The organism is Luteibacter sp. HAY1-4A (genome assembly GCF_056755355.1).
Map to the genome: position 1 here is coordinate 57,002 of NZ_JBNDHZ010000009.1, position 45,142 is coordinate 102,143.

Annotated in this window: 38 protein-coding genes (1 of these 38 only partly in view); 23 read left to right on the top strand and 15 right to left on the bottom strand. The window is 65.6% G+C overall.

The window, feature by feature from the left end; genetic code table 11:
• The 7 genes from ACPYOD_RS04565 to ACPYOD_RS04595 all read left to right on the top strand — a co-directional run.
• On the top strand, positions 1 to 41 hold the end of the coding sequence (locus ACPYOD_RS04565) for an ATP-binding cassette domain-containing protein (protein WP_481300544.1). It extends 1,849 nt beyond the left edge of the window; the window shows 41 of its 1,890 coding nt (coding positions 1,850–1,890); the start codon falls outside the window, past its left edge; its stop codon occupies positions 39 to 41.
• 2 nt (positions 42 to 43) lie between these two features.
• Positions 44 to 991: a phosphoglycerate mutase gene (locus ACPYOD_RS04570; RefSeq protein ID WP_481300545.1), complete on the top strand. Its 948-nt coding sequence runs from the start codon at positions 44 to 46 to the stop codon at positions 989 to 991.
• Positions 988 to 2,700 (top strand): single-stranded-DNA-specific exonuclease RecJ, encoded by a 1,713-nt coding sequence (recJ, locus tag ACPYOD_RS04575; RefSeq protein ID WP_481300546.1) that lies wholly within the window; start codon positions 988 to 990, stop codon positions 2,698 to 2,700. The genes ACPYOD_RS04570 and recJ overlap by 4 nt, the downstream gene beginning before the upstream one ends.
• A 20-nt stretch (positions 2,701 to 2,720) precedes the next feature.
• Positions 2,721 to 3,647, top strand: coding sequence for a multidrug resistance efflux transporter family protein (locus tag ACPYOD_RS04580; RefSeq protein WP_481300547.1), 927 nt, complete (start codon positions 2,721 to 2,723; stop codon positions 3,645 to 3,647).
• A 55-nt stretch (positions 3,648 to 3,702) separates the two neighbouring features.
• A complete protein-coding gene (locus tag ACPYOD_RS04585; protein WP_481300548.1) occupies positions 3,703 to 4,158 on the top strand; it encodes a hypothetical protein in 456 nt (151 codons plus the stop codon).
• 158 nt (positions 4,159 to 4,316) lie between these two features.
• Entirely contained in the window at positions 4,317 to 5,648 is a 1,332-nt protein-coding gene (locus tag ACPYOD_RS04590; RefSeq protein WP_481300549.1) for an MFS transporter, read from the top strand.
• Between the two features lie 214 nt (positions 5,649 to 5,862).
• On the top strand, positions 5,863 to 8,439 hold the full coding sequence (locus ACPYOD_RS04595) for a dermonecrotic toxin domain-containing protein (protein ID WP_481300550.1): 2,577 nt from the start codon (positions 5,863 to 5,865) through the stop codon (positions 8,437 to 8,439).
• Between the two features lie 23 nt (positions 8,440 to 8,462).
• Here ACPYOD_RS04595 and tesB read toward each other — a convergent pair whose 3' ends face one another.
• The gene (gene tesB / locus ACPYOD_RS04600) at positions 8,463 to 9,329 is read right to left on the bottom strand and encodes an acyl-CoA thioesterase II (protein WP_481300551.1); all 867 of its coding nucleotides are present in this window, start codon (positions 9,327 to 9,329) and stop codon (positions 8,463 to 8,465) included.
• 184 nt (positions 9,330 to 9,513) lie between these two features.
• On the opposite strand from tesB, the gene ACPYOD_RS04605 reads away from it, so the two are divergent.
• The gene (locus tag ACPYOD_RS04605) at positions 9,514 to 10,431 is read left to right on the top strand and encodes a hypothetical protein (protein WP_481300552.1); all 918 of its coding nucleotides are present in this window, start codon (positions 9,514 to 9,516) and stop codon (positions 10,429 to 10,431) included.
• Between the two features lie 27 nt (positions 10,432 to 10,458).
• Here ACPYOD_RS04605 and ACPYOD_RS04610 read toward each other — a convergent pair whose 3' ends face one another.
• Complete coding sequence (locus tag ACPYOD_RS04610) at positions 10,459 to 11,013, bottom strand: N-acetylmuramoyl-L-alanine amidase (protein ID WP_481300553.1); 555 nt, start codon at positions 11,011 to 11,013, stop codon at positions 10,459 to 10,461.
• A gap of 45 nt (positions 11,014 to 11,058) precedes the next feature.
• Between ACPYOD_RS04610 and ACPYOD_RS04615 the strand changes: the two genes are divergently transcribed.
• From ACPYOD_RS04615 to ACPYOD_RS04625, 3 genes are all read left to right on the top strand, one after another.
• Positions 11,059 to 11,577 (top strand): alpha/beta hydrolase, encoded by a 519-nt coding sequence (locus ACPYOD_RS04615; RefSeq protein ID WP_481300554.1) that lies wholly within the window; start codon positions 11,059 to 11,061, stop codon positions 11,575 to 11,577.
• Complete coding sequence (gene rlmKL, locus ACPYOD_RS04620) at positions 11,574 to 13,718, top strand: bifunctional 23S rRNA (guanine(2069)-N(7))-methyltransferase RlmK/23S rRNA (guanine(2445)-N(2))-methyltransferase RlmL (protein ID WP_481300555.1); 2,145 nt, start codon at positions 11,574 to 11,576, stop codon at positions 13,716 to 13,718. Before ACPYOD_RS04615 ends, rlmKL begins: the two co-directional genes overlap by 4 nt.
• A 77-nt stretch (positions 13,719 to 13,795) precedes the next feature.
• Positions 13,796 to 14,212, top strand: coding sequence for a hypothetical protein (locus tag ACPYOD_RS04625; RefSeq protein WP_481300556.1), 417 nt, complete (start codon positions 13,796 to 13,798; stop codon positions 14,210 to 14,212).
• Between the two features lie 101 nt (positions 14,213 to 14,313).
• On the opposite strand, the gene pdxR is transcribed toward ACPYOD_RS04625, so the two are convergent.
• The gene (pdxR, locus tag ACPYOD_RS04630) at positions 14,314 to 15,744 is read right to left on the bottom strand and encodes a MocR-like pyridoxine biosynthesis transcription factor PdxR (RefSeq protein WP_481300557.1); all 1,431 of its coding nucleotides are present in this window, start codon (positions 15,742 to 15,744) and stop codon (positions 14,314 to 14,316) included.
• A 72-nt stretch (positions 15,745 to 15,816) separates the two neighbouring features.
• On the opposite strand from pdxR, the gene ACPYOD_RS04635 reads away from it, so the two are divergent.
• Positions 15,817 to 16,518 carry a pyridoxamine 5'-phosphate oxidase family protein gene (locus ACPYOD_RS04635; protein ID WP_481300558.1) on the top strand — a complete coding sequence of 234 codons (702 nt, stop codon included), beginning with the start codon at positions 15,817 to 15,819 and terminating at the stop codon, positions 16,516 to 16,518.
• A complete protein-coding gene (locus ACPYOD_RS04640) occupies positions 16,515 to 17,081 on the top strand; it encodes a hypothetical protein (RefSeq protein ID WP_481300559.1) in 567 nt (188 codons plus the stop codon). The genes ACPYOD_RS04635 and ACPYOD_RS04640 overlap by 4 nt, the downstream gene beginning before the upstream one ends.
• Position 17,082: 1 nt before the next feature.
• Here ACPYOD_RS04640 and ACPYOD_RS04645 read toward each other — a convergent pair whose 3' ends face one another.
• Positions 17,083 to 17,517, bottom strand: coding sequence for a DUF6491 family protein (locus tag ACPYOD_RS04645; RefSeq protein ID WP_481300560.1), 435 nt, complete (start codon positions 17,515 to 17,517; stop codon positions 17,083 to 17,085).
• 180 nt (positions 17,518 to 17,697) lie between these two features.
• Between ACPYOD_RS04645 and egtB the strand changes: the two genes are divergently transcribed.
• Both egtB and egtD read left to right on the top strand, forming a co-directional pair.
• The gene (gene egtB, locus ACPYOD_RS04650) at positions 17,698 to 18,966 is read left to right on the top strand and encodes an ergothioneine biosynthesis protein EgtB (RefSeq protein ID WP_481300561.1); all 1,269 of its coding nucleotides are present in this window, start codon (positions 17,698 to 17,700) and stop codon (positions 18,964 to 18,966) included.
• On the top strand, positions 18,963 to 19,946 hold the full coding sequence (gene egtD, locus ACPYOD_RS04655; RefSeq protein ID WP_481300562.1) for an L-histidine N(alpha)-methyltransferase: 984 nt from the start codon (positions 18,963 to 18,965) through the stop codon (positions 19,944 to 19,946). The genes egtB and egtD overlap by 4 nt, the downstream gene beginning before the upstream one ends.
• 108 nt (positions 19,947 to 20,054) lie before the next feature.
• Here egtD and mfd read toward each other — a convergent pair whose 3' ends face one another.
• The 5 genes from mfd to ACPYOD_RS04680 are packed head-to-tail and all read right to left on the bottom strand — an operon-like array spanning position 20,055 to position 26,525.
• A complete protein-coding gene (gene mfd, locus ACPYOD_RS04660; protein WP_481300563.1) occupies positions 20,055 to 23,504 on the bottom strand; it encodes a transcription-repair coupling factor in 3,450 nt (1,149 codons plus the stop codon).
• A 51-nt stretch (positions 23,505 to 23,555) separates the two neighbouring features.
• Positions 23,556 to 24,464: a cation diffusion facilitator family transporter gene (locus ACPYOD_RS04665; protein ID WP_481300564.1), complete on the bottom strand. Its 909-nt coding sequence runs from the start codon at positions 24,462 to 24,464 to the stop codon at positions 23,556 to 23,558.
• 59 nt (positions 24,465 to 24,523) lie between these two features.
• Positions 24,524 to 25,042 carry a Slp family lipoprotein gene (locus tag ACPYOD_RS04670; RefSeq protein ID WP_481300565.1) on the bottom strand — a complete coding sequence of 173 codons (519 nt, stop codon included), beginning with the start codon at positions 25,040 to 25,042 and terminating at the stop codon, positions 24,524 to 24,526.
• A 28-nt stretch (positions 25,043 to 25,070) separates the two neighbouring features.
• Positions 25,071 to 25,973, bottom strand: coding sequence for a 23S rRNA (adenine(2030)-N(6))-methyltransferase RlmJ (locus tag ACPYOD_RS04675; protein WP_481300566.1), 903 nt, complete (start codon positions 25,971 to 25,973; stop codon positions 25,071 to 25,073).
• A gap of 18 nt (positions 25,974 to 25,991) precedes the next feature.
• Positions 25,992 to 26,525: a DUF6630 family protein gene (locus ACPYOD_RS04680; RefSeq protein WP_481300567.1), complete on the bottom strand. Its 534-nt coding sequence runs from the start codon at positions 26,523 to 26,525 to the stop codon at positions 25,992 to 25,994.
• Positions 26,526 to 26,718: 193 nt separating this feature from the next.
• Here ACPYOD_RS04680 and ACPYOD_RS04685 point away from each other — a divergent pair, with 193 nt between their 5' ends.
• The 3 genes from ACPYOD_RS04685 (at position 26,719) to ACPYOD_RS04695 (ending at position 30,372) form a co-directional block, all read left to right on the top strand.
• Positions 26,719 to 27,138 (top strand): hypothetical protein, encoded by a 420-nt coding sequence (locus ACPYOD_RS04685; RefSeq protein WP_481300568.1) that lies wholly within the window; start codon positions 26,719 to 26,721, stop codon positions 27,136 to 27,138.
• 94 nt (positions 27,139 to 27,232) lie between these two features.
• The gene (locus tag ACPYOD_RS04690; protein WP_481300569.1) at positions 27,233 to 29,467 is read left to right on the top strand and encodes a M1 family metallopeptidase; all 2,235 of its coding nucleotides are present in this window, start codon (positions 27,233 to 27,235) and stop codon (positions 29,465 to 29,467) included.
• A complete protein-coding gene (locus tag ACPYOD_RS04695) occupies positions 29,464 to 30,372 on the top strand; it encodes a hypothetical protein (RefSeq protein WP_481300570.1) in 909 nt (302 codons plus the stop codon). The genes ACPYOD_RS04690 and ACPYOD_RS04695 overlap by 4 nt, the downstream gene beginning before the upstream one ends.
• A 20-nt stretch (positions 30,373 to 30,392) precedes the next feature.
• On the opposite strand, the gene ACPYOD_RS04700 is transcribed toward ACPYOD_RS04695, so the two are convergent.
• From ACPYOD_RS04700 to ACPYOD_RS04710, 3 genes are all read right to left on the bottom strand, one after another.
• Positions 30,393 to 30,929, bottom strand: coding sequence for a GNAT family N-acetyltransferase (locus ACPYOD_RS04700; RefSeq protein WP_481300580.1), 537 nt, complete (start codon positions 30,927 to 30,929; stop codon positions 30,393 to 30,395).
• Positions 30,930 to 30,950: 21 nt separating this feature from the next.
• Positions 30,951 to 31,412, bottom strand: coding sequence for an SET domain-containing protein-lysine N-methyltransferase (locus tag ACPYOD_RS04705; protein ID WP_481300571.1), 462 nt, complete (start codon positions 31,410 to 31,412; stop codon positions 30,951 to 30,953).
• Between the two features lie 112 nt (positions 31,413 to 31,524).
• Positions 31,525 to 31,842, bottom strand: a complete 318-nt coding sequence (locus tag ACPYOD_RS04710) for a ComEA family DNA-binding protein (protein ID WP_481300572.1) — start codon at positions 31,840 to 31,842, stop codon at positions 31,525 to 31,527.
• A gap of 192 nt (positions 31,843 to 32,034) precedes the next feature.
• Here ACPYOD_RS04710 and ACPYOD_RS04715 point away from each other — a divergent pair, with 192 nt between their 5' ends.
• The 4 genes from ACPYOD_RS04715 to ACPYOD_RS04730 all read left to right on the top strand — a co-directional run bounded on the left by ACPYOD_RS04715 (position 32,035) and on the right by ACPYOD_RS04730 (position 36,731).
• Entirely contained in the window at positions 32,035 to 33,477 is a 1,443-nt protein-coding gene (locus ACPYOD_RS04715; RefSeq protein WP_481300573.1) for a M20 family metallopeptidase, read from the top strand.
• Positions 33,474 to 34,178: a YggS family pyridoxal phosphate-dependent enzyme gene (locus ACPYOD_RS04720; RefSeq protein WP_481300574.1), complete on the top strand. Its 705-nt coding sequence runs from the start codon at positions 33,474 to 33,476 to the stop codon at positions 34,176 to 34,178. The genes ACPYOD_RS04715 and ACPYOD_RS04720 overlap by 4 nt, the downstream gene beginning before the upstream one ends.
• A gap of 256 nt (positions 34,179 to 34,434) precedes the next feature.
• Positions 34,435 to 35,139 (top strand): C40 family peptidase, encoded by a 705-nt coding sequence (locus ACPYOD_RS04725; protein WP_481300575.1) that lies wholly within the window; start codon positions 34,435 to 34,437, stop codon positions 35,137 to 35,139.
• Between the two features lie 830 nt (positions 35,140 to 35,969).
• Complete coding sequence (locus ACPYOD_RS04730) at positions 35,970 to 36,731, top strand: pseudouridine synthase (RefSeq protein ID WP_481300576.1); 762 nt, start codon at positions 35,970 to 35,972, stop codon at positions 36,729 to 36,731.
• On the opposite strand, the gene kbl is transcribed toward ACPYOD_RS04730, so the two are convergent.
• From kbl to tdh, 3 genes are all read right to left on the bottom strand, one after another.
• Positions 36,728 to 37,927: a glycine C-acetyltransferase gene (gene kbl / locus ACPYOD_RS04735; protein WP_481300577.1), complete on the bottom strand. Its 1,200-nt coding sequence runs from the start codon at positions 37,925 to 37,927 to the stop codon at positions 36,728 to 36,730. The genes ACPYOD_RS04730 and kbl overlap by 4 nt on opposite strands.
• Positions 37,928 to 38,002: 75 nt before the next feature.
• Positions 38,003 to 41,596, bottom strand: coding sequence for a DUF748 domain-containing protein (locus ACPYOD_RS04740; protein ID WP_481300578.1), 3,594 nt, complete (start codon positions 41,594 to 41,596; stop codon positions 38,003 to 38,005).
• A gap of 82 nt (positions 41,597 to 41,678) precedes the next feature.
• Positions 41,679 to 42,713 carry an L-threonine 3-dehydrogenase gene (tdh, locus tag ACPYOD_RS04745; RefSeq protein ID WP_481300579.1) on the bottom strand — a complete coding sequence of 345 codons (1,035 nt, stop codon included), beginning with the start codon at positions 42,711 to 42,713 and terminating at the stop codon, positions 41,679 to 41,681.
• A gap of 165 nt (positions 42,714 to 42,878) precedes the next feature.
• Here tdh and ACPYOD_RS04750 point away from each other — a divergent pair, with 165 nt between their 5' ends.
• On the top strand, positions 42,879 to 45,032 hold the full coding sequence (locus ACPYOD_RS04750; protein ID WP_481300581.1) for a S46 family peptidase: 2,154 nt from the start codon (positions 42,879 to 42,881) through the stop codon (positions 45,030 to 45,032).
• The last annotated feature ends 110 nt before the right edge of the window (positions 45,033 to 45,142 follow it).

The following is a 45,142-nucleotide window of genomic DNA, read 5'->3' on the forward strand; positions in this document are numbered from 1 at the left end:
AGCTCGAGTGGCTCGGGATCCTCGAGCAGATCGAGGCCTGAGCGTGGCTGCGGTCCTCTATGTGCTGTTGCCGGGGCGCGAGAAGCTGGCCGATACCGCCGGGTTTTCGGAATGGCTCGCGCGCGGCAGCAACCTGCCGGCCGCCGTGCCCGGTTACCTCGCCGCCCTGGCCGAACACTTTCGTTGGCCACAGGGGCCGGTGCCCGCCGCGGCGTTGATCCGCCAGGCGGTTGCCGGCGATGCCGGGAATTCGCTCTGGCTTTCCGCGGATCCGGCGTGGGTGCAACCCGAACTCAACGGCGCGCGCCTGCTGGCATGCGGGAACCTGGGCCTGAGTGCGGCCGACGCGCAGAGCCTGGTGGCTGCACTGGCGGAGACTTTCGAGGCGGAAGGCATGGAACTCCGCGTCGGCGACGCGCAGCATTGGCAGCTTCGCCTGCCCGCATACGTCGAGGTACCGTCGTTTCCCGAACCCGAAGAGGCCCTTGGCGCCGACCTCTTCGAGCAGCTGCCGAAGGGGAATGACGGGCGCCGCTGGCGCGCATTGATCAACGAGGCGCAGGTGGTGCTGCACAATCATCCTGTGAACCGCACGCGTGCGGCGCAAGGGCTGCCGCCGGTGAACAGCGTGTGGTTGTGGGGGCCGGGTGCGTTGCCGGATTGGGTGGAGAGCGGTCTTACCCGGATTTATAGCGACGACTTGCTGGCGTGGGCGTTGGCCCACCGGGCCGGCGTCGACATCCAACCTCGCGCCGCCCTTGTGGGAGCCGCTTCAGCGGCGAAGGGTGCTCGCGATATAGCCGCCGAAGCGGTTCCCACCATCGGGTTGCTGGACCTGCAGGATGTGCAGCCGTCCGGCTTCGCCCGCGACTGGTGGCCCCTCATCGAAGCCCGGTTGCTCGCGGGTACGGAAATCCGTCTCGCCTTTGCCGACGGTACGCGAACGGTGCTGCACAAGCGGCACCGCCTGCGTTTCTGGCGCAAGGCATGACGGTAAAGGTCTGGCGCCAACGCGTCGCCCAGGTCGCACCGAGCGGCTGGCCTGCCCATGTGCATCCGGTGATTCAGCGCGTCTACGCCGCACGCGGCGTCTGTACGCCGGACGGCGCCGAGCACCGGCTCGCGCGCATGCTCTCGCCGGAGCTGCTCGGTGGCATGGATCGCGCCGTGGCCTTGCTGATGCGCGCGCTCCTCGACGACAAGCGTATCGTGATCGCTGGCGATTACGACTGCGACGGCGCCACCGGCACGGCCGTCGCCGAGCGTGGCCTGCGTCTGCTCGGCGCACGGCACGTAAGCCATGTGGTGCCGAACCGTTTCGTGCATGGCTATGGCCTGAGCGAAGCGCTGGTCGCCTCGCTCGATCCGTCGCCTGATCTCATCGTCACCGTCGACAACGGCGTGGCGAGCGTGGCCGGTGTCGCGGCGGCACGTGCGCGCGGCATCGCCGTGCTCATCACCGACCACCATCTTCCAGGCGACGTTCTGCCCGATGCCGACGCCATCGTGAACCCCAATCTCGCCGGCGATGGATTCCCAAGCAAGGCGCTGGCCGGCGTGGGTGTGATGTTCTACCTGTTGCTGGGCCTGCGCGGCGCGATGCGCGCCGCCGGACACTTTCCAAGCGGCGAGCCGGACCTCAGTTCGCTGCTCGATCTCGTTGCCCTCGGCACGGTAGCCGACCTCGTGCCGCTGGATTTCAACAACCGTGTGCTCGTCGAAGCGGGCTTGAAGCGGATGCGTGCGGGCAAGGCCTGTGCCGGCATTGCCGCGCTGGTCGAAGCGAGCGGCCGCTCGCTGTCCACGGTGGGTGCCACGGATCTTGCCTTCGCCATCGGGCCGCGCCTCAACGCCGCGGGCCGCCTCGAGGACATGTCGCTCGGCGTCGCCTGCCTGCTCACCGACGACGCGGGCATCGCGCGCCGCTATGCCGAACAGCTTTCCGCGATCAACCAGGAACGCCGCGACATGCAGGCCGGCATGGTGGAGGAGGCCGAAACGATGGTCGCCCGCGCGGGACACGTCGATGCCGTGGGCGTGGCGTTGTTCGATCCGGGTTGGCATGCCGGCATCGTCGGACTGGTCGCCTCGAAGTTGAAGGAGAGGCTGCATCGCCCCGTGCTGGCCTTCGCCCCCGCGGGCGACGACACCGACGAACTTCGCGGTTCAGCACGCTCGATTCCGGGCTTCCACATTCGTGACGCCCTGGCCGAGATCGATGCGAAGCATCCGGGTCTCATCCTTCGCTTCGGCGGCCATGCGATGGCCGCGGGCCTCAGCCTGCGTTCGGCCGATTTCGAGCGTTTCGCGGCCATCTTCGACGCGACGGCACGGGCGCACCTGGACGAGGAACGCCTGCAGGCGCTCATCCAGACCGATGGTGAGCTCGATTACCGCGATCACACGCTCGACCTGGCAAGGCAGCTTCGCCACGCCGGGCCTTGGGGACAAGGCTTTCCGCCGCCGGTGTTCGAAGCGCGCTTCGAATGCGCGTCCTGGAAACCCATGGGCGCCCGCCATCTTCGCCTGCAGCTGCGCCATACGCAGGGCGGCGCGCCGCTGGATGCGGTGATGTTCAACTGCTACGAGGGCACACCTCCGCCGTCGCGGATGCGCGCCGCGTACGAGCTTTCGGTCAACGACTGGCAGGGCAGGGAGAGCCTGCGCCTGCTCCTCGTCCACATGGAAGCGGTCTCCTGAATGCGAACGCGCTCAAGGCCGTGGGCATCGCGCTGCTGTCGGCGCTGTTCTTCACGCTCACCTATGTGCTGAATCGCGCGGTGGTGAGCGGCGGCGGGCATTGGCAATGGGCCGTGATCCTGCGTTACCTCATCACCTTGCCGTTGCTTGCCGTCGTGCTGCCTTTCCAGGGCGGACTCGGTGCATTGCCTCACGAGTTGCGCGCGCATCCCCGCCAGTGGCTCGTATGGAGTAGCGTTGGCTTCGTGCTGTTCGGCTTGCCTCTCACATGGGCGGCAAGCAGCGGCCCGTCGTGGCTCGTGGCGGGCAGTTTCCAGATGACGGTGCTTGCAGGGCCGTTGATGGCGCCCTTCATCTATCGCGACGAACGCGCGCGCTGGCACGCCGGCGCCCTGGCCATCGGTACGCTCATCGTCGTCGGCGTGATGCTCCTGCAGTTCGGTCATGCGCATGGTGCCTTGGATGCCTCGGCATGGCTTGCCGTTGGAGCGGTCGTGTTCGCGGCCTTCGCTTATCCGCTCGGCAACCGGAAAATCCTCCTGCACCTTGAGCGCGGCGGCACGCGACTGGGCGCGGTCCAGCGTGTGTTCGGCATGACGCTGGCGAGCTGGCCGTTGTGGTGGGTGCTGGCGATCGTTGCCTGGATCACGGTCGGGCCTCCCACGTTGCGCGAAACGCTGCTCGCCGGCGGCGTCGCGCTGTCCTCGGGCGTGATCGCCACGGTGCTGTTCTTCCATGCCACGGAACGAGTAGGGCGCCAGCCGACGGCGCTGGCCGCGGTGGAGGCGATGCAGGCCGCCGAGCTGTTGTTCGCAACCGCGATCGGCGCGGCATTCCTCCACGAGGCCGTCCCGGGTGCGCTCGCCGCCACCGGTGCGGTAGCCATCGTCGTGGGCATCGTACTGTTCGCCTGGGCCTGCGGCCGCGAAGGCGATCACGGCGCTTGACGCGCTTGCGACGCGCGAGGCGTACGCTGGAGTGGTTCTCCACTGAGGCCCGGCCATGAAAACTGTTGTCCTTGCCCTGATGCTCGGTCTGCCCGTCACGCCCCAGGCCACGCCTCCGCCGGGAGTGCACCGCGAGAACGCGCCTGCCCGGGAGCCCATGAAGCGCTTCTCGTGGCGGGATGAAGCCGCCGGCTACACCTTCGTGGCACCGCCGCGCTGGGCGGGCAAGGTGCGGGCGGAACCGCTGACGTCGAAGGAGCTCGCGACGTCGGGCGCGACCAGCGGGGTTCGCTTCGTCGAAGGATCGAAGGTATTGCTAGTGCTGCTGTCGGCGGACGCGCCACGCTTACAGGCCCTCACCGGTGCCGGCGCGTCGGAACTGTCGCGGCATGGCGACCACGTCGTGACGGTGAAGTCGGAAACCGATGCAGGAGAACTCGCTCTCACCCATGAAGAGCTTGCTTCCGCCGTGCAGTGGGACGGCGGTGAGCAGGGAACCGTTTCACGCTGAGGGTTTTTCTCAAACATGTACTAGGCCAAATGCGGTACAACGTTCCCCCGAAACATGGAGAGGGTCGTACGGATGCACGGGAAACGATGGATCGTATTGGGCACGTTGTGTTTGTGCATGCTCATGGTGGCGATGGATGCCAACACCTGCATACGGTGATGCCGACCCTGATCCGGGTCATGCAGCCGACCACCATCGAACAGCTGTGGATCGTCAATGCCTACGCTTTGACGCTTGCCGGCCTGTTGATCACGATGGGTGCGCTCAGCGATCGCTACGGTCGCCGCCGGCTGCTCCTGTGGGGCCTCGGTGTTTTCGGTCTGGCCTCTTTGCTGGCCGGCTGGGTGCACGAGCCGTGGCAGGCCATCGCCTGCAGGGCGCTGCTCGGGGTGGGCGGTGCGATGATCATGCCGAACATCCTCTCGCTTATCCGCACCACCTTCACCGATCCGAAGGAGCGCACGATCGGCCTCTCGGCCTGCGGCGTGGCCGGTTGCGTAGGTGCCGCCATAGGCCCCGTGCTCGGTGGTGTGCTCGTTCAGGTCTTCCACTGGCAGGCAGCGTTCCTGATCAACGTGGCCGTCGTGCTCGTCGCCGCACCCCTGGTGCTGACCTCGGTGCGGGAATCGAATTCGCCGGACGACCGCCCATGGGACTGGACCAGCGTCGGACTCTCGTTCGTCGGCATGACGGCGCTCGTGCAGGCGATCAAGGTGGTCGGCAAATCGGGCCGTCTCTCCGCGGAATCGCTGGTCCTGTCGACGGCGGGCATCCTCTCGATGATCTGGTTCGTGCGCCGCCAGTTGAGCCGGGACGATCCCTTGCTGGATGTGCGGCTCTTTGGCCTGCGCACGTTCACCGTCGGCATCGGCGTGTACGCCATGGTGATGTTCGCCCTCAGTTCCACCATCTACCTGGCCTCGCAGTGGCTGCAATTCGTGCACTCCCAGAGTCCCGCAGATACGGGACTCTGGTTGCTCCCGGCGACCGTGTCCGCCTTGCTCGCGGCACTGGCGGTGCCGTACTGCCTGCAACGCTGGAAGGTGCGGGACGTCATAATCGTCGGCATGCTGTGTATCGCCCTGGCTCTGTTCGTGCCGAGCCTCAACGTGACGGGCTCGCTTTGGGTGTTCTCCGCATCGCTCGCTTTCCTCGGCGCGGGCGTAAGCCTGTCCCTGTCCAGTGCCACCACGGTGGTGATCATGGCGGCGCCCGGGGAACGTGCGGGCAGCGCGGCTGCGGTGCAATCGACGGCGTACGAGGTGGGTAACGTGTTGGGTATCGCCATGATCGGCAGCCTCGCGGCCAGTCTTTCCAGCCGCATGACGCTGATGCTGCAGGCGTCGGTTCCGGCGGAAGATGTCTTCCATCTGGCTTTCGATCATGCTTTCTCAAGATCGTGTCTTCTGCTCGGTGCCGTCATGCTCGCGTCCGCCATGCTGACCTTCATGCTGCTGCGAGAACGTCCGGCCGTATCCGAAAGTTATTGAAGATGACGTTCGACCTTGGCCGGCGTAGGCGAAGCGGAAGGTGCCGTTCGCCTTGAGGTTTTCTCGCAGACGCCAAGGGTTTCGCCGACAGCGCGAACGTTTCGTGGCGGATTATCGTGATGGGCTCCCAACATCATATGGGTTGCCTCCCATGCATCACCTGTTTTCCATTGCGCGACGCGGAGTCGTAACCACCGCGCTTGCCCTAGCGTCCATGCTGCCCACCGCCGCCAGTTCAACGCAGACAATCACGCCAGTACAGGACGACGAGAACACGCTCGGCAACGGGATCGACAGGACGGCCGGTGCTCAGGGAATCGCCGGTGCCGCATCCACTGACAGCCGGGGCTCGCTGCTGGCGGTTTCCGCTTTTGCACCGGTGTTCGCCACGCCGCAGGATGCCCGTGCGTACTGGATCATGGCAGTCCGGGCGTACGCCTCGCCGATGCCCGATGCGCGAGCGACGGCAAAGGCCTTCATTCAGGAACGACTGGGTATCGACGGAGACGCCTATGTCATCGCGCACTTCGCGACACCGCAGTTGCGGTCCGAAGGCAGTGCCGACAGTACCATCAAGCTCACCGATGCATTGATGAAAGCGTTCCCGGACCATTCCAGGCACACATTCTTCGCCCAGGTCTCGGATGCCGTTGGGGGAATAACTTCGGGCGGTGCCGAAAGCCCGAGCCCGCTCGCGTTCACGGAGAGCATTCTCGCGTGCAGGACGGCGGGAGAATGTTTCTCGCGGATCGGCAGATTCCTGTGGAGCAGGACGGGGCCGGGGTACATCTACAATACGTTTATCGGCACGGGTAACGTCATCGATACGGTCCGCGAGGATCTGCGTCCGTTGGACGAGGCTTTCGGCATTTTCCCGATCGCAGCGACTTTCCTTCCAGAGCACGCCAGTTCGCTGCTCCTTTCGGAAGTCCTCGACACCTTCAGGGAGCAGGGTGTATTTGCGGAACTTCCCTTTATCCAACGGCTGAACCTGTCGCTGGACACCTACTGGACCACGTGCAGATCCGACTGGCCGACGCTTGCACGCTATCGGTTCGTTCACCAGGCGCGCTGGGCGCGAGGCCGCGGCATCCTGACACAAGAGCAGTACGAACTGGTCATGCGAGGAGGCGCGCCGAACGTCTCCCTGGATGGGCCGATCACTTTGCAGCAATTGCGCAGTTCGCCTCCCGCTGGCGGTGTCGGCGCCCGGCGTTTCGACATAAACGGATATGCAGCCAGTAACATCGTGCGCTTTGTCGCAGCCGACGGAAGCGAAGTCATGTACGTCGCCTACGCGGCGTCGCCCTTCGTGGTCTTTCGCAACGAAGACGAACTTCGGCAATGGGTGGTTCGACAGGCCCGGGATCCAGGGTCCCTCGATGAGTTGCTGTCGGACTTTTCGATCTACGACAAGCAGGACGGTGTGTTCCGCACAGGCGTGACGCGGGGGCTGGCCAATCTCGCCGAGTCCAGGTGGACCGCCGACGGCACGACGATCGACCGGAGCGGTGCCCTTATCGACGGCGATGTCTTCGACGACATGCGCGCCCAGGTCGAAGCGCGGTTCCGCGACGACACGCGCATGCAAACCCGCACATCGTGGGACGCCTGGCGTACCACTATCAACCGGACGGCCACCCTGGTCGGTCCCCTGGGATACCTTCCACCGTTGGCCATTCCTGTCCAGGCCGGTACCGCGCTCGCCGGCCTTGGCACGGGAATCGACCTCGGAATCAACGGCAGGACGGCGGATGAAAGAAGGGCTGCCCTGGAAGGGGCGGTGATGACCGTCGTTACCAACGCCACCGTGGCGCTCACAATCGGCAGGCCCCGCCTGGTGGTGGAAGGTGTGGAAGAACCCGAATCCCCCGAGTCCACGAGTTCCGTGTCGACATCCCTGACGTCGCTATCGCCCGAATCCGTTCGGAGCGGCGAGGCCAGGGTCGGTTATGTCCTGGATCCTGTCGCGCCGGTGGAAGGACAGGATCCGCCGAGGCGCCTGTTCGACCCGCTAGGCAACGATCCCAGGCCCCCGTTCAATCTTCGGGAGCAGGGATTCGGTTATATCGTGCAGACCCTGCCCAGGAGCACATTGGAACGGTCAAGGGCGATCATCGAGCTGAAGAAGGCGGAAATCGATGAAGCGCGCCATCGCCTGGATGACTTCCGGACGGATTCGTTGATGACCAACCAGGTGTGGAACAGCATTTCCCTTGATCATTCGCTCGTCTATCGGGTGGATTCGCGAACCCCGCAACAGTTGTTGGCCGCGGGAGGGTTCGGCCCTTCCAGGGAGTTCAACGATATCCGGCCGATGCTCATGCAACGATCCGCCATGGGTAGCGGCTCGCTCGCCGCCAGCAACATCGTATTCCACGAGTGGCAGACGGGTTACCCCATGGCGCCGACCTTTCACCAGTATGCGGTCTGGACCGACGGTCGTGCCGTGGCATCCGCTTCGGACAACAGGGTGCCGGGAACGTACGACGCGATATTGGACGAAGTGCATTTTCCCGCCGATGTCCCGGCGACGGATATCTATGTCATCGATTCGTTCAATCCGGCTTACGCCGAAGCGATCGCGAAGATTTACGAGTCCCGTTATGTTTCCACACCCTATGGTGTCTCCCTCGAGGTGTTCAACGAATATCTCGGGGGCCGGCTGGATATCGATGCTCCGAACCGTTTTACTCCACAGCGCTTGAACGACGATTTCGGTGTGCCGGCGCCCTCGCCGACGGTCCCCACTCGACGGGCAGCGTCCTTGCCAACCCCTTTCGTCCAGTGAGTTCCATCCGTTGCGTGAGTCGCTCAGTCCTGGCGGACGCGGATCAGCCCTTCCTGCGCGGTGGAGGCGACGAGGACACCGTCGCGCGTGTAGATCGTGCCGCGTGCCAGGCCGCGGGAACCCTGCGAGGTCGGGCTGTCGAACGAGTAGAGCAGCCATTCGTCGATGCGGAACGGTCGGTGGAACCACAACGCGTGGTCCAGGCTCGCCATCTGCATGTTCCGTGTGAGGTAGGAAATGCCGTGCGGAAGCGTGGCCGTGCCGATCAGGTGGAAGTCGGAAGCGTAAGCGAGGAGCGCCTGGTGTAGCGACAGCGAGTCTTCGATGGGCGCTGTGAGGCGGAACCAGATGTGCTGATAGGGCGGGCGCTTCGCGGGACGAAGTTCGTCGCGCGGCCACACGTGGCGAAATTCGAACGGGCCGTCGACGCCGAGCCAGCGCTGCGTCTTCTCGGGCAAGCGGCCCAGTTGATCGGCAGACATTGCGGGCATCGGCTCCACGTCCTCGGGTGCGGGCACTTCGGGCATGGAAATCTGGTGCTCGTAACCCGCTTCGGGCTCCTGGAACGAAACGGAGCTGTTGAGGATGGGCTGGCCGTGCTGGATCGCCACGACACGGCGCGACGAGAACGAGCCGCCGTCGCGCGTGCGTTCGACGCTGTAGACGATCGGTGCGTTGATGTCGCCGGCGCGCAGGAAATAGGCATGCAGCGAGTGCGCCTCGCGCCGCGGATCGACCGTGCGCTGTGCCGCCGACAGCGCCTGGCCGAGCACCTGGCCGCCGAAGACGAAGCGGGTGCCGATATCGCGGCTCTGGCCGCGGAACAGGTTGTCTTCCAGGCGTTCGAGTTCGATCAGTTCGACGAGTTCGCCGACGTGGTTGTCCGACATGGGTGTTCCCCGAATAGGTGATGCGCGCTGCTCGGCAGTATACCGGGGCTGTTCGGCCGTCTACGACCTTTGGAATATCGACAGTGCTGTCGGGTGAGATTAGCTTGACCATTGGTTTCAGCGCAGGCGACAGCCGCACCTGCCAAGGAAAGGTTCAAGGCATTAATGCCACGGAGAGGCAGCGATGAAAAAAGTATTTCGGCATGTGAAGAGCCTGGGCTTGATCGCTTTGATCATGGTCTGCCATGCGTGCTCGACCCATGTCCTCCAGGAAGCACGCCAGAGACCTTCACGCGCGGATGACGTTGAGGGCGCGACCGTCGCGGCTCATCTCGCCTCGCGCAGTTCCGAGGCGTTCGCCAATTGCAATGGCAACGTCAACATGCCGATATTCCTCTGTTCCGGAATCCTGTTGAGGGGTACGCGATATTCGCCGAACTACCACTCCTGGGTACCCAATCCAATTAACCCCAAAGGCGACGGAGTTTCGTTTTCGTTTTATCGCCAGGACGCCAAGTTCAACAAGCTGGCATATAGTTACACCCATGGCTTCATTGTCTATCCGCTAGTCTACAATCCTGCGCCTGTCATAGATCTTGAAATACTCTGCGGTTTTCCCATAGATGCCAATAGCGACAATCGCGTGAGCCTGGGGTGTGGGTACAATCATGCTTACCCCGCGAACAGCGGACCGTGCCAGGCTCAGGGAATCGGCGACTCGACCAGTTGGCTGGCGCACTACCGTACCGCTGGAGTCAATTCGCACCAGTATCAGTGCGGCTTCACGCTAGTAGGCGGAACCCCGAACAACGCAGCTGTCTTCATGCAAATGCTCGACGCGATGCGGAAGATGGGCCAAGAGTCGTTCAATGAGCAAAACGAACTGATTATCCAGAGCTGGAAGGCTACACCGAACCAGATCGGTATCGAAGCATTCTTTTACCTGGGAAATTCAAATGGGCTCGCGGATTCGCAGAATGAGCAGAAGGACTTCTACAACACGGTTGGCGTATGGCGTCCGATCATTCGGATGACGCTGCCAGCTACGAGCACAGGCTCCGCACAGTTCCAGTACATTTCAAGCGAGCAAGGTGTGCGTTGATGGCTGTAACTTAGTAACTACGTGCAGCTAGCAGCTAACACGGCCGAGACGCCCGGCGTCGTAAGCACGGGCCCAGGGGAACTGCGGGCCGGGGTCGCGCTTGCGGGGCACCTCGTTTTCCGGATCGTCGCTGGACGGCACCATGGCCGTGTCCAGGTCCTCGTGGCCGGCAATGTGGCGCAGGGAAGGGAAGCGTTCCACCAGGTGGTCGAGCAACGCACGCAGCGCGAGGATCTGCTTTTCCGGATACGGCTCGGTCATGGTCTGCCGCGCGGAATGGAACCAGTCCGGGTAGCGGCCGGTGTTCACCAGCTCGATGCCGATCGAGCGCGGATTGTAGCCGCGGGTGTGATGGGCGACGCGAAGTGGGTCGACATAGCACAGCACCGAGCCATCGCGGTCGATGTAATAGTGGCCGCTGTTGCCGGCGCCACTGTCGTGGAGCACGCGCTCGCCGTACTCGCGGGCCATGGCCAGGTCGGGCAGCTCGGTGCAATGGATGACGACGAGGTCGATCTCGTCCGGCTTGCGTTCCGGCAGGACCGATTCGTAGGGCAGGGGGGCGTGAAGGATGTCGATCATGCCGCTTTGATAACATAGCCGGTCATTCCGCGTACGGAGACCGCCATGCGCGGCCACATCATCCTTTCCCACGGTTCCGATTCCGGCCCCGACGCCACCAAGGTGAGCGCCCTCGCCGCCGTGGCCGAATCGCTCGGCTGGAGCACCACCCGGCCGGACTACCGCGAGGACGATGCCCGCGGCCACGCCGGCTCCATCGACCCGCGCCTGGCCCGCCTGGGGGCGGCCATCGCGGCCTCGCCGGTGCCGCCGGTCCTCGTGGGGTCGAGCATGGGCGCCTTCGTCTCCGGCCTGGCCTCGCTCGACGCGCCGGTGGCCGGCCTGTTCCTGCTGGCCCTGCCGACGCGCATTCCGGGCTACCCGCGGTCGTTCGCCATCCGCCCGGATGTGCCCTCGTTCCTGGTGCATGGGTATGCCGACGACGTGTGCCCGCTCGACGATGCGCTGACGTTCGCGCGCGGGCACGCCATGCCCGCCCTGCTGGTGCAGGACGATCATCGCCTGGGTGCGACCCTTCCCGACATCGACGCTGCATTCCGCCGCTTCCTGGACACGCTGGCATGACCGCCTTTTTCGCCACCTGTCCGAAGGGATTGGAATACCTGCTGAAGGACGAACTCGTCGCTCTCGGCGCCACCGACGTGCGCGAGGCACTCGCCGGAGTGTCTTTCGCCGGCACCATGGAAACGGCTTACCGGGCCTGCCTGTGGTCGCGCATGGCCAGCCGCGTGCTGCTGCCGCTGGCCGAATTCGAGGCTGCCGATGCCGAAGCGCTTTATGCCGGCATGCAGGACATCGACTGGGCCGAGCACCTCGCTCCGCACGGCACGCTGGCCGTGGACGCCAATACCGCGCTCAGCAAGCTCACCCACAGCCAGTTCATCGCGCTGAAGACGAAAGACGCCATCGTCGACCAGTTCCGCGCCGCCAGCGGTGCGCGTCCCGATGTGGATCCGGAAGAACCCGATCTCCGCGTGAATGTGCGCGTCCGCCGCGATCGCGCCACCGTTTCGATCGACCTGTCCGGTTCGCCCTTGCATCGCCGCGGTTGGCGCGAGCAGCAAGGCGAAGCCCCGCTGAAGGAAAACCTTGCCGCCGCCATGCTCGTCCGTGCGCAATGGCCGCGTATCTATGCCGAAGGCGGCGCATTGGTCGATCCGATGTGCGGCTCCGGCACGTTGCTGATCGAAGGCGCGCTGATGGCGGCAGGCGTGGCGCCGGGCCTGCGCCGCGACTACTACGGTTTCCTTGGCTGGCTGAAGCACGATTACGCGCTATGGCGCACGATCTACGACGAGGCCAAGGCACTCGCAGACGAGGGGATGCGCGCCCTCCGGCCCGTCTTCTTCGGCAGCGACTCGGACCCGCACATGGTGCAGACCGCGAAGCGCAATGCGCAGAGCGCGGGCGTGGCCGGCTTCGTCCATCTCGATCGCCGCGATGCCGTGCACGTCGAGCCTCCGCCGGAAACACCTCTCGGCCTCGTCATCACCAATCCGCCGTATGGCGAGCGCCTGGGCGACCGGGCCGAACTGCCGGTGCTGTATCGCGAGCTTGGGCAGGCGCTGAAGGACCGTTTCGCCGGGTGGCGCGCGGCCGTGCTCGCGGGCGACGAGGAACTCGGACGAGCGCTTCGCCTCAGTCCGGACAAGCGCTACGCGCTGTACAACGGCGCACTGGAAACCCCGCTCCTGACGTTCTCGCTGCGTGCCCGCGACGACGCGCCCCGCGAGATGAAACCGCTCTCGGCCGGCGCACAGATGTTGAAGAACCGGTTGGAGAAGAACGTCCGCCACCTGCGCAAGCGCCTCGCGAGGGAAGGCATCACATGCTGGCGTGCCTACGACCAGGACCTGCCGGAGTACGCGGCCGCCATCGACGTGTACGAAGACTGGCTGCACATCCAGGAGTACAAGGCGCCGCAGGACGTTCCGGCCGACATTGCACGCATCCGAGTGCGCGAGATCGTGCGCGTGGCGGGCGAGGTATTCGGTACGCCGCGCGAGCGGATCGCCGTGAAGACCCGCGAGCGTGGGAAGGGCGGCTCGAAGTATGGCCAGTTCGACCAGAAGGGCGAGTTCGTCGAGGTGCACGAGGGCGGCCTGACCTTCCTCATCAATCCGACCGACTACCTGGATACCGGGTTGTTCCTGGACCACCGTCTCGTTCGTGCGCGCATACGCGAACTGGCTGCCGGCAAGCATTTCCTGAACCTGTTCGCGTATACCGGTACCGCCAGCGTTTACGCGGCGGCCGGCGACGCGCGGGACACCACCACCGTCGACCTCTCCGGCACTTACCTCGACTGGGCCTCGCGCAACCTGGCCCTGAACGGCTTCACCGGCAACCGGCACCGACTGGTGCAGGAGGACGCGTTCACCTTCCTGCGCAGCCGGTCGATGCAGTACGGGCTGATCTACGTGGACCCGCCGACGTTCTCCAACTCCAAGAAGGCCGACGACTTCGACGTGCAGCGGGACCACGTGGAGCTGCTGATGCTCTGCGCGGAGCGCCTGCTGCCTGATGGCGTGATCGTTTTCTCAAACAACTTCCGTCGTTTCCAGCTTGATAGGGCGGCCCTGGAACCCCATCTTTCCATCGAAGACTGGAGCGCCCCGAGCATTCCCTTCGACTTCACGCGGCGCCACGACATCCACGGTTGCTGGCTCCTTCGGAAGCCGTTCGTGAACCCCTGGACAACGTGAAGGGCAGGTCGAGAAAACTTCAGTCCGGATTCAGCGCCGTAGCGCGAATCTGCGCTCGACACCCGGAGGTAACTGTCATGAAAGGTAAGTTCGTCAAGTCGAGTCTGGCCCTGGCCGCTGCAGGTCTCATGGCTTTCGCGCCCGGCGCGTTCGCACGCGGGCACGGCTATTACGGCGGCGGCTACGGCGGCTACCACGGTGGATACGGTTACCACGGCGGCTACGGCTATCGCGGCGGTTACTACCGCGGTGGCGGGCACTACGATCACGCGGGCCGCTGGATCGCCGGCGCCATCGTCGCTGGCGCGGTGGTCGGCCTCGTCGCCAATGCGACGGCGCCGCGCACGGTCGTCTACGATCGCCCGGTGTACTACAGCCGTCCGGCCACGGTGGTTTATGAAGACGCACCGGTGGTCACCCGCCGCGTCACCACCACCACGACCTATGTCGACGACGGCTACGGCACCCGCTACGTCCGCGACGACGGTTATTGATCGGTCGTTCGTCAGCTAACGAAAAGCCCGGCCTCGCGCCGGGCTTTTTTTTTTGGGGTTCTTCCCGAGAAGAACGTCTTTTATTTCCTTCGCGTGCGCGCTTAAGGCAATGGCAGACAGGCGGCGAGCCTGCGCACGCCCTCGCGGATGTCGGGAAGGCTCATCTGTGCGTAACCGAGCAGCACGCCGGGGCGGCCTTGTCCGAGGAAATAGCCGGAGATCGGATAGACGCCCACGTCGTGGGCCGCCGCGGTGGCTATGACATCCAGCTCGTTGCATCCGGCCGGCAGCCACAGCACGACGTGGGCGCCCGACGCCGCGCCCGTCATTGCCATCGTGTTGCCCCAGGCGGCCTGCGAGGCTTCGACCAGCGCGTCGCGGCGTGCGGCCAGGCTGCGCCGGACGCGGCGGAGGTAGAGCTCGTAGCTTCCCGAGCTTACGAACTCGGCGAGCACGCGTTGTTCGAGTCCCGCAGTCTGGCGGTCGGCAAGCCATTTCGCTGCTTCGAACACACCGACGAGGGCCTTCGGCACGATCAGGTAACCCACGCGCAGCGCCGCGAACACCGTGCGGGAGAATGTGCCGACGTAGATGCCCCGGGCACCGCCATCCAGGCCTTGGAGCGATTCCAGCGCCTGGCCGTCGTAACGGAACTCGCCGTCGTAGTCGTCTTCCACCACCACGGCACCGCAGCGGTTCGCCCAGTCGAGGATGGCAAGCCTGCGTGCCATCGTCAGCACGCCGCCGGTGGGGAACTGGTGCGAGGGCGTCAGGAAAAGCGCGCGGGCGGAAGGTGGCAGGTTGGTTGGGTCGATCCCGGCTTCGTCCACGTCGACGGGGCAAAGCTGCGCCCCCGCGGCCGCGAGGATCGCCCGGGTGCCCTGGTAATGAGGGTTCTCGATGGCGACCGCGTCGCCGGGGTCGACCAGTACGCGGACGATCAGGTCGAGCGCCTGCTGCGAACCATTGACCACGATGACTTGCGACGGATCGCAGGTGGCGCCGCGCGAGCGACGCACGTGGGCGCAGATCGCTTCCCGCAGGCTGGGGTGACCGGCGGCCGGGCCGTAATCGAGTTCGCGCGCCGACGCCTGCCTCGCATGTTTTGCCAGGAGGCGCCGCCAGTGCGTGAACGGGAAGTCCGCGATGTCGCCGCGCCCATAGGCGAAATCGTAGCGCCGGTGCGAGGCAGCGGTCGAAAATACGAAGCCCCCAGGCGGCGTCCGCGCCACGTGCTCTCCGTATCGGGACAGGCTTATGGGGGCGATCCGGCCATCGGCGGGACGGATGCCGACCTCGGGCAGCACGAAGGTGCCCGAACCACGACGCGTGGCCACATAGCCCTCGGCCTGGAGTTGCTCGAACGCGGCCACTACGACCGTGCGCGATACGCCCCACTGCTCGGCAAGGTCTCGCGTGGAGGGCAGGCGGTCGCCGGCACGTAGACGCCCCGAGCGGATCGCATCGCGAATTCCTTCGAAGACCTGCTTGCCCAGGGTGCCGCTGCGGTCGAGTGGTATGGTTAGTTCCATAAAAAGTGGCCCTTCAACGAGGCCACTATAGCGGTGACCATGGCTTCGTCACAGCGAGACGAGGAGCAGGCCTTGGAGCACACATCGCGCTCGGAGTTGAGGCAGCTCGCTGCCCGGGGCACGCACGATTGGGCGGCTATCGCCGCGATCCTGGATGCCGGCTTCATGGCGACTATCGCGTTCGCCGTCGACCACCAGCCCTTCGCCCTGCCCATGCTCTACGGGCGCGACGACCGCACGTTGTTCCTCCACGGCGCGGCCAGCGCACGCATCATGAAGGAGCTTGGTAGCGCCATCCCCGTGTGTGTCTCGGTGACGCTGGTGGATGGGCTGGTCCTCGCGCGTTCCGCTTTCAACCATTCGATGAACTACCGCTCGGTGGTGGCGTTCGGCAGCGCGCGCGCCCTCGACGATCCGCGTGCGAAGCTCCACGCGCTGCGAACGCTCTCCGATCACCTGTTGGCGCGACGGTGGGAAGACGTGCGTGGTCCCACGCGCGCCGAGCTCGCGCAGACCACCGTGCTGCAACTCGAGATCGAAGAGGCATCCGCCAAGGTGCGTGCCGGTCCGCCGATCGACGACGACGCCGATCTCGGCCGACCCGCATGGGCCGGAGTGCTGCCGCTAGTCACGGCAGCCGGGGCTCCGGTCGCCGATCCGTTGCTCGACCGTGCCATCGGCGTGCCGGGGTACCTCGGGCGGCCCGGCGATTTTGCCGCTGTGCGTGAGGCGGCGCGAACGCCTGCCGACGCGGCACGCGAGGCCACCCCATGACGCCGCTGCGGCGGCTCGTGGTGGGGCTCGTCCTGATGCTGTCCATGCCGGTGGCAGCCGCGGTGGAACACGGACCTCCGCCATCCGCAGGGGGCGGGCAGCATGACTTCGATTGGGAGTGGGGACGGTGGCTGACGAAAGTACGGGTTCTGCAAAACCCGCTTTCAGGCCAGCCCGCCAAGTGGGCGGAATTTTCAGGCACGACCGTCGTCAAGCCGCTGCTCGATGGCAAGGCCAACTTCGTGGAGCTGTCGGTCAAGGGCGGCACCGGTGACATCGCCGGCGGCTCGCTACGCCTGTACAACCCGCGGTCCCGGCAGTGGAGCCTGAACTTCGCCAGTTTGCGCGATGGCCTGATGACCGCTCCCGTGTACGGCGGCTTCGACGGGAAGGGCATCGGCACGTTCGTCGGCGCCGACATGCTGGACGGCGAGGCGATTCTCGTGCGCTTCGTCGTCACACGGCCATCCGCCGACTCGGCCCGGTTCGAACAGGCCTATTCGGCGGACGGTGGAGCTACCTGGGAAACCAACTGGATCGCGATCGACACGAGGGAGCGCTAGGTCAGTGCACCATGCCATTGGGTTCCGCGCCGGAGCCCTTGTGTTTCGCGTTCTTCTCCAGGCGCTTGTACGTTTCCTTGTCGATCTTCTCCACCGAGCCGATCTGGCACGGCGGATCGTCGCGGCGAACGATCTGTTCGTTGATGCTACCGCAGATGCGCATGGGCGCCACCGCCTTGATGTTCTCGGCACCGCGGAAACGGATGCCACCGCCGAGGTCCATGCGGGGGCAGTCGGTCGTCGTGGTGACCTTGAAGAAATTGGGGCCGTTCGCGACGACCACAGTACGGTCGTCGACCATGGCCCAGTTGCTGATGCGATCCGTGCGCATGCAGTCGTTCACGGGAAGTTCCTGACGTGCCTGGGGACGGGCGTCCTGTGCCTGGACGGCGCAAGTGACGAGGAGCGAAGCGGCTAGCAGGTAACGGACGTTCATGGCACATCCTCCGGGGCTGGTAACTAACGTTAAGACCGAACCGGCCTGGAGGCGAGAGTGCGCGGGGCCCGGGTGCACTGGTCGTTAAGCTGGCGGCAGGCTGCGCTCACGTTCGTTGAACGTTTCCTAGGGCATCGTGCCCGAATATCGCCGTCCCCACGGCCGTACCGGAACCGCCGCATGTCCGTCCGCCCGTTAGGCATCCCGTCCAACCCGCCTGCCGGCGCGGACCTAGCCCGACGCTTCCTCCGCATCCGCCAACGTTCCGAAGCACTGGCGGCGCCATTGCGGCCGGAAGACACCGTGGTGCAGTCGATGCCGGATGCCAGCCCCACGAAGTGGCACCTGGCCCATACCACCTGGTTCTTCGAGCAGTTCGTGCTCGGACGCGATGCCGATTACGTGCCCGCGAATCCCGAATGGCATTTCCTCTTCAATTCGTATTACCAGTCGGTGGGACCGATGCACGCGCGTCCCCGTCGCGGCATGCTCACGCGGCCGGCGCTGGACGACGTGCTGTCGTATCGCCGGCGCGTGGACGAGGCCGTTGCCGAACGCCTTGCGCGTGGCGATGACGAGGCGCTTCCGGGGCTGATCGAACTGGGTCTGCAGCACGAACAGCAGCACCAGGAATTGCTGCTCACCGACATCAAGCACGCGTTTGCGCAGAATCCGCTGCAACCCGCCTACCAACCCGACACGCCGCGCGGCGTGTCGGTCGCGCCACGAGCACTCGAGTACGTGCCTTTCGACGAAGGCGTGGTGACGATCGGCCACGACGGCAATGGCTTCGCCTTCGACAACGAGGGGCCGCGCCATCGCGCGTACCGCCAGGCCGGCGCGCTCGCGAATCGCCTGGTAACGAACGCGGAGTTCATGGCTTTCATCAATGACGGTGGATACCGCGAGCCGATTTTGTGGCTTTCCGACGGCTGGGCGACGGTGCAAAGCGAGGGATGGCAGAGGCCGCTGTACTGGGACGAAGCACTCGAGACCGAATTTACGCTGCAAGGCCGCCGCGCCATCGATCCACACGCGCCCGTATGTCATGTCAGCTACTTCGAAGCCGACGCCTTCGCACGCTGGGCAGGTGCACGCCTGCCCACCGAAGTGGAGTGGGAAACGATGGCGAACGACATTCCCGTGCAGGGGAACCTTCAGGACGCCGGTATGTTCCAACCGGTGGCATCCGCGTCGGACGCCGTGCTCGCGCAGATGTTCGGCGACGTTTGGGAATGGACGATGAGTCCCTATATCAGTTATCCGGGCTTCCGGCCGCTGGCCGGCGCGCTCGGCGAATACAACGGTAAGTTCATGAACGGGCAGTGGATTCTCCGTGGCGGCTCGTGCGCCACGCCTGCCGACCACATTCGTGCGACGTACCGCAATTTTTTTCCTCCCCATGCCCGCTGGCAGTTTTCGGGGATACGACTGGGAACCGATCGATGAGCGCTCAACCCAAGGACATCCGTGTAGACGACCGTCATCCGGATGTAGAGGACACCCTGGAGGTCGTGCGGCGCGGGCTCTCCGCCAAACAGAAGAAGCTCCCCTCGCGACTCTTCTACGACGAGCGGGGCTCGGCACTCTTCGAGCGCATCTGCGAGCAGCCGGAGTACTACCTCACGCGCACGGAGATCGCGATCATGCGCGATCACGCCGCGGACATCGCGCAAGTGCTCGGTCCCGACGTACGCCTGGTGGAGTACGGCAGCGGCAGCGGCATCAAGACGCGCATGCTGCTGGAGCGCCTGCAGACGCCTGCCGCCTATGTGCCCGTGGAAATTTCGCGAAGTGCATTGATGGAAAGCGTGGCGGGACTGGCTTCCCGCTTTCCGGACGTGCCGATGCAGCCGGTGTGTGCCGACTTCACCCAGCCGTTGCGTCTGCCGGTGGCCGCCCGACCGCCGCGCCGCACCATCATCTATTTCCCCGGCTCCACGATCGGCAACTTCGAGGCGAAGGACGCCGTTCGCATCCTGCGACAGATGCGCACCGAGATGAGTGACGGTGGTGGCGTGCTGGTCGGTGTCGACATGAAGAAGGATCCGGCGGAGATCGAAGCCGCGTACAACGACGCGGCCGGTGTCACGCGCGAGTTCACCCTCAACATGCTGGTGCGCCTGAACAACGAAGTGGGCGCCGATTTCGACGTGACGGCGTTCCGCCATCGCGCGCGCTACAACGCGCTGGCCGGTCGCATCGAGACCGACCTTGTAAGCACGAAACGCCAGGACGTACACGTGGGCGGCGACGCCTTCGCCTTCCGCGAGGACGAAGCCATGCACGTGGAATACAGCTGCAAGTATTCGCTCGAAGACTTCGCGCAGCTGGCCGCGAAGGCGGGCCTCTCGGTTGCCCAGGTCTGGATGGACGACGAGCGGCGCTTCAGCGTGCAGTACCTGGTTCGCGCCGCTCCCGCGGGCTGAATCGCTTTTGCCATCGCCGACAGGGTCGGCTCCTACCGGGATGCAAGGAGCCAAGCCGTGGGTTCCTTCGCCAACCTGGTGGGAGCCGACCCTGTCGGCGATTCATCGTCAGCCGGGACGTGGCGCGCCGAGTGCCACCAGCAGGTCCTGCGCCGTGCGGATGCGCTCGCTTGAACCGGGCAACTCCATCAGCACACGCAGCTTGTCCTGGCCGTCCATCTTGTAGATCCGGGGCTGTTGCTGGATCAGCCTGATCAAGGCCATGGGATCGATGTCGGGCTTGTCGCGGAACGTGATGCGCCCGCCGTTCGGACCGAAGTCGAGCTTCCGCACACCCAGGGGCGTGGCCATCAGTTTCAGCTGCGCCACGGCGAAGAGGCATTTCGTCTGGTCCGGCAACAGCCCGAAGCGATCGATCATCTCAACCTGCAATTCGCGGAGGCCTTCTTCGTTGCGCGCGCTGGCGATGCGCTTGTACAACGTGAGGCGCGTATGCACGTCGGGCAGGTAGTCCTCGGGAATGAGGGCCGGCAAGTGCAGTTCCACCTCCGTTTCGTGCTCGGAGGTGAGGTCGAAATCGGGCACCTTGCCCGACTTCAGCGCGCGCACGGCGCGATCGAGCAGTTCCGTATAGAGCCCGAAGCCGATTTCCTGGATCTGCCCCGACTGCTCCTCGCCCAGCATCTCGCCGGCACCGCGTATCTCGAGGTCGTGCGTGGCCAGCGTGAAGCCCGCGCCGAGTTCTTCCAGCGACGCCAGCGCTTCCAGGCGCTTCTCCGCATCGGCGGTCATGGCCTTTCGGTCGGGCACGATCAGGTAGGCGTACGCACGGTGGTGCGAACGTCCCACGCGTCCACGGAGCTGGTGCAACTGGGCCAGCCCGAAGCGGTCCGCCCGATTCACGACGATGGTATTCGCGGTGGGAATGTCGATGCCGGATTCGATGATCGTGGTGGATACGAGCACGTTGAAGCGCTGACGATGGAAGTCGGCCATCACTTCCTCGAGTTCGCGCTCGGGCATCTGGCCGTGCGCCACGCGGATGCGCGCTTCGGGTACCAGTTCGGCCAGGTCGCGCGCCGTGCGCTCGATCGATTGCACTTCGTTGTGCAGGAAGTAGACCTGTCCGCCGCGTGCGAGCTCGCGTTGGATCGCCTCGCGGATCAGCGCCGGCTGGTAGGTCGAAATAAGCGTGCGTACGGCGGTGCGGTGGGCGGGCGGTGTCGCGATGATCGACAGGTCGCGCAGGCCGCTCATGGCCATGTTCAACGTGCGTGGGATCGGCGTGGCGGTGAGCGTCAGCAGGTCCACTTCCGCGCGCAGCTTCTTCAACTGTTCCTTCTGCCGCACGCCGAAGCGCTGTTCCTCGTCGACGATGACGAGTCCCAGGTTCTTGAAGCGAATGTCCGCCTGCAGCAGCTTGTGCGTGCCCACCATCACGTCGATCTGGCCGTCGGCCAGACGCTCGAGCGCGGCCTCCACTTCCTTCTTCGACTTGAAGCGCGAGAGTACTTCCACGCGCACCGGCCAGTCGGCGAAGCGGTCGGCGAAGTTGCGATAGTGCTGTTGGGCGAGCAGGGTGGTCGGTACCAGCACGGCCACCTGCTTGCCCGCGGTGGCGGCGGCGAACGCCGCGCGCAGCGCCACTTCCGTCTTGCCGAAACCGACGTCGCCGCAGACCACGCGATCCATGGCGCGCGGCGCGGCGAGGTCGACGATCACCGCGTCGATGGCCGCCTGCTGGTCGGGCGTTTCCTCGAACGGGAAGGTGGCCGCGAACTCTTCGATCATCTGGCGATCGACCGACAATGCCTCGCCCTGGCGCGCTTCGCGTTGCGCATAGATCGCCAGCAGTTCCGCCGCGACGTCGCGTACTTTCTCGGCGGCCTTCTTGCGCGCGCGCTCCCAGGCGTCGCCACCCAGCGAGTGCAGCGGTGCCAGTTCCGGCGCGGTACCCGTGTAGCGGCTGACGAGGCCGAGCTGGGCGACGGGCACATAGAGCTTGTCGCCCTTTGCGTATTCGATGGTGAGGAACTCGCCGGGCATGTCGCCCACATCGAGCGAGACCAGGCCCTGGTAACGGCCCACACCGTGATCGATATGCACGATGGGCGAGCCGATCGACAGCTCCGTAAGGTCCTTGATGATGCTTTCCGGATCGCGTGCCGCGCCGGCGCGGCGTTTGCGGTCCGTGCGCACCCTTTCGCCGAACAGTTCGCGCTCGGTAAGCACGGTCAGTGCGGGTTCGGTAAGCGCGAAACCCTGTTCGAGCGACGCGGCCGTGATCGCCAGCGCTTCGCCGCGGCCGAGGAAGTCCTTCCAGCCGTCGACGTTCGCCGGCTTGAGGCCGGCCCCGGCCAGCTGTTCGATCAGCGCCTCGCGGCGGCCGGCGGAGTCGGCTGCGATCAGCACCCGCCCCGGGTAGCTCTTCAGGAAGTGCCGCAGCGCGGTGCCGGGTTCTTCTCCCTTGCGATTCAGCGGCACGTCGGGGGCCGGCTGGGTGCCGAGTTCCACAGCGTGTTCGTGGCCTTTCCCGACGACGTCGACGCGAACCTGGCGGTTGAGGCGCTCGCGCAGCTGTTCCGGTGGAAGATAGATTTCGGCCGGCGGGAGCACCGGCCGTTCGATGTCGTGCGCGCGTTGTTCGTAGCGCTCGGCGGTCTGTGTCCAGAACTGTTCGGACGACTCCAACACGCCCTCGCCGAGCACGAACAGCGCATCCCCGGCGATGTAGTCGAACAAGGTTTCCGTGCTCTTGAAGAACAAGGGCAGGTAGTACTCGATGCCGCCCGGCGTGACGCCTTCCTTCACGTCCTGGTAAAGCGGACAGCGCCGGATGTCGATGGGAAAGCGTTCGCGCAGGTTGGCCCGGAAATCCTTGGCGGCGTCTTCGGTCACCGGAAATTCGCGGGCGGGAAGCAGGTCGACACCTTCGACCTGCTGCTGGGAGCGCTGGGTTTCGGTATCGAACGTGCGGATGGATTCGACCTCGTCGTCGAACAGCTCCACGCGATAGGGTTCGCTGGCGCCCATGGCGTAGATGTCGATCAACGCGCCGCGCACGGCAAAGTCGCCCGGCTCGCTCACCTGTGGCACGTTGCGATAACCGGCGGCCTCGAGGCGACGCTGTTCCGCGGCGAGGTCGAGCTTCTGGCCCTTGCGCAGCACCAGGCCGGAGCCCGTGATGTGGGTGCGCGGCGCGATCCGCTGCATGAGCGTGGCCACCGGCACCACGAGGACGCCGCGCCGCGTGGATGGCAGGCGATACAGGGTGGCTATGCGTTGCGAGACGACTTCGGGGTGCGGGCTGAACACGTCGTACGGCAGCGTTTCCCAATCCGGGAAATGCAGTACCGGGAGCTCCCCGGCGAACACGGACAGTTCGCTCTCGAGGTTGTCCGCACTACGCGTATCGCGCACCACGACCACGAGGAGACCCGCGTGCGCCCGGGCGGCTTCGGCGACCTGAAGCGCCCAGGACGAACCGTGTGGGGCGACCCAGAAACGGCGGATCTTGGCATTGACGGGAAGTGGCGGGCTGGGAAGCGTGGCGGGCATGGAATCGGGCTTGGGCCTTGCGGACAAGCGTTCGATTGTACTACCGCGCTGTCAATCGGCGTGGTCGGGCTCGAAGAAGCTCCAGCGCACGTCCTTGAACTCGGCCCTGAAATCGGCCTCGACGATATTGATGGCCTCCACCATGGCACGGGCGGTAGGTGTCTGCGCCATCCGGGCCTTGATGGCCACCATCACGTCCGTGCCCATCTGCAGGGTCAGGACGTTGTAGACCTGATCGATCTCGGGGCGGGCCTCCAGGAACGCGACCATCGCGGCGCGCTGCTTCGGCTCCACGCCCTGGCCGATCAGCAAGGCTTTCACTTCGCGAGCGACAGCGATGGCGACCAGGATAAGCAGCACACCGATGGCGATGGTGCCGGCGGCGTCGAAGACCAGGTTGCCGGTGAGCATGGTGAGGAGGACGGCCAGCAATGCGAGGCAAAGGCCCAGCAAGGCCGCCAGGTCTTCACCGAAGATCACCAGGAGTTCGCTCGCACGCGTTTCCTGGAACCATTGCCACAGCGATCTGCCGTCGCGGGCCTTGTTCACTTCCTGCATGCAGCCGTGCATGGAAATGCCTTCGGTGACGATGGAGAACGCCAGCACGCCCACCGCGAGCCAGGGCCAGCGGAGCGGTTCCGGATCGGTGAGCTTGTGGATGCCCTCGTAGACGGAAAACATGCCGCCGACGCTGAACAGGAGGATGGCCACGAGGAACGACCAGAAATACAGTGCGCGGCCCCAGCCCAGCGGATAGTCGGGTGATGGAGGGCGCTTCGCCTGGCGCATGCCGAGCAGCAGCAGGCCCTGGTTGCCGCAATCGGCCAGCGAGTGGACGGCTTCCGCGAGCATGGCGCCGGACCCGGTGAAGATCGCGGCGACGAGCTTGGCGATGAAAATGGCGAAATTGGCTCCGAGCGCGAGGAAGATCGCGCGCTTCGAATCGGCATGTCCCGACATGTGGTCCCCGTCCCTTGCTTATCGCAAGATCTTACCAAAGCTCCGCCGCCGATAGCGGTTCAACGGATGACGCCGACGCCCACACCGAAGCTCACGTTGGGATGGCCGCCGGACATTTCCTTGGCCGTCCAGACGTGCGACTGGTTCACCGACACGAGCGGGAACGTGTATTGCGCCTGGCCCACGTTGCCGGTGCGGGTGCCGTTGAGGCGGCCGGCGACAGTCACCAGCCCGCCCGCGGGGAAGTCGAGGCTTTCGACGTATCCCGGCATGGCGGCGATGAAACGGCCGTTGCCGGTATCGTTGGCCTGCGGCCGCTGCGAGCCGTCCAGGGGGTAGGCAAGAATTTCGATTTCGCTGTGATCGGCGAAATTGCGCACGGTGACGATGCGGCCACCCCAGATCACGTCGGCGTTGCCGTAGCGTTCCGGCTCGCGAGCGACTTGCGCCGGTGGCACGGCTGCATTGTTCGGCGTCGGCTTGTAGATGGGCGCTGGGGCGCATCCCGCCAGTGCGGCGGCGAAAGCGAGCGAGAGGAGGGCGGCAGGGACGGCGGGACGGCGTGTGGACGGTCGCATGGGTCTGCTCCTGGCGTGTGCGACGACTTTAGCGCCGCCGCACTGAATGGAACGGCTGCGGAGCGTGGGCGGCATGTTCATCCGGACCATCGTCGAGCAGCCAGGTCAGCCGGTATTCGGATTTGCCCGGCGTACCCAGCAGCTTCGGCAGAAGGCGAAGCGAATCGCGCAGGGCTTCATCGAGTTTCCACGGCGCGTTCACTATCGCCACGCCCGTGCCGTTGAGGCGCAGCGGCGAATCGTCCGGCCGCAGCAGCAACTCGGCAACGAGCACGCGCTTCGCTCCGCTTTTGGTAAGCCAACGATGGAAGGGCTGCACCTGGCTGCGCAGCTTGATGGGATACCACACCGCATAGGTGCCGCCGGGCCACTTCTCGAGCGCCGCCTTCAGCGCCTTTTCGATCAGGCGGAACTCGGCATCCTGGGCTTCGAACGGCGGGTCGATGAGAACGAGTCCCCGTTTCTCCTTGGGCGGCACCAGCGCCTTCAAGGCCTCGTACCCGTCGCGCTGGTGTACGTGCATGCGGGGATCGTGGTGGAAGAGCTGGCGCAAAGCACCGGCCTCGTCGACCCGCAATTCGCAGAGCTGCGCGGAATCGCCGGCGCGCATCAGGTGTGCGGCGATCCACGGTGAGCCGGGATAGTGGCGCATGGCCTCGTCGCCTTCATTGCAGGCGCGGACGATTTCCAGCCACTTCCAGAGCAGGGGAGGCAGGCCGCTGGCGGTCTTCAGCACCCCGAAGCCTTCGTCGGATTCCGAGGTTTTCCGTGCCTCGGCACTGCGCAGGTCGTAACGGCCGCGGCCTGCGTGCGTGTCGATGTAGCAGAAGGGCGAATCCTTCTGCTTCAGGGCATCGATAAGGGCCACGAGCACCATGTGCTTGAGGACATCGGCAAAGTTGCCGGCATGGTAGGCGTGGCGATAATTCATGCCGGCAGTATAGCGGCCTCAGCTCACCTGGTTTCCGAGCCTGAGGTTGATGCCCAGTTCCGTGGCGATGATGCGCATGGCCTCATCGTCCCGCGACTGGGTGATCCAGCCCGCGTAGACATCGTCGTCGTCCGCTTCGCGAGCCCACAGCGTGTATCCGTGCTGGTTCAGCTGGTCGAAGGCGCGGGAGAAGATTTCCGGGCCGTCTATGTCTTCGTGGAATTCGTCGTCGTCCGGATCGCCATCCCAGTCGATGGAGAGGTTCCAGCGGCTGGCCAGCTCGTTGATCGCCTCGATCAGGGCGCGCGTGTCGTCGGCGTCCACCTCGAAGCCGGAGCGCCAGTCGGTGACCTGGGCCACGATCCGCATGGGATCGTCGTCGCCTTCTTCCTCCACGATGTCGCGGTACGCGGCGAACTGTTGCAGCGCGCCGTCCTCGTCACCCGGGTTGATCAGTGCCAGCAGGCGCCAGACCCTGGACTCGGTCGAATCCTCGCCGTCCTCGTCGTCGTAGCCGTCTTCGTGGTCGAAATCGTCGTCGTAGGAAGCCATGGATCGGTTCTTCGATAGGGGAACGGCAGTATCGCCGATACCCTGGCCGGCGGTCTAAGTCATTGATCGCCAAAGGCCCCCTGGCGGACCTGCCGAATTTTCTTATTGACCGGAAACGGCAAACGCGCTGTGCTGCGTTTAGCCGTCCAATCGGCTCGGCCGCAGACGGCCGGCATTGAAGGGGGGATTACCTATGAACGCGATTGCTTTCGTTCGGGCGACGGGCGTCGCCACCATGCTGTTGTTCGTCGCCGGCGCGGCTGCCGCCCGGTCGGACGAGCCGCCGCCGGATACGATCTGTTCGGTCCTGCAGACCGCGGACCGATACGTGGGTACGACGGTCACCGTGCGCGGCACCGCCAGTACCGAAGGCAAGGTCACCATGCTCACCGACGCGCAATGCAAGGGGGCGGTGAACCTAAGCATGGACGCCGCCGCTGCGCGCAAGCGTGACGTGGTCTCGTTCCGGCGCACGGTGAGCGAGAAGGGTGTACGCGCCGACGCCACGGTGTTCGGACGTTTCGAGGCCACCGGCGACGCACACGCGCCCTATGCGATCGACGTGTACAGCGTGCGCGACGTGAACCAACTGCCTGCCGCCGAAGGTGGCTGAACCCGGGCACCGCCCGGGCGACCGTGACCTTTGGCCTATATCGGGCCCGCTCCCGGAGACGCAATCTCGTGCGCTTCCAGGGGAGGGTGGGCCGATGCGCCGTCAGGCAGCCAGAATCGTTCGTTCGACCATCGCCGGCGCACTGATGTGCGCCGGCGGCGTATCGGCCCAGGTGCCGCCGGCGCAGGTTCCGGCCGCGGCCTCCACCACGGCGCCTCCCGCGACGGCGGCTCCCCCCGCGGACATCGCCTTCGCTTCGCCCCGTGCCGGCTTCGTTCGCACGCCCAGCGCGCCCGAGGCCTGGGGCGGGCCCCGCAAAGGCAACGAGCCGACGCTGTCCGATCGCGTGGTGTCCTACAGGATCCAGGCCCGGCTCGATCCCGCAAAGCACACCGTCGACGGCCAACAGCAGCTGACCTGGCGCAATCGCAGCGACAGGCCCGTCTCGTCGGTATTCCTGCACCTGTACCTCAACGCCTTTGAGGGAGAGGGCAGCACCTTCTTCACCGAGCGCCGCTTGCTGGCCGCGCATGGCGGGTCGCGTGGCATCGCGCCGGTCAAGAAAGGGGAGTGGGGATACATCGATCTCGGAAACGTGGAGCAGGACGGCGCCGCGCTGAAGTGGCTCTACGTGCATCCGGACGGCGGGCCGGAAACGGACCATACCGTCGTGCGCGTCGACCTGGCGCAGCCGGTGCCGGCGGGCGGCAGCGTCACGCTGGACATGAATTTCCACAGCCAGTTGCCGCGCGTGATCCTGCGCACCGGCTACGTCGGGCAGTTTCACCTCGTCGGCCAGTGGTTCCCCAAGATCGGGGTGCTGGAACTTCCCGGCGAGCGCGGTGCCACGGCGCCGCGCTGGAACGTCCACGAATTCCACTTCAACAGCGAGTTCTACGCCGATTTCGGCGAGTACGACGTCCGCGTCACCGCACCGAAGGATTACGTCGTGGCCGCGGTGGGCGAGCAGCAAGGCGCTCCGGTGCAGGAAGGCCAGGACCTGACCTGGCACTTCATGCAGGGCGACGTGCACGATTTCGCCTGGATGGCCGCGCCCGGATACCGGACCCTGGACGGCGAATACAACGGGCCCGGCAGCCCCAACGTGAAAGTGCGCGTGATCTATCCCCCCGAGTACGAGGCGAGCGCGAAGCCGGTACTGAAGGCGTCCCTCGACTCCCTCGCGTACTTCTCCAAGACCCTCGGGCCGTATCCCTACAAGACGCTCACGGCTGTCGTGCCGCCGTTCAATGCGGCGGAGGCGGGCGGCATGGAATATCCGACGTTCTTCACCGCGGACAGCTTTCGCGACGTGAAGCCGAAGACGCTGGACGAATACCTCCTGGATTTCGTCACCGTCCACGAGTTCGGTCACGGCTATTTCTATGGGCTGCTCGCGTCCAACGAGTTCGAGGAACCCATGCTGGACGAGGGCCTCAACGAGTACTGGGACGATCGCATGCTGCACGATCGCGGGCAGAAGGTGTACCTCACCAAACCGTTGTGGCAGTTCTTCGGTGCCGAGCCACCGCTCGACCCGTTCATGCTCGAGCACATGTTCGCGAGGTTGCGTCGTCCCTCCGATCCGCTGGGCGAAAATGCCTGGGACCGGCTGTCGAGCGCCGACTACGGCACCGTGTATTCGCGCACGGCCACGGCGATGCACGACCTGGAAGAGCGCCTTGGCAAGGACGTAACCGAGAAGGCGTTCCGCCAGTACTACGCGACGTGGCACTTCCGTCACCCCGGCATCGCCGATCTCCAGGCCACGCTCTCCGAGGTCTCCGGAAAGCCGGACGTGGTGGCGCAGGTGTTCGATCAATACGTGTACGGCACCGAACGCATCGACGATCGCGTCAGCGACATCGTGAGCAAGGAGGTACTGCCTCTTGCCGGCACGCGTGTGAAGGACGGCCGGCGCGAGGAGATCACCTCGGACGCCAACGACGAAGCCATCGAGAAACAGCGTGACGCCTGGGACAAGGCGCATCCGGATGCCGCGCCGGGGACGGGGCCGTTCCCGTGGAAGACGATCGTGACGGTGCGGCGCGATGCTTCGCCCGTGCCGCAGACGCTCAAGGTCACTTTTGCGGACGGCTCGTCGGAAACGGTGCGCTGGGACGACGGCCGCCGCTGGGCACGCTTCGTGTTCGTGAAACCGGTGAAAGGCGCGTCGGCCGAACTCGATCCGGAGCGGAAGATCTATCTCGACTCCGACAAGCTCAACGACAGCCGCACCGTGGATGCCAACCACGCGGCGTCGCAACGATGGGGCGCGGACTTCGCCGCCCTCCTGCAAGGTCTCTATTCGCTCGTGGGGACGCTATGAACGGCCGTCAACGACGCTCCTCCCTCGCGGCCATCGGTAGCGCCAGCATCGCCGGATTGCAGTGGCGCCTGATGCTTCTGTGGATCTTCGTCACGCTGCTCCCCACGATGGTGGTGGCACTGCCGTTGTGGCGCGTGCTCGACGACCTCCTCGGGCATTCCGTGCATGCGGAGGCCTGGGCCCGCCATTTCGACGGTCTCATGTTCGGCGACGTGTTCGCGGCATTGACGAACGACAACGCCTGGACCGGCATGGCATTCGTCGCGGGCATGCTGTTGACCTTGCTCACGGCGCCGTTCCTTGCCGGCATGATCGTGGCGGGTGGACGCGCGCACAGGGCGCTGAGTTTCGGCGGGCTGCTGCAGGGTGGGGCGGCGGAATACGGTCGCATGCTGCGCCTGTCGATCCTGGCCCTCGTTCCCTATGGCATCTTCGTCGCCGCGGCTTTCGGCGCCTCGTCGTTCGCCGACGACAAGATCGACGCTGCCGTCCTGCCCTCGAGCGCCGACTGGTACCAGCACGGCGCGCTTGCCGTGGCGTTGCTGTTCTTCGTCATCGCCCAAGCGATCGTGGAATCGGCGCGTGCGCAGTTCATCGCCGACATCGGGCTCCGCTCCGCCTTTCTCGCGCTGGGGCGGGGCTTCATGCAGTTCATCCGCAGGCCGTTCTCGACCTTGTTCGTCTACCTTGCGATCACCGTGGTCGGCGGTGTCCTGCTGGTGGCGATTGCCGCCTGGCGCGGCCATACGGCAGCGGCGGGCAGCAGATTCCCGCTCGGCATCCTCATCGTGCAACTGGGTGTGATCGTGGTCGCCTGGATGCGCACCGCGCGGCTGTTGGCGCTGGCGGGACTCGTCATGGTCAACCCGCGCCGCCGCCGTACCGACTTCGCTCCGGCGCTGTAGGGCGCCGGCTCCCACCAGGATCAGCCGGCCCGGCGGACGGCGCGATGCGGCGGGTAGTACGCGAACAGGTGGGTGGCGCCACCGAGGAAGTCGATGTTGTCGATGTGCTCGCCGCCCAGGCGCTCGGCGACGTGGTCGGAGGCTTCGTTGCCGATCCGCACGAGGCTGATGACGCGCTGTGCGTGCATCTGGTTCCAGGCGTAGTCGAGGACGGCTTCGCCCGCTTCGGTGGCATAGCCGTGATGGCGGTGCTCGGGCTTCAGCATCCAGCCCAGTTCGAGGTCGGGCCAGCCTTCGGGCTTCATCAGGCCGGCGCGGCCGATGAATTCGCCGGTGTCCTTCAGCTCGATGGCCCACATGCCGCAGCCACGCAATGCCCAGTGGCCGAGCAACATGGCCATCGACCGCCACGCGTTCATGCGGTCGAGCGGCTGGCCGTCGCCGATCCAACGCGTGCTCTCGGCGTCCGCGAGCATGGCCGCGTAATCGTCGAAGTGGCGTTCGGTAAGGGCGGTGAGCCGCAGGCGCGGCGTTTCCAGGACGGGAATGTCTGCAATTGCCATCGAAGTGACCAGGTGTCAGCCGAGCAGGAGGGCCAGGGCGCGCGTGCTTTGCGCGAGGCTTTCCTGCCAGGACAAGCCGGTTATTTTCTCACCAGTGGCGGCATCTTGGAAGCTCTCGTGCTCGCCGGGAGCGAGCAGGTGCCGGTAATCCACCGTGATTTCAGTGCCTTGGGGGAGATCCTTCGCGGCAAAGATGAAGCCCAGGTGCCAGAGGCCCGTGGGCGCGAAGCTGTGGTTCACATAGCATTCGTCGGGCCAATCGGGAGAAACCGTGTAACGGTCCTCGAACCAGCGAGCCGCGGCGTGCATGTCGGCCGCCAGCGCAGGCGACTGCGTGATCTCGGCCCAGGCATAGGTCCGGTCGATCTGGTCGGGCGCGGTGACGATGCGTCCGGCCGGCACGAATTCGTCGACGAAAAGCCCCTTGCCGGCGCCGGGGATGGCGGAGTCGGCGATACGGTAACGCGGCAGGATCATTGCTTCATCAAGCCCCTGTTCCATGCGGCGGCACAAGTGGCGGCCCCGCATTCGGCGCGAGTGTAGCGCTTTCGCCGCGGGTGGGAAGCCTTCCACCCGCGGCGGTGTGCGTTCAGTCTTCCTCGCCACCCTTGGTCTTGCGCGGGCCTTTCGCTTTCCTGGCCGCTTTCCCGCCATCCACCTGGATGGCGTCGCGGTTGCGATCGACCAGCGAGGCACCGATGCCCTTCACTTCGGCGAGCTGGTCGGCGGACTCGAAGGCGCCGTTGGCTTCGCGCCAGGCGACGATGGCCTGGGCCTTCGCCATGCCGACCCCGTCGAGCGACTGCGCCAGCGTGGCCGCGTCGGCGGTATTGATGTTCACGGGCGTCGATGCAAGCCCAAGCGGCGACAGCAGAAGGCCCGCGAGGGCGATGACAAGTCGTTTCAAGATGGTTCTCCTCATGCGGCGCCGGATGGCGCAGGGGCACTCTGCGGTGTGCTGCGGAATGCGCGAACCGGCGAAGGCCTGAACGGCACGTGCTCCCATTCCGCCGCGCGCCGGCCATCCGGTCCGACATCGTCAAGGGCGCCGCCGTCGTCGCTGTTACAATCGGCCTTTGTCCAACGAGCCTGGCCAGTCATGGATACCTCGCGCATTTCCTCCTTCGTCAGCGGCCTCTGGGACGCCGAAATCGTTCCGCAGCTGGTCGAATACATCCGCATCCCGAACAAGTCGCCGATGTTCGACAGGCAATGGCGGGAGCATGGCTACATGGACCAGGCAGTGGCGCTGATGGAGTCCTGGGCGCGTTCCAAGCTGCCTGCGTTGGAAGGGGCCTCCCTCGAGGTGGTACGCCTGGAGGGGCGGACGCCGCTCATCTACATCGATGTGCCCGCGCAGGGTGTGCAGGGCAAGGGCACCGATGAAACCGTCGTGCTCTACGGCCACCTCGACAAGCAGCCGGAGATGACAGGCTGGGCCGACGACCTCGGTCCGTGGACGCCCGTGATCAAAGGCGACAAGCTTTACGGCCGTGGCGGCGCGGACGACGGTTACGCCATCTTCGGGTCGCTGGCGGCGCTGCTGGCATTGCGCGACCAGGGCGTGCCGCATGCGCGCTGCGTGATCCTCATCGAGGCCTGCGAGGAATCCGGCAGCTACGACCTCCCGTACTACGTGGACCACCTCGCCGACCGCATCGGCAACCCCGCGCTCGTCGTTTGCCTCGACTCCGGTTGCGGCAACTACGACCAGCTCTGGCTCACCACCTCGTTGCGCGGCATGACCGGCGGCAACCTCACCGTGCAGGTGCTGGAAGAGGGCGTTCACTCGGGCGACGCGTCGGGCGTGGTGCCGTCGAGCTTCCGCATCCTGCGCGAGATACTCAGCCGCCTCGAGGATCCGGCCACCGGGCGGATTGTGCCGAAGGAACTCTACGTCGACATCCCGCCGCAGCGCATGGAACAGGCGCGCCGGTCGGCGGACGTGCTGGGTACGGCGGTCTACGACAAGTTTCCCTTCGTCGAGGGCATGAAACCCGTCACCGACGATCTCGCGGAACTGGTGCTCAATCGCACCTGGCGTCCTCAGCTGGCCGTCACCGGCGTCGGTGGCATGCCCGCGCTCGACAGCGCGGGCAATGTGTTGCGCCCCAGGACCTCGGTGAAGCTGAGCCTGCGCGTGCCGCCGACGCTGTCGGGCGCCGAGGCCGGCAAGTTCCTCAAGCAACTCCTCGAGAAAGATCCTCCGTACGGCGCAAAGGTCACCTTCGACCTGGAGAAGGACGGCAGCGGCTGGAATGCGCCGGCCCTGTCGCCGTGGCTGGAAGAGGTCGTGGCGAAGGCCTCCGAACACTACTTCGGCGCGCCGGCGGCCTACATGGGCGAAGGCGGCAGCATTCCCTTCATGGGCATGCTCGGGGAGAAATTCCCGCAGGCGCAGTTCCTCATCACGGGTGTGCTTGGCCCGCATTCGAATGCGCACGGTCCCAACGAATTCCTGCACATTCCCACCGGGAAGCGCGTGAGCATGGTGGTGGCCGACGTCGTCGCCCGCCATTTCCAGGAAGCATCGAAGGCATGAGCCAGGAAGCGGGGACGCTCGCGGACCGGCTTGGCGCCGTTCGGGCGTCCATCGCCGACGCCTGCCGGCGTGCCGGCCGCGATCCGGCGGACGTGACCCTGCTTCCGGTCAGCAAGACCTTCGGTCCGGAGGTCGTGCGCGAAGCACTCGACCTGGGCCTGCGCCGCTTCGGCGAGAACAAGGCTCAGGAAGTGCAGGTGAAAGCGGCGGCCCTGGCCGGCGAGGCCGTGGAATGGGTGCTGATAGGCCACCTGCAAACGAACAAGGCCAAGGTGGTGGCCGCCCACGCCGCCGAAGTGCAGTCGCTCGACCGCCTCGAACTGGCCGTGGCCCTGGACAAGGCGTTGCAGGCGCGAGGGCGCGCGATCGACGTGCTGGTACAGGTGAAGACATCCCCGGAAGAAACGAAGTCCGGCATCGCCCCGGATCGCCTGCTGCCGTTCCTCGATGAACTGAAGGCTTTCTCCTCGTTGCGCCTGCGTGGCTTGATGACACTCGCCGAAGCCACCGAGGACGAGGAGCGGGTGAGGGCGTGCTTCCGGGCGTTGTATCGCCTGCGTGACAGGGCGCGCGACGCGGGGCATCCCACGGAGCGCCTGTCGATGGGCATGAGTGGCGATTTCGCCCTCGCCATCGCCGAAGGCAGCACCGAAGTGCGGATCGGCTCGGCCATCTTCGGGGCAAGGACCTACAAGGTTTGAGGCGATTCGCCCGCCCGGCCGTCGATCGATCGGCCCCGATCTCCCTCACTTATGTGAAAGCAAGTGCCTAAACCTGTTCAGGTTTTCGCCCTTCTTGCCGTAATTTCATACGACTGGTCTGAATCTTTCCTAGGAATGGCATTTTTTAACTTTATGCCAACAACAAGGCGTAGGGGGTTTGGTAACTTCACTGCTCGTTCACGGTCGTCTCACCTTCACGGCGGCTTAACTCCACGATGAATAGGCCTTTTCGCTCATGTATTTAAAGCGACTGACCGCTCTCGCGTTAGCCACCTGCTGTATCGCTTCCGTAACACCCGCCATCGCCGACACCGTCACTGCTCCACAGGGTCTTGACCAGTCCGCAACGCTGCTCCTTACCGATCTGCCGGTTTTCGCGCCCGCAACGGCCCTGGCCCAGTCCGCTGTTCCCGATTTCGCTTCGATCTCCGCCCCCAAGGCCGACGCTCCGGCCACCGCGGCAGACGACTCCTCCCTTCCAGACGACGGCGATGACGGTGACAGTCTCGTTGCCGCCGCCACGGCCCGCCTCGCCGGTCACGTCGACGGCCACGCCCGCGAAGCGCTCCTCGCCTTTGCCATGAAGCTCCGCGACATCCGCTACCACCGCGGTGGTCGCCAGCCTTCCACCGGTTTCGATTGCAGCGGCTTCGTCCGCTACGTCTTCCTGCACAGCATCGGTCTCGATCTCCCGACCAACTCGGCCAGCCAGTTCCTTGCCGGCCTGAAGGTCAAGCGCAGCGAAATGAAAACGGGCGACCTCGTCTTCTTCCGCACCCGCGGCAAGGCCATCTCGCATGTGGGTATCTACATCGACAATGGCCAGTTCATCCACTCGCCGTCGGCCGGTAAGACCGTCCGCGTCGACAGCCTCAACGAAGCTTACTGGTCGAAGCATTTCGCCGGCGCCAAGCGCCCCGAAGGCATCGCCAAGATCTGACGGAACCCTTCAACGTATATTTCCGAAACGGCGTGCTACGGCATGCCGTTTTTTTTTGTTCTTCGCGCATTACCGGGACCAGCCCAGCCTTGGCGATGACAACCCGTCGCTGGTTCGATCAAGCTCGCCGTGGCGTTCGCGTGCCCCGGTATCGCCAGAGCGCTTTACACCGGAGCGTCTTGTGGGGAGACCTTGCTGCCCACCCTCGCTGCTCAGACAGTCCTCCGCGTTCGAAAAGGAAGGCCGCTGACGCGGCCCATGTACCTAATGGCCTGCGGCCGCTCTCTTGTGCGGAACTCGCCTCGAGGGTGGACAGCAAGGTCTCTTCCGGACAACGCGGTGGTGTGATGGGAGAGCCACAAGCGGCCGATGCGGGTTGCCTGCTCAAGCTGTGCGTGATGCGTGCGACGGTGCCTGGAAAAGGGGGCCTCCGGAGTCACCAAGGCCCGACCGGCTGGCGAGGCGAGACGATGTCCCGCTAGCCGCGACGTCTGTCTTCGGCGGTGACGCTCTCCCGACACGCCACCTCGGTCATGGGAAGAGTCTTCGGTGTCCACCCTCGAGGCGAGTTCCGCACAAGAGAGCGGCCGTAGGCCATATAGATACACGGGCCGCGCAAGCGGCCCCTCCCTTTCGAACGCGGAGGACTGTCTGAGCAGCGAGGGTGGACACCGAAGGCTCTGGCCTCACCGTCCGAGTTGAAGGCGGCGCCAGCCGCTGGACACATGCATTCGCCTTGGCGAATGAACCGATGTAACCCAGGCAGCGTCCCCCGGACTTCCGTGACGAACGTTTTTTGGCATGGGAAGGCGATCCGTTATCCTCGCCACATGTCTTTTCCCTCCCGTCCGCAAGGGCAGCGCAAACCCCCTAAAGGTTCGCCCGTCCATGGCCTCGCCCGCGTGCTTTCCAAACGCGGCATTTGCTCGCGCAGTCAGGGTGAGCGGCTGGTGCGTGACGGGAAGGTGCGCGTCGATGGCCGCATCGTCCGCGATCCCGAATTTCCGATCGCGGGTCGCGAACGCATCGACGTGGAAGGGGAGGCCGCGCAAGCCGCGGCACCGGTTTACATCGTCGTGAACAAGCCGCGCGGCCTGGTCGTATCGGCCGCGGACGAGCGCGGGCGCGCCACGGTGTATTCGCTGCTGGAGGGGGCCGGGCTTCCCTGGCTGGGTCCGGTCGGACGACTGGACAAGGCGAGCGAGGGCTTGTTGCTGTTGAGCAACGACACGGTGTGGGCGGCGGGTATCACCGATCCTGCCACGCATGTACCGAAGACATACCACGTGCAGGTGGCGGGCAAGCCGGATGAGGCGACGATCGCGGCGATGCTGGAGGGCGTCGACGACGACGGCGACATACTAAGGGCGGGCTCGGCTTCCCTGTTGCGCCAGGGCGAACGCAATGCGTGGCTCGAGGTTACGCTCGACGAGGGACGCAACCGGCACATCCGCCGGCTGCTTGCAGCCCTGGGATTCGACGTGCAGCGGCTGGTGCGCATCGCCATCGGCGAACTGGCCCTCGGCGAGTTGCCGAAGGGCCAGTGGCGGCACCTGACTGCGGACGAAGTGGTTGCGCTTCGCCGGCGTTAGGCCTTGAGCACGCCGAGTTTCTTGCCGACCTTGGTGAACGCCGCGATGGCGCGGTCGAGGTGCTCCCGCGTATGCGCCGCGCTCATCTGCGTACGGATGCGCGCCTTGCCCTGCGGCACCACGGGGAAGAAGAAGCCGGTGACGTAGATGCCCTCTTCGAGCAGTTCGGTAGCCATGGCCTGGGCCTGCTTGGCGTCGTAGATCATGACCGGCACGATGGGATGGTGGCCCGGGCGGATGTCGAAGCCCGCTTCGGTCATCTTCTCGCGGAAATAGCGCGTGTTCTCCTTCACCTTGTCGCGTAGTTCGCCCGCGGCGGCGAGCATCTCGAACACCTTGATGCCGGCGGCGACCACGTGCGGGGGAAGCGAGTTGGAGAAGAGGTACGGACGCGAGCGCTGGCGCAGCATCTCGATGACTTCGCGGCGGCCCGTGGTGAAGCCGCCGAGCGCGCCGCCCAGGGCCTTGCCCAGGGTGCCGGTGAAGATGTCGATCTTGTCCATCACGCCGTGCAGCTCCGCCGAGCCGCGACCGGTATCGCCGAGGAAGCCGGTGCAGTGGCATTCGTCGATATGGACAAGCGCACCGTACTTGCGAGCCAGCGCGGTGATCTCGTCCAGCGGCGCGACGAACCCGTCCATGGAGAACGCGCCGTCGGTGGTGATCAGCTTCGTGCGCGCGCCGGCGGCGTCGGCCGCCTGCAGTTGCGCCTCGAGGTCGGCCATGTCGCAGTTGGCATAGCGGAAGCGCTTGGCCTTGCACAGGCGGATGCCGTCGATGATCGAGGCATGGTTCAGCGCATCGGAGATCACGGCGTCTTCTTCGCCCAGCAGCGGCTCGAAAAGACCGCCGTTGGCATCGAAGCAGGCGGCATAGAGGATGGTGTCTTCGGTACCGAAGAATTCGGCGATCTGCTTCTCCAGCGCCTTGTGCAAGTCCTGCGTGCCACAGATGAAGCGCACGCTCGCCATGCCGAATCCGTGCGTGTCCAGGGCGTCCTTGGCCGCCTGGATCACGTCCGGATGGTCGGCCAGCCCAAGGTAGTTGTTCGCGCAGAAGTTGAGGACCTTGCGGCCCCCTTCCAGTTCGATCTCGGCCGACTGCGGCGAGACGATGACCCGTTCGTTCTTGAACAGGCCCTGTTCGCGGATGGATTCGAGCTCGCTGGCGAAACGGGTCTGGCCGGGGTAGGACATGGTCGGAGTTCCGGGGCGTAGGAGAACTCCGATTGTGAGGCCTTTGGCCCGATGAGAAAACCTCGACCCTCCGCGTCAGTGCAGGCCGAAATCCACGCGTGTCGTCTTCCCGCCGTCGTCGATGCCCTTGGCATCGGTTTTCGGTGCCACCACGAACACGCGCTTGTCGTCCACCTTGCCCTGCAGCCATTGCTGTACCGCGCCGGCGCGCCGTTCTGCCAGGTGGCGAAGGGCATCCGCGTCCACCGGCATGTTGGCCTCCATCAGCGTGCGCATCTCGTCGGGCGGCAGCGACTTGGAGAGGCCGATCACATTCTTAGGTTTGGGAAACGAGGCATGTCGATACGCCCGTTCGAGATACTTCTCACGTTCTTCGTCCGTCGGCGGCGCGGTATCGTCGTCCTTGGCGTTCGCCTGCTCCTGGTGGACGAGGTCGTCGACCATGACCTTGCGCAGTCCCGTCTCGTCCTTGTCCGGATCGACCCGGCCGACGATGTCCAGGCTGATCGAAGGCTTCTCCGCCAGCACCTTCACGATCTCCGCCAACTTGGCCTGCCCGTCGGTATCGAGCACCGCCGAGCCGGGAGGGAACTCCACGTAGCCAAGATCCTGGCGGCCGCCACCGCCGCCGATCGACGCGAGCAGGCGGAACGGCGAGGTCACCGCCTTCACGATGAGGTTGCCGATGGCGCGCCAGACGAGGCCTCCCACGCTGAACTGTGGATCGTCCAGCGAGCCGGTGACGGGAATCCGCACGTCGATGCGCCCCTCGCTGTCCTTCAGGAGGGCCACGGCGAGCTTCACCGGCAGATGGGTGATCCCCGGCCCTTCGATGCGGTCGCCGAAAGTGAGCTGGTCGATGAAGATGTGGTTGTCGGCGGTCAGCTTGCGCTGGTCCAGCAGGTAGTGAACGTCGACGTTGAGGCGGCCCTTCGTGATCGGATAGCCGGCGTATTTGCCGGAATAGGGCGAGAGGTTGGCAAGCTGGATGCCGTCGGCTTTGGCCGTGATATCGAGGAAGGCCACCGGCGTGAGCGGATTGATCGTGCCGCGGATGTCCACCGGCGCGTTGTCGTCGAGCTGGCCCTGGAGCGTGAGTTCCGCCGGCGCCGCGCCGCCGGTCGTGCCGAAGGCGCCGATCTTGCCGGTCAGCTGGGTCACGTCGGCGGTGTAATTGGGTTTGATGAAGTTGTCGGTGTAGTTGAGGTGGCCCTTGGTGAGGGATACCTGGCCGATCTGGACGTCCGCCACCGGGCCCGAGGGCGCGGCGGTGGGCGGAGGCGTTGCCGCCGGCGGAGCGGGCGCATCCCGTGCCTCGGTCACCGAGACCGCGCCCGGTGCTTCCGGGCTGGCGACCACGTCCTGCAGGTTCGTCCGTCCGTTCGCGTTGATGATCACGCGCGCATAGAAGTCGTCGAGGGCGAGCCCGCCGATGGCGACGCGTGGTACGTCCTCGCCCAGGCGAATCGCCATCCGGGACGCGCTGAGCGAACTCCAGCGCAGGAAGTCGGCATCGGTCACTTTGTCCAGCACGCGCACGCGGCCCAGCGTGGCTTCGCCGCGGTAGGCGATGCGTGCTGGCGCTTTCCCCTGGTCCGCGTAGCTCAGGCGGCCGTCGAGGCTCAGGAGGGCGCTGGCGATGCGTACGTTCAGCGGCACCGTCACCAGAGATTGCAACGGCGCCATGTTGAGCTGGGTGGCCTTTACCGCGAGTTGCGCGTCCAGCGGCTGCGGCTTCACCTTGCCGGTGACGGCGAACGCTCCCTTGCCGAGCGCACCCTTCAGGTCGAGCGTCACCGGCCGCTTCATGTCGTCGGAGAGGCCATCGATGCCGAACGCCATGGCCTTCAATTCGATGCCGTTGCGCCGGCCTTGCCCCTTCGGATCGCGCAGCGTCAGCGCGCCATCGCCGAGGCCGACATGGCCGATGCTCCAGCGCCAAGCAGACGAGGATGCTTCCGGAGTTTTCGGCGCCGGTGCCGTCTTCAGCACATGCATGAGATCGAGGCTGCCGTCGGCGAGGCGGCGCAGGTCCAGCGCCAGGCCATCGAGGGTCAGGCTGTCGAGGCGAGCTTCGCTGGTCGCGAGGTCGACCAGCGCGATCGACGCCTTCATCGATGTCCAGGTGACCGGCGCGGCGCGCTCGTGGCGAGGAACGAGGCGGAAGCCGTCCACGTTCGCCTTCGCCTTGGCGATCTTCACCGTCGCCGCCTCGTGCCAGTCGAGCGCGAGTTCGCCATTCGCGCCCAGGCTCCCGCCGGTGATATCGGCATCCAGCGGCGGCGGAGCCAGTGGCACCAGTGACGCGAGCGAGACGTTCGCCAGCGACAGGCTGCCGGCATAACGGCTCGCGGCGAGATCCAGCGTGCCCTTCGTCGCCAGGCTGCCTCCGGCCATGCGCGCGGCGAGGTCGAGGTTCGCCACAGGCGCGGCGACCGTGCTCAGGCCGTGGATACCGCCTTGCACGCCATCCAGGACCAGGTGCGCGGGCACCGGCGCGGCGAGGTCGGCGTACTCGATGCGGCTGTTCTTGACGACAAGCGCATCGATGCGCACGTCGGTCGGTTTCGCGTCCTTCGCCGGTGGCGCGGACGGGCCGCCCGTCAGCGCATCGACGTTGCTGCGGCCGCCCGGCAGGCGCGCATAGCGCAGCCCGAAGCCGTCGAGCGCGACCGTGCCCAGACGGTAGCGCGAGGTGAGCGGTTCGAGCGCGGTCAGGGCCGCCTCGCCGTGGCCCAGTTCGAGGAACGGCGCGCCGTCTTTCCCCGTGACCTTCAGGTCGTCGACCACCAACCGGCCGCTGAGGATCACGTGCGGCTGCGCGTCCGTCATGGTGAAGCGCAGGTCGAGCACCCCGGAGAGCTTGCCGCTCGGCACGGCCACGGGAAGCGGCGTCGGCACGAAGCCGAGGTAGCGGGGCAGGTCGAGGTGGTCCAGGTGGAAGCCGACGAGCGACTCGCGGCTGTTTGCGAACGGCTTGGTCTGTCCTTCCACGCGCAACGGGCTGCCGTCCACGTTCATTGCGAGCAACGGCCGGACGTAGATGTCCGTCGCGCTGGTGAGGCTGGCGACGAAGGGAATGCCTAGTTCGATGCGGTCGATCCGATGCGTGGCGTCGAGCACGCGGTCGTCGAAGTCGACCTGGCCGTTGTGGAGGGCGATGTTCGAAACGGCGAAACGGGCCGGACCGTCATCGGGCTTGGACGGCTCCGAGGCGAACCGGTCGACGATGTCGGAGAAGTTGAAGCGCTGCGGCGCGCTGCGTTGCAGGTGGACCTTGGGTCCTTCGACGTCGAGTGCGTCGAGGATCGGCGCGGCACGGAAGAGCGAGGCCCACGATGCGTTCGCGGTGATCCTGGCCACGTCCACGAAGGGCGACTTGCCGTCCGCTTCGCCGATATGCAGGCGGTCGACCGTGAGTTTGAGCGTGAAGGGGTTGAGCGAGAGTCCGCCGATCGTCACCGGGCGCCCGAGCGCCGCGCTCGCGCGAGCTTCGACCTGCGAACGGATCAGCGGCGGGGCGGCAAGGAAGCCCAACAGGCCGAAAACGACCAGGGCGATCGCCGTACCCAGGACGATACGCCGGGTGCGGCGCGATCGATAAAGCGCGAGGGCGCGCTCGCGCCCCTTGTCCAGGTAAAGCTTCCCCTTGGTTCCACGTGTTTCCATACCAACTCCCCGGACAACCCGATTCCCCGGCGCAGTGTACTCGCCGGGGAACCCTGCCGGAGGGCGGATCAGGCGACGCGGGTCACGTCCAGGAGCAGACGACCTTGCCGCAATGGCCGGCGTCCATCAGGTCGAAGCCCCTCTGGAAATCGTCGATGGCGATCTGGTGCGTCAGAACCTTCTGCAGCGGGAAACCCGTGAGCACCATCTGGGTCATCTTGTACCAGGTCTCGTACATGCGCCGACCGTAGATGCCCTGCAGGGTGAGGCCCTTGAAGATCACCTTGTCCCAGTCGATGCCGGCCCCGCGCGGCATGATGCCGAGCATGGCGATCTTGCCGCCGTGGTACATGCATTCGAGCATGTCGCCGAAGGCGCGCGGGTTGCCGCTCATCTCCAGGCCCACGTCGAAGCCTTCGATGTGCAGGTCTTTCACCACGTCCTTGAGCGACTGGTTGGCGACGTTCACGACGCGCGTGGCGCCCATGTCGGCAGCCAGCTTGAGGCGGTAGTCGTTGACGTCGGTGACCACGACGTTGCGCGCGCCCACGTGCTTGGCGATGCCCGCGGCAATGATGCCGATGGGGCCGGCGCCGGTGATGAGCACGTCCTCGCCGATCAGGTCGAATTCCAGCGCGCAATGCGCCGCGTTGCCGTACGGGTCGAAGAAGGCGGCCAGCTCGGACGGGATCTGGTCCGGAATGGGCCACAGGTTCGACGCCGGCATGGTCATGTATTCGGCGAACGCGCCATTGCGGTTCACGCCGATGCCGATGGTGTTCGGGCAGAGGTGCTGGCGCCCGGCGCGGCAGTTGCGGCAGTGGCCGCACACGATGTGGCCTTCGGCGGAGACGCGGTCGCCGACCTTGTAGCCGGTGACGCCCGGACCGATCTCGGCGATGCGGCCCACGAACTCATGGCCGATGGTGAGGCCGGGCTTGATCGTGCGCTGGGACCATTCGTCCCACTTGTAGATGTGCAGGTCGGTGCCGCAGATGGCGGTCTTCTCGATCTTGATCAGGACTTCGTTCGGGCCGACCTGCGGCACCGGCACTTCTTCCATCCAGATGCCTTGCTCGGGATTGCGCTTCACCAGCGCCTTCATCGTCTGCTGCATGGGGTTCTTGGGTTCCGGGCGGGGGAAGGTCCGCGGCGCGGACCGAATTGCTCATTATAAGGTCGGAAGCGCCGCCCGGGGTCATTGCCAGCCGCACCGGGGGCCTCTATGGTCGGGGCGGTTTTTCTTGCGACTGCCGAACTTTTCGACCAAGGGGCAATGACGATGCGAATCCGCTCGATGATGCTGGGAGCCGCCATGGCGCTGGCGCTGGACGCGAACGCCGACGAGGGTATGTGGCTGCCGTCGCAGCTTCCCGGCATTGCGAAGAATCTCAAGGGGGCCGGTTTCCGCGGCGACCCCAGGGATCTCGCCGACCTGACCAAGGCGCCCCTGAACGCTGTGGTCCGCATCGGCGGCGGCACCGGTTCGTTCGTCTCGGACGACGGCCTCGTCATCACGAACCACCACGTGGCCTTCGGCGTCATCCAGTACAACTCGAAGCCCGACCGCGACCTGATCGCCAACGGCTACGTGGCGGCGGACCGCGCCGGCGAACTGCCTGCCAATCCGGATTACCGCCTTCGCGTCACGGTCGGCTTCGACAAGGTCACCGACCGTATCCTGGCCGCCGCCCGCGGCAAGACGGGCAAGGCGTACTTCGATGCCGTCGATGCCGCCAGCAAGGCGCTGGTGGCCGACTGCGAATCGGCAAAGGGCCTCAAGTGCAGCGTCGCGACCATGTTCTACGGGCGCGACTTCTACCTGGTGAAGCAGCTCGAGCTACGCGACATCCGGCTGGTTTACGCGCCGCCGCGGGCCATCGGCAACTATGGCGACGAAATCGACAACTTCATGTGGCCCCGCCACGCGGGCGACTTCACCATCCTTCGCGCCTATGTGGGCCCGAACGGTGAGCCGGCCGACTACTCCCCCGACAACAAGCCATACCATCCCCCGTCGCACCTCAAGGTTGCCACGGACGGCGTGGCCGAAGGCGACTTCGTCATGCTTGCCGGCTATCCGGGCATCACCTATCGCCATCGCACGGCGGCCGAGTTCGTGGACCAGGTGGAGTGGCGGCTGCCCACATCGGTCGCGATCCTCAAGGCTTTGCAGGACGTGATCGAGACCAAGGGCAAGGACGACAAGGAGGCCGGCATCCGCTATGCCGCCCAGTTGCAGTCGCTGAAGAACGGCATCAAGCGTTTCAGCGGCGAGCTGGAGGGCCTGCAACGCAGCGACGCGGTCACCGTGCGCCGCGACGACGAGACCGCGATGCTGGCATGGCTTGCCAGCCAGCCGGAAGGCAAGGCGCTGAAGCCCGACATCGACCAGGTCATGGCGCTTATCGCACGAGGCAAGGACGTGCGGGAACGCGACGTTCTCGTGGGCCTCCTGGCGACGCAGACGCAGCTGATGAAGGGCGCGCTCGCCGTGGACCGCCTCTCGATCGAGCGGCCCAAGCCCGACGAGCAGCGCGAAACGGGGTACCAGAAGCGGGACGAGGAACTCATCCGTAGCCAGTTGAAGCAGATCCAGCGACGTTACGATCCCGCCGTGGAGAAGGCGCTCATCACGTCGATGATGTTGCGCTACCAGAAGTTGCCCGATGCGGCACGGTTGCCCGAGGTCGACAAGGTCTTCGGGCGCACACCGGGCGAACTGGCCGGGGCACTCGATCGCATCTACGCGGGCACCGCGTTCGGCGGCGAAGCGGAACGCACACGGCTTTTCGAGGCGCCTCCCACCGACGTGGCCGCCAGCAAGGATCCGCTGCTGGTGGCGGCGCGCACGCTGCGTCCCGCGCTGCTGCGCATCGACGACGAACGCAAGTCGCGCGAAGGCGACCTGTTGCGTCTGCGGCCGGCTTACATGCAGGCGCTAATCGCCTACCGCGAGAAGCAGGGCAAGGCGGTGTACCCCGATGCGAACTCCACCCTGCGCGTCAGCTACGGCAAGGTCACGCCGCTGATGGCGCGTGACGCGGTCACTTACGCACCGCTCACCACCGTCGCCGGCATTGTCGAGAAAAACACGGGCAAGGAGCCGTTCGACGCACCTAAGCCTTTGCTGGACGCCATTCGCAAGGGCGACTTCGCGGGCTATACCGATACGAAGACGGGCGCCATGCCGGTGGACTTCCTGAGCAACCTCGACACCACGGGCGGCAACTCCGGTTCGCCGGTGCTCAACGCGAAGGGTGAGCTCGTCGGACTCAATTTCGACAGCAACTGGGAGGCCGTGAGCGCCAGCTGGATGTACGACCCGCGCTACAAGCGAGCCATCCACGTGGACATGCGCTACATCCGTTGGCTCATCGACAAGGTGTATCCGTCGCCGTCGCTGTTGCGCGAGCTGGGTGTGCCGACAAACTGACGCGGATATCCACAGCCTGTGTGGATACTCGCTGCATAAGCGTGTGGACAACTCCATTCCTCCCTTATGCGGCGAGCACTTGCGTTGCGCTGATCAAAAACGCGCCAGTG

Bases quoted from the DNA above. Each gene is read 5' to 3' on its own strand.
- ACPYOD_RS04685 (WP_481300568.1), top strand. From the start codon at position 26,719: ATGAACGCGATTGCTTTCGTTCGGGCGACGGGCGTCGCCACCATGCTG.
- ACPYOD_RS04690 (WP_481300569.1), top strand. From the start codon at position 27,233: ATGCGCCGTCAGGCAGCCAGAATCGTTCGTTCGACCATCGCCGGCGCA.
- ACPYOD_RS04610 (WP_481300553.1), bottom strand. From the start codon at position 11,013: ATGATCGACATCCTTCACGCCCCCCTGCCCTACGAATCGGTCCTGCCG.
- ACPYOD_RS04585 (WP_481300548.1), top strand. From the start codon at position 3,703: ATGAAAACTGTTGTCCTTGCCCTGATGCTCGGTCTGCCCGTCACGCCC.
- ACPYOD_RS04740 (WP_481300578.1), bottom strand. From the start codon at position 41,596: ATGGAAACACGTGGAACCAAGGGGAAGCTTTACCTGGACAAGGGGCGC.
- ACPYOD_RS04680 (WP_481300567.1), bottom strand. From the start codon at position 26,525: ATGGCTTCCTACGACGACGATTTCGACCACGAAGACGGCTACGACGAC.
- ACPYOD_RS04625 (WP_481300556.1), top strand. From the start codon at position 13,796: ATGAAAGGTAAGTTCGTCAAGTCGAGTCTGGCCCTGGCCGCTGCAGGT.
- ACPYOD_RS04590 (WP_481300549.1), top strand. From the start codon at position 4,317: ATGCCGACCCTGATCCGGGTCATGCAGCCGACCACCATCGAACAGCTG.
- ACPYOD_RS04750 (WP_481300581.1), top strand. From the start codon at position 42,879: ATGCGAATCCGCTCGATGATGCTGGGAGCCGCCATGGCGCTGGCGCTG.
- tesB (WP_481300551.1), bottom strand. From the start codon at position 9,329: ATGTCGGACAACCACGTCGGCGAACTCGTCGAACTGATCGAACTCGAA.
- ACPYOD_RS04615 (WP_481300554.1), top strand. From the start codon at position 11,059: ATGCGCGGCCACATCATCCTTTCCCACGGTTCCGATTCCGGCCCCGAC.
- ACPYOD_RS04705 (WP_481300571.1), bottom strand. From the start codon at position 31,412: ATGATCCTGCCGCGTTACCGTATCGCCGACTCCGCCATCCCCGGCGCC.
- ACPYOD_RS04715 (WP_481300573.1), top strand. From the start codon at position 32,035: ATGGATACCTCGCGCATTTCCTCCTTCGTCAGCGGCCTCTGGGACGCC.
- mfd (WP_481300563.1), bottom strand. From the start codon at position 23,504: ATGCCCGCCACGCTTCCCAGCCCGCCACTTCCCGTCAATGCCAAGATC.
- ACPYOD_RS04725 (WP_481300575.1), top strand. From the start codon at position 34,435: ATGTATTTAAAGCGACTGACCGCTCTCGCGTTAGCCACCTGCTGTATC.
- ACPYOD_RS04595 (WP_481300550.1), top strand. From the start codon at position 5,863: ATGCTGCCCACCGCCGCCAGTTCAACGCAGACAATCACGCCAGTACAG.
- egtD (WP_481300562.1), top strand. From the start codon at position 18,963: ATGAGCGCTCAACCCAAGGACATCCGTGTAGACGACCGTCATCCGGAT.
- ACPYOD_RS04645 (WP_481300560.1), bottom strand. From the start codon at position 17,517: ATGAACGTCCGTTACCTGCTAGCCGCTTCGCTCCTCGTCACTTGCGCC.
- ACPYOD_RS04695 (WP_481300570.1), top strand. From the start codon at position 29,464: ATGAACGGCCGTCAACGACGCTCCTCCCTCGCGGCCATCGGTAGCGCC.
- pdxR (WP_481300557.1), bottom strand. From the start codon at position 15,744: ATGGAACTAACCATACCACTCGACCGCAGCGGCACCCTGGGCAAGCAG.
- ACPYOD_RS04605 (WP_481300552.1), top strand. From the start codon at position 9,514: ATGAAAAAAGTATTTCGGCATGTGAAGAGCCTGGGCTTGATCGCTTTG.
- ACPYOD_RS04730 (WP_481300576.1), top strand. From the start codon at position 35,970: ATGTCTTTTCCCTCCCGTCCGCAAGGGCAGCGCAAACCCCCTAAAGGT.
- ACPYOD_RS04670 (WP_481300565.1), bottom strand. From the start codon at position 25,042: ATGCGACCGTCCACACGCCGTCCCGCCGTCCCTGCCGCCCTCCTCTCG.
- egtB (WP_481300561.1), top strand. From the start codon at position 17,698: ATGTCCGTCCGCCCGTTAGGCATCCCGTCCAACCCGCCTGCCGGCGCG.
- rlmKL (WP_481300555.1), top strand. From the start codon at position 11,574: ATGACCGCCTTTTTCGCCACCTGTCCGAAGGGATTGGAATACCTGCTG.
- recJ (WP_481300546.1), top strand. From the start codon at position 988: ATGACGGTAAAGGTCTGGCGCCAACGCGTCGCCCAGGTCGCACCGAGC.
- kbl (WP_481300577.1), bottom strand. From the start codon at position 37,927: ATGTCCTACCCCGGCCAGACCCGTTTCGCCAGCGAGCTCGAATCCATC.
- ACPYOD_RS04665 (WP_481300564.1), bottom strand. From the start codon at position 24,464: ATGTCGGGACATGCCGATTCGAAGCGCGCGATCTTCCTCGCGCTCGGA.
- ACPYOD_RS04640 (WP_481300559.1), top strand. From the start codon at position 16,515: ATGACGCCGCTGCGGCGGCTCGTGGTGGGGCTCGTCCTGATGCTGTCC.
- ACPYOD_RS04675 (WP_481300566.1), bottom strand. From the start codon at position 25,973: ATGAATTATCGCCACGCCTACCATGCCGGCAACTTTGCCGATGTCCTC.
- ACPYOD_RS04720 (WP_481300574.1), top strand. From the start codon at position 33,474: ATGAGCCAGGAAGCGGGGACGCTCGCGGACCGGCTTGGCGCCGTTCGG.
- tdh (WP_481300579.1), bottom strand. From the start codon at position 42,713: ATGCAGCAGACGATGAAGGCGCTGGTGAAGCGCAATCCCGAGCAAGGC.